The sequence below is a fragment of the Nonomuraea sp. SBT364 genome (genome assembly GCF_001083785.1).
Lineage (GTDB): Bacteria > Actinomycetota > Actinomycetes > Streptosporangiales > Streptosporangiaceae > Nonomuraea.
Genome location: NZ_LAVL01000010.1, coordinates 1 through 56,117 on the forward strand (window position 1 = coordinate 1; position 56,117 = coordinate 56,117).

The 56,117-nt window shown below is 69.4% G+C and carries 57 protein-coding genes and 1 pseudogene; 22 read left to right on the forward strand and 36 right to left on the reverse strand.

The genetic code is table 11. The annotated features are described in order from the left end of the window. The 9 genes from ADY59_RS07235 to ADY59_RS07275 form a co-directional block, all read right to left on the reverse strand. The coding region (locus ADY59_RS07235) for a hypothetical protein (protein ID WP_442937681.1) at positions 1-683 on the reverse strand (683 nt) is incomplete at its 3' end. 128 nt (positions 684-811) lie between these two features. Then, a complete protein-coding gene (locus ADY59_RS07240; protein WP_049559278.1) occupies positions 812-1,696 on the reverse strand; it encodes a glycosyltransferase family 2 protein in 885 nt (294 codons plus the stop codon). Next, the gene (locus ADY59_RS07245) at positions 1,683-3,146 is read right to left on the reverse strand and encodes an oligosaccharide flippase family protein (protein ID WP_049559280.1); all 1,464 of its coding nucleotides are present in this window, start codon (positions 3,144-3,146) and stop codon (positions 1,683-1,685) included. Before ADY59_RS07245 ends, ADY59_RS07240 begins: the two co-directional genes overlap by 14 nt. Next, a complete protein-coding gene (locus ADY59_RS07250; RefSeq protein ID WP_049559284.1) occupies positions 3,143-4,102 on the reverse strand; it encodes a hypothetical protein in 960 nt (319 codons plus the stop codon). The genes ADY59_RS07245 and ADY59_RS07250 overlap by 4 nt, the downstream gene beginning before the upstream one ends. Continuing rightward, positions 4,099-5,355, reverse strand: a complete 1,257-nt coding sequence (locus ADY59_RS07255) for a DUF4910 domain-containing protein (protein WP_049559508.1) — start codon at positions 5,353-5,355, stop codon at positions 4,099-4,101. The genes ADY59_RS07250 and ADY59_RS07255 overlap by 4 nt, the downstream gene beginning before the upstream one ends. A gap of 11 nt (positions 5,356-5,366) precedes the next feature. After that, positions 5,367-6,386, reverse strand: a complete 1,020-nt coding sequence (locus ADY59_RS07260) for an NAD-dependent epimerase/dehydratase family protein (protein ID WP_049559286.1) — start codon at positions 6,384-6,386, stop codon at positions 5,367-5,369. Between the two features lie 5 nt (positions 6,387-6,391). Beyond that, on the reverse strand, positions 6,392-7,042 hold the full coding sequence (locus ADY59_RS07265; protein ID WP_049559288.1) for a PIG-L deacetylase family protein: 651 nt from the start codon (positions 7,040-7,042) through the stop codon (positions 6,392-6,394). Next, positions 7,039-7,818, reverse strand: a complete 780-nt coding sequence (locus ADY59_RS07270; RefSeq protein WP_049559289.1) for a glucose-1-phosphate cytidylyltransferase — start codon at positions 7,816-7,818, stop codon at positions 7,039-7,041. Before ADY59_RS07270 ends, ADY59_RS07265 begins: the two co-directional genes overlap by 4 nt. Next, positions 7,815-9,017, reverse strand: a complete 1,203-nt coding sequence (locus tag ADY59_RS07275; protein WP_049559290.1) for a class I SAM-dependent methyltransferase — start codon at positions 9,015-9,017, stop codon at positions 7,815-7,817. Before ADY59_RS07275 ends, ADY59_RS07270 begins: the two co-directional genes overlap by 4 nt. A 62-nt stretch (positions 9,018-9,079) precedes the next feature. On the opposite strand from ADY59_RS07275, the gene ADY59_RS07280 reads away from it, so the two are divergent. After that, the gene (locus ADY59_RS07280) at positions 9,080-9,652 is read left to right on the forward strand and encodes a dTDP-4-dehydrorhamnose 3,5-epimerase family protein (protein ID WP_049559510.1); all 573 of its coding nucleotides are present in this window, start codon (positions 9,080-9,082) and stop codon (positions 9,650-9,652) included. Here ADY59_RS07280 and rfbD read toward each other — a convergent pair. The 11 genes from rfbD to ADY59_RS07335 form a co-directional block, all read right to left on the reverse strand. Then, entirely contained in the window at positions 9,634-10,491 is an 858-nt protein-coding gene (gene rfbD, locus ADY59_RS07285; RefSeq protein WP_049559512.1) for a dTDP-4-dehydrorhamnose reductase, read from the reverse strand. The genes ADY59_RS07280 and rfbD overlap by 19 nt on opposite strands. Further along, a complete protein-coding gene (gene rfbB / locus ADY59_RS07290) occupies positions 10,488-11,417 on the reverse strand; it encodes a dTDP-glucose 4,6-dehydratase (protein WP_049559291.1) in 930 nt (309 codons plus the stop codon). Before rfbB ends, rfbD begins: the two co-directional genes overlap by 4 nt. A 205-nt stretch (positions 11,418-11,622) precedes the next feature. Next, positions 11,623-12,690, reverse strand: coding sequence for a glucose-1-phosphate thymidylyltransferase (locus tag ADY59_RS07295; protein ID WP_049559292.1), 1,068 nt, complete (start codon positions 12,688-12,690; stop codon positions 11,623-11,625). A 2-nt stretch (positions 12,691-12,692) separates the two neighbouring features. After that, positions 12,693-14,147: a sugar transferase gene (locus tag ADY59_RS07300; RefSeq protein WP_049559293.1), complete on the reverse strand. Its 1,455-nt coding sequence runs from the start codon at positions 14,145-14,147 to the stop codon at positions 12,693-12,695. A 256-nt stretch (positions 14,148-14,403) separates the two neighbouring features. Continuing rightward, a complete protein-coding gene (locus ADY59_RS07305) occupies positions 14,404-14,754 on the reverse strand; it encodes a hypothetical protein (RefSeq protein ID WP_049559294.1) in 351 nt (116 codons plus the stop codon). A 51-nt stretch (positions 14,755-14,805) separates the two neighbouring features. Further along, positions 14,806-15,429, reverse strand: coding sequence for a GntR family transcriptional regulator (locus ADY59_RS07310; RefSeq protein ID WP_049559302.1), 624 nt, complete (start codon positions 15,427-15,429; stop codon positions 14,806-14,808). Between the two features lie 10 nt (positions 15,430-15,439). Then, positions 15,440-16,327 (reverse strand): DMT family transporter, encoded by an 888-nt coding sequence (locus ADY59_RS07315; RefSeq protein ID WP_049559305.1) that lies wholly within the window; start codon positions 16,325-16,327, stop codon positions 15,440-15,442. An 18-nt stretch (positions 16,328-16,345) separates the two neighbouring features. Further along, a complete protein-coding gene (locus ADY59_RS07320; RefSeq protein WP_156325353.1) occupies positions 16,346-16,723 on the reverse strand; it encodes a hypothetical protein in 378 nt (125 codons plus the stop codon). A gap of 97 nt (positions 16,724-16,820) precedes the next feature. After that, positions 16,821-17,306, reverse strand: coding sequence for a GNAT family N-acetyltransferase (locus ADY59_RS07325; RefSeq protein ID WP_049559309.1), 486 nt, complete (start codon positions 17,304-17,306; stop codon positions 16,821-16,823). Further along, positions 17,306-17,662 (reverse strand): MmcQ/YjbR family DNA-binding protein, encoded by a 357-nt coding sequence (locus ADY59_RS07330; protein WP_049559310.1) that lies wholly within the window; start codon positions 17,660-17,662, stop codon positions 17,306-17,308. Before ADY59_RS07330 ends, ADY59_RS07325 begins: the two co-directional genes overlap by 1 nt. Before the next feature lie 33 nt (positions 17,663-17,695). After that, a complete protein-coding gene (locus ADY59_RS07335) occupies positions 17,696-19,099 on the reverse strand; it encodes an alpha/beta hydrolase family protein (protein ID WP_197093483.1) in 1,404 nt (467 codons plus the stop codon). Between the two features lie 79 nt (positions 19,100-19,178). Between ADY59_RS07335 and ADY59_RS07340 the strand changes: the two genes are divergently transcribed. The 9 genes from ADY59_RS07340 (at position 19,179) to ADY59_RS07380 (ending at position 28,348) form a co-directional block, all read left to right on the forward strand. Then, the gene (locus ADY59_RS07340) at positions 19,179-19,739 is read left to right on the forward strand and encodes an ArsR/SmtB family transcription factor (protein WP_049559312.1); all 561 of its coding nucleotides are present in this window, start codon (positions 19,179-19,181) and stop codon (positions 19,737-19,739) included. Between the two features lie 91 nt (positions 19,740-19,830). After that, positions 19,831-20,904 (forward strand): LacI family DNA-binding transcriptional regulator, encoded by a 1,074-nt coding sequence (locus ADY59_RS07345; protein ID WP_049559313.1) that lies wholly within the window; start codon positions 19,831-19,833, stop codon positions 20,902-20,904. Between the two features lie 138 nt (positions 20,905-21,042). Further along, entirely contained in the window at positions 21,043-22,308 is a 1,266-nt protein-coding gene (locus ADY59_RS07350; RefSeq protein WP_049559314.1) for an extracellular solute-binding protein, read from the forward strand. Positions 22,309-22,311: 3 nt separating this feature from the next. Next, entirely contained in the window at positions 22,312-23,205 is an 894-nt protein-coding gene (locus tag ADY59_RS07355; RefSeq protein WP_049559315.1) for a carbohydrate ABC transporter permease, read from the forward strand. Continuing rightward, positions 23,202-24,032, forward strand: coding sequence for a carbohydrate ABC transporter permease (locus ADY59_RS07360; RefSeq protein WP_049559319.1), 831 nt, complete (start codon positions 23,202-23,204; stop codon positions 24,030-24,032). The genes ADY59_RS07355 and ADY59_RS07360 overlap by 4 nt, the downstream gene beginning before the upstream one ends. 19 nt (positions 24,033-24,051) lie before the next feature. Beyond that, on the forward strand, positions 24,052-25,257 hold the full coding sequence (locus ADY59_RS07365) for a glycoside hydrolase family 1 protein (protein ID WP_049559320.1): 1,206 nt from the start codon (positions 24,052-24,054) through the stop codon (positions 25,255-25,257). Further along, positions 25,254-26,402, forward strand: a complete 1,149-nt coding sequence (locus ADY59_RS07370; protein ID WP_049559322.1) for an SGNH/GDSL hydrolase family protein — start codon at positions 25,254-25,256, stop codon at positions 26,400-26,402. Before ADY59_RS07365 ends, ADY59_RS07370 begins: the two co-directional genes overlap by 4 nt. Then, positions 26,399-27,928, forward strand: a complete 1,530-nt coding sequence (locus ADY59_RS07375; RefSeq protein ID WP_082309922.1) for a family 20 glycosylhydrolase — start codon at positions 26,399-26,401, stop codon at positions 27,926-27,928. The genes ADY59_RS07370 and ADY59_RS07375 overlap by 4 nt, the downstream gene beginning before the upstream one ends. 36 nt (positions 27,929-27,964) lie before the next feature. Continuing rightward, complete coding sequence (locus ADY59_RS07380) at positions 27,965-28,348, forward strand: hypothetical protein (RefSeq protein WP_049559326.1); 384 nt, start codon at positions 27,965-27,967, stop codon at positions 28,346-28,348. On the opposite strand, the gene ADY59_RS07385 is transcribed toward ADY59_RS07380, so the two are convergent. Further along, positions 28,349-28,873: a helix-turn-helix domain-containing protein gene (locus tag ADY59_RS07385; RefSeq protein ID WP_063780590.1), complete on the reverse strand. Its 525-nt coding sequence runs from the start codon at positions 28,871-28,873 to the stop codon at positions 28,349-28,351. A gap of 112 nt (positions 28,874-28,985) precedes the next feature. Here ADY59_RS07385 and ADY59_RS07390 point away from each other — a divergent pair, with 112 nt between their 5' ends. Together ADY59_RS07390 and ADY59_RS07395 are read left to right on the forward strand one after the other, a co-directional pair. Then, entirely contained in the window at positions 28,986-30,350 is a 1,365-nt protein-coding gene (locus tag ADY59_RS07390) for a serine hydrolase domain-containing protein (protein ID WP_049559331.1), read from the forward strand. Positions 30,351-30,382: 32 nt separating this feature from the next. Continuing rightward, positions 30,383-31,012, forward strand: a complete 630-nt coding sequence (locus ADY59_RS07395) for a hypothetical protein (RefSeq protein ID WP_049559334.1) — start codon at positions 30,383-30,385, stop codon at positions 31,010-31,012. On the opposite strand, the gene ADY59_RS07400 is transcribed toward ADY59_RS07395, so the two are convergent. Then, positions 31,013-31,933 carry a GNAT family N-acetyltransferase gene (locus tag ADY59_RS07400; protein WP_049559336.1) on the reverse strand — a complete coding sequence of 307 codons (921 nt, stop codon included), beginning with the start codon at positions 31,931-31,933 and terminating at the stop codon, positions 31,013-31,015. A gap of 148 nt (positions 31,934-32,081) precedes the next feature. Between ADY59_RS07400 and ADY59_RS07405 the strand changes: the two genes are divergently transcribed. Both ADY59_RS07405 and ADY59_RS49685 read left to right on the forward strand, forming a co-directional pair. Then, entirely contained in the window at positions 32,082-32,648 is a 567-nt protein-coding gene (locus ADY59_RS07405) for an RNA polymerase sigma factor (protein ID WP_049559515.1), read from the forward strand. Further along, on the forward strand, positions 32,641-33,804 hold the full coding sequence (locus ADY59_RS49685) for a CU044_5270 family protein (protein ID WP_049559339.1): 1,164 nt from the start codon (positions 32,641-32,643) through the stop codon (positions 33,802-33,804). The genes ADY59_RS07405 and ADY59_RS49685 overlap by 8 nt, the downstream gene beginning before the upstream one ends. 6 nt (positions 33,805-33,810) lie before the next feature. On the opposite strand, the gene ADY59_RS07415 is transcribed toward ADY59_RS49685, so the two are convergent. Continuing rightward, positions 33,811-34,959 carry a hypothetical protein gene (locus tag ADY59_RS07415; protein ID WP_049559341.1) on the reverse strand — a complete coding sequence of 383 codons (1,149 nt, stop codon included), beginning with the start codon at positions 34,957-34,959 and terminating at the stop codon, positions 33,811-33,813. A 175-nt stretch (positions 34,960-35,134) separates the two neighbouring features. Between ADY59_RS07415 and ADY59_RS07420 the strand changes: the two genes are divergently transcribed. Next, complete coding sequence (locus ADY59_RS07420) at positions 35,135-35,503, forward strand: hypothetical protein (protein WP_156325354.1); 369 nt, start codon at positions 35,135-35,137, stop codon at positions 35,501-35,503. A gap of 41 nt (positions 35,504-35,544) precedes the next feature. On the opposite strand, the gene ADY59_RS07425 is transcribed toward ADY59_RS07420, so the two are convergent. Next, complete coding sequence (locus ADY59_RS07425; RefSeq protein WP_049559346.1) at positions 35,545-36,189, reverse strand: DUF2306 domain-containing protein; 645 nt, start codon at positions 36,187-36,189, stop codon at positions 35,545-35,547. A 125-nt stretch (positions 36,190-36,314) separates the two neighbouring features. Next, positions 36,315-36,938 (reverse strand): hypothetical protein, encoded by a 624-nt coding sequence (locus tag ADY59_RS07430; RefSeq protein ID WP_049559348.1) that lies wholly within the window; start codon positions 36,936-36,938, stop codon positions 36,315-36,317. Positions 36,939-36,992: 54 nt separating this feature from the next. Between ADY59_RS07430 and ADY59_RS07435 the strand changes: the two genes are divergently transcribed. Continuing rightward, entirely contained in the window at positions 36,993-37,739 is a 747-nt protein-coding gene (locus ADY59_RS07435; protein WP_049559349.1) for a MerR family transcriptional regulator, read from the forward strand. 168 nt (positions 37,740-37,907) lie between these two features. Beyond that, positions 37,908-38,516, forward strand: a complete 609-nt coding sequence (locus ADY59_RS07440; RefSeq protein WP_049559351.1) for a DUF1707 SHOCT-like domain-containing protein — start codon at positions 37,908-37,910, stop codon at positions 38,514-38,516. 349 nt (positions 38,517-38,865) lie between these two features. Here ADY59_RS07440 and ADY59_RS53915 read toward each other — a convergent pair. Then, a pseudogene (locus tag ADY59_RS53915) lies at positions 38,866-38,964 on the reverse strand (peptide-methionine (S)-S-oxide reductase MsrA); the annotation flags it as partial. 40 nt (positions 38,965-39,004) lie between these two features. Between ADY59_RS53915 and ADY59_RS07450 the strand changes: the two are divergent. Both ADY59_RS07450 and ADY59_RS07455 read left to right on the forward strand, forming a co-directional pair. Continuing rightward, positions 39,005-40,513 carry a recombinase family protein gene (locus tag ADY59_RS07450; protein ID WP_049559354.1) on the forward strand — a complete coding sequence of 503 codons (1,509 nt, stop codon included), beginning with the start codon at positions 39,005-39,007 and terminating at the stop codon, positions 40,511-40,513. 671 nt (positions 40,514-41,184) lie between these two features. Next, a complete protein-coding gene (locus ADY59_RS07455; protein ID WP_063780591.1) occupies positions 41,185-42,585 on the forward strand; it encodes a replication initiator in 1,401 nt (466 codons plus the stop codon). 98 nt (positions 42,586-42,683) lie between these two features. Here the strand turns inward: ADY59_RS07455 and ADY59_RS07460 are convergent, their stop codons facing one another. From ADY59_RS07460 to ADY59_RS53675, 3 genes are read right to left on the reverse strand one after another with little or no spacing between them, the layout of a single operon-like run. Further along, complete coding sequence (locus ADY59_RS07460) at positions 42,684-43,127, reverse strand: hypothetical protein (protein WP_331459474.1); 444 nt, start codon at positions 43,125-43,127, stop codon at positions 42,684-42,686. A gap of 40 nt (positions 43,128-43,167) precedes the next feature. Further along, on the reverse strand, positions 43,168-44,103 hold the full coding sequence (locus ADY59_RS07465) for a transcriptional regulator (protein ID WP_331459475.1): 936 nt from the start codon (positions 44,101-44,103) through the stop codon (positions 43,168-43,170). Continuing rightward, positions 44,100-44,408, reverse strand: a complete 309-nt coding sequence (locus tag ADY59_RS53675) for a helix-turn-helix domain-containing protein (protein ID WP_331459476.1) — start codon at positions 44,406-44,408, stop codon at positions 44,100-44,102. The genes ADY59_RS07465 and ADY59_RS53675 overlap by 4 nt, the downstream gene beginning before the upstream one ends. A gap of 114 nt (positions 44,409-44,522) precedes the next feature. Between ADY59_RS53675 and ADY59_RS49695 the strand changes: the two genes are divergently transcribed. Further along, entirely contained in the window at positions 44,523-44,843 is a 321-nt protein-coding gene (locus tag ADY59_RS49695; RefSeq protein WP_156325355.1) for a hypothetical protein, read from the forward strand. 2 nt (positions 44,844-44,845) lie between these two features. Beyond that, entirely contained in the window at positions 44,846-45,046 is a 201-nt protein-coding gene (locus tag ADY59_RS49700; RefSeq protein WP_156325356.1) for a hypothetical protein, read from the forward strand. A 313-nt stretch (positions 45,047-45,359) separates the two neighbouring features. Here ADY59_RS49700 and ADY59_RS49705 read toward each other — a convergent pair whose 3' ends face one another. From ADY59_RS49705 to msrA, 3 genes are all read right to left on the reverse strand, one after another. Beyond that, positions 45,360-46,682: a DUF6414 family protein gene (locus ADY59_RS49705; RefSeq protein WP_156325357.1), complete on the reverse strand. Its 1,323-nt coding sequence runs from the start codon at positions 46,680-46,682 to the stop codon at positions 45,360-45,362. Between the two features lie 34 nt (positions 46,683-46,716). Next, positions 46,717-47,952 carry an ATP-binding protein gene (locus ADY59_RS48480; RefSeq protein WP_082309926.1) on the reverse strand — a complete coding sequence of 412 codons (1,236 nt, stop codon included), beginning with the start codon at positions 47,950-47,952 and terminating at the stop codon, positions 46,717-46,719. Positions 47,953-48,405: 453 nt separating this feature from the next. Next, positions 48,406-49,065 carry a peptide-methionine (S)-S-oxide reductase MsrA gene (gene msrA, locus ADY59_RS07470; RefSeq protein ID WP_197093484.1) on the reverse strand — a complete coding sequence of 220 codons (660 nt, stop codon included), beginning with the start codon at positions 49,063-49,065 and terminating at the stop codon, positions 48,406-48,408. Positions 49,066-49,179: 114 nt separating this feature from the next. Here msrA and rarD point away from each other — a divergent pair, with 114 nt between their 5' ends. Further along, positions 49,180-50,100 (forward strand): EamA family transporter RarD, encoded by a 921-nt coding sequence (gene rarD, locus ADY59_RS07475; protein ID WP_053174518.1) that lies wholly within the window; start codon positions 49,180-49,182, stop codon positions 50,098-50,100. On the opposite strand, the gene ADY59_RS07480 is transcribed toward rarD, so the two are convergent. The 4 genes from ADY59_RS07480 to nuoL are packed head-to-tail and all read right to left on the reverse strand — an operon-like array spanning position 50,068 to position 56,081. Then, complete coding sequence (locus tag ADY59_RS07480; protein ID WP_049559363.1) at positions 50,068-51,057, reverse strand: polyprenyl synthetase family protein; 990 nt, start codon at positions 51,055-51,057, stop codon at positions 50,068-50,070. The genes rarD and ADY59_RS07480 overlap by 33 nt on opposite strands. Positions 51,058-51,067: 10 nt before the next feature. Then, complete coding sequence (nuoN, locus tag ADY59_RS07485; protein WP_049559364.1) at positions 51,068-52,654, reverse strand: NADH-quinone oxidoreductase subunit NuoN; 1,587 nt, start codon at positions 52,652-52,654, stop codon at positions 51,068-51,070. Continuing rightward, positions 52,651-54,216 carry an NADH-quinone oxidoreductase subunit M gene (locus tag ADY59_RS07490; protein ID WP_049559367.1) on the reverse strand — a complete coding sequence of 522 codons (1,566 nt, stop codon included), beginning with the start codon at positions 54,214-54,216 and terminating at the stop codon, positions 52,651-52,653. Before ADY59_RS07490 ends, nuoN begins: the two co-directional genes overlap by 4 nt. Continuing rightward, complete coding sequence (gene nuoL / locus ADY59_RS07495) at positions 54,216-56,081, reverse strand: NADH-quinone oxidoreductase subunit L (protein WP_049559368.1); 1,866 nt, start codon at positions 56,079-56,081, stop codon at positions 54,216-54,218. The genes ADY59_RS07490 and nuoL overlap by 1 nt, the downstream gene beginning before the upstream one ends. Positions 56,082-56,117: the final 36 nt, after the last annotated feature.

The window sequence follows — 56,117 nt, forward strand, 5'->3', positions numbered from 1 at the left end:
GGGGGATGCGGTGCGGAGCCGACGCGGGCCGGCGGCTCGGGGGCGGCTCCGTTGCTCTCCTCGGCGGCCACGGCGCGCGGGGCAGGCGCCGGCTCGGGCCGGGAGGGGCGCAGGCGCGGGATGGCGTAGGCGATGCCGAAGCCGGCCACCACGCCGAGCAGCCCGCCGCCCGCCGCCATCATGAGCCCGTCGGTGATGACGGGCTTGGGGCTGGAGGCGGGCATCACGTCGAGGATGCCGATGTGCGTGCTGACCGGCGCTTCGAGGTCCACCTGACGCTTGGCCAGCTCCAGCCGCACCCGCTGCTGCGCCTTGCGCATGACGTCGCGGACGACCGCCGGCGAGGTGCTCTCCACCTCGACGTACACGAACGGCCCGTTGGTGCTGATGCCGAGCAGGTCGGGGTTGGTGCGCCCGTCGTTGATGGTCACGGCCGTGGGCCCGTCCTCGGTGACGCCGATCTCGGCGGCGACCTCGGGCGTGTTGGTGGCCAGGATGAGGATGCCGGCCGTGGTCCGCAGCGCGTCGTTGAACTGCAGCAGCGGGTTGGTCAGGCCCGGCTTCTGCCGGGGCTCGGTCTCCAGGGTGCCTCCGGTCGCGGGCACGGTGAGCACCATGGACGCGGTCGAGACGTACCTGCTCGGCATGAGGAAGTACCCGGCCAGGGCCAGGATGATCGCCACCACCGCGATGGGCGGCCCAACGAACTTCTTCCGGGCCAGACCAAAGATGGTCGTCCAGAAGCCCACTATTTCCCGCCCCCGTCAGATTTTTCGATACAAAGAGGAAATCGCGCTGTTCATCTGCCGCGTTACACCAGACGCGCCATGGCCAGCAGTTTCCGGCTGCGATGCGCCACAGTGCGCCGCTGTCGTCTCACGTACATCTTGAGCACCGCCGCGCGGGCCCGCCGGCGCTGGCCGGCGGTGAGGCCGGCGCAGGCCGGTCCGCGCACCCAGGCCAGCAGCTCGCGGCACTGGAGCGTGTTGGCCAGCCGCGACTGCCACGCGGGCACGTCGAGCCGCCGGGCCACGCCGGAGATGCGCTCCTGGCGCCAGTTGCGGTGCGCGAGCACCTCGTTGACGTGCGCCCACGGCCCGGCGAGCGCCAGCTTGGCGGCGAACACCTCGTCCTCGCGCAGCATGTTGCGCCGGGGGATGCCGGTCGCCGGCTCGCGCCGGAGCATGCCGTAGAGCGGGTCGATGATCAGATGGCTCTCGTTGAGCAGCCGCAGCATCTCGGTGAATCGTTCCACGGGGTCGCCGGAGGCCAGCGCGGTGCCGTCGTAAGCGGCGGTCCTGACGACGCCGTCGGGCCCCGTGTAGGCGACCTGGGTGGTGACCAGGATGGTCCGCTCGTCCTTGGCGAACTCGGCCAGCCCGCGCGAGACGCACGCCGGGTCGAGCCGGTCGTCGTCGCCGATCCAGCGCACGAACGCGCCCCGGGAGATCCGGGCGGCGTGGATGAAGTTGTTGAGCAGCCCGACGTTCTCCGGGTGCCGGTGGTAGACGACACGCGGGTCGCCGGCCGCAAGATCGCGGCACAGCTCCTCGGTGCGGTCCGTGGAGGCGTTGTCGGAGATGACCAGCTCCACGTCGGGATGGTCCTGCGCGAGCACGGACCTGACGACGCCTTCCAGGCGGTCGGCCCCGTTGCGCACCGGCAGCGCGATCGAGACCAGCTCAGAGCTCGGCATGTGCCCTCCTTTGACGCACCAGTTGCACGAGTACGGCCCGCGGCACGGCGACGAGCACGAACGCCAGCACGCCCGCGCCTCCCGCCACGCAGAGCTGCAGGAACGCCCCCTCGACTACCAGCGACAGCCCGATCATGACGGCCGCCGCGACGGCCGCGCCCAGCATCGGCCTGGCCAGCCCGTACACGACCAGCCGCAGCGGCACGCGGGAGCGCCGCAGGGTGACGCCGAGCAGCGGCAGCGCCACCGTCACGGCGATGACGGCGTGCGCGACGGCGGCGCCCTGGATGCCGCCGGCGCGGGCGCCGATCAGCAGCGCGGGCACCAGCGCCAGCGCCCAGCCGAGGTTGACCCACATCATCGACCGGGTGGCGCCGAGCCCGGCCAGGATGTCGGTGATCAGCAGCGTCAGCATGCGCACGGCCATGACCACGGCCAGGAACCGCAGCACGTCGGCGGCGGGCAGCCAGCGCGGCTCGTACAGGAACTCCACCAGCGCGGGGGCGAGCGTGCCCATGAGCACCGCGATGGGCAGCACGATCGAGCCCAGCAGCGGGACCGCCTGCCGCACGCCGGCCTCCATCGACTCGCGCCCCTCCTCGGCCAGCCGCGAGAAGCTCGGCAGCGCCACGTAGCGGATGGCGGTGCCGACCAGCCCCGGCACCCAGCTGGAGATGTTGAACGCGAGCAGGTAGAACCCGAGCAGGTACGGCCCGAGCACGTCGCCGACGATGACCGCGTCGACGTTGAGCAGCAGCCCCTCGATGCCGAGCCCGACGCAGAGCGGCAGCCCGAACTTCAGCAGCCGCCCGGCGATCGCCCGGTCGAACCCGAGGGTGAAGCGCACCCGGGCCAGCACGAGCACCAGCACGCCGGTGACCGTGGCCCCGCTGAGCTGCCCCCAGGCGAAGCTGTAAGCGCCGGCGCCGTTGGCCGCCAGGGTGATGGAGACCGACGCGTTGGCGGCGAACCCGGCCAGGTTGGCCCAGGCCAGCTTGTCCTGCTCGAACCGGCGCATCAGCGCGGCGCTGCGGACGGCGGTGAGCCCGTAGACGAGGTTGGTGGCCATCAGGATGCGGATCACCCAGATGGCGTCCTCGCTCCCGGCGAGCTTCGCGTAGAACGGCGCGATCAGGAAGAAGACCGCGTAAAGGATGATGCTGGAGGCGAGCGCGACCACCGTCGCGGTGGGGGCGACCTCCTCCAGCTTGCCGCGCCACTGCACGACGGCGGAGATGACCCCGGCGTCGTTGATGAAGATGACGAACTGACTGACGGCGAGCGCGATGGCGAACACGCCGAAGTCCTCGGGCAGCAGCAGCCTGGCCAGCACCAGGCTCATGACGAACGAGCCCGCCTTCATGACCAGGTTGCCGAGCAGGCTCCAGCGCAGTCCGCGCCCAGCTTTCCTGCCGATCTCGGCCGCGCCGCCGCCCACGTCTTCGCTCACGAACCGTCCTCGACCCTTTCCAGCCAGATCTCCCGCCAGAACGGCACGAACTCGCGGGGGCAGTTGGCGTTGTAGACGCCCTCACACACCAGGTCGTCCAGGATGATGCTGGGAGTCTTCATGATCAGAAGCTCCCCGGTCTTCTCGTCGAGACAACGCTCGACCCTGGCCCGCACCCGCGCCGTCCGGCCGCAGTAGCGGGCCATCTCCTCCTCGAAGCCCAGCCCGCGGTTGAGCAGGTCGTCGTTGAGCGTGCCGAGGATCTCGTCCTTGGTCTTGATCCGCACCAGCTCGCCGGGTTTGAGATCGAGCTTGACGGTCGGCGTGGTGGCGCCCGCCCGGCCCTCGACGAAGCCCCAGCGCAGCCCGCCCCTGAACCACAGCCGCCTGGGCAGGATCTTCTTGCTGAACTCCTGCACGCGGTTGAACAGCCCGACCAGGAACGTGCGCACCACCTGCGGCGCGCCGGCGTTGCCGCTGCGCACGTCGGTGACGTACTGGCCGACGTCGCGGAAGGGCAGGCAGGACGGCGCCGCCCGGAGCAGCTCGGTGGCCTGGCAGGAGTAGGTGTCGCCGCCGCCCTTGCGGGTGTTGATCCGCAGCAGCGGCAGCAGCTCGGGCGACGGCTCGGCGATCGGATGCGGCTCCTCCGGATCGACCTTCCGCAGCCAGGCCTCCTTCCAGTAGAGCGAGCAGGCCGTCTGACAGCCGCCGTGCTCGCCGCCGTCGCATCGGGCCGCCTTCAGGTGCACGGCGCGTTCCATGCGCCGCATGCCGCTGCGGCTGATCGTGTCGCAGAGCTTGTGCGCGACCTTGTGCACGGTCATCCGCTGCCCGCAGAAGCGCAGCATCTCCGGCATGAACGGCAGGCTTTCCAGCTCGCCCCGCTCGTCGAGCGTGGCCAGGATCTCCGCCTGACCGCGCACCTCGACGAGGTCCCCCACTCGGAGGTTCATCCGCTTTCCCCCACCCGCTTCAACAACCCGGCACCTTCCAGCGCGTCGGCCGCCTCGGCGACCGCCTGGAAGGGCAAACCCGACCTTTCCGCGACGTCCAGCAGGCTGTGGCCGCCGTCTGACTGGTTCAACACCCATAACATCGCCAGCTGGGCTTGTTTCGTGTCACTCCGGCCCCCGAGAGATCCGTAGAGCCCGCGCCTGCCGAGTTGCGGCTCGCCGTAGGGGCTCAGGTTCTCGTAGCGGCCGTCGCGTTCCAGCACCTGTACGGCCTGCCACAGGGTTTCGAGGGTGTCGGCCATGGCTTCGGGGGTGACGAAGCCCGGGTCGTCGGCCGAGGTGTGGTACTCCGGGTAGCCGGCGTACGGAGTCCTGGTCAGGCTGCCGACCGGCAGGTCGAAGCCCGGCGAGCAGAACTGCCGCTCGTCGTACCCGTACGGCGAGAAGTCCACGATCGTGTGCGGTCTGCCGCGCAGGACGTGCGCCATCACCCGGTCGATCCCGGCGTCCCCGCGTCTGCTGCGCTTGTACGTGAGCGCGCCGCGGTCGCCGGCGCAGGCGAGCGTGAGCCCGGCCTTGATCCGGCCCGTCCGGTCACGGTTGCGCGCCAGCCAGGTGATGGCCCCGATCGTGCCCGGCGCGAACAGGAACCGGTAGGTCAGCCGGGGCCGCTCCAGCCGGGCCGCGAGCGCGGTGGCGACCGCGATCCCGGCCAGGTTGTCGTTGGCCAGCGACGGATGGCACACGTGACAGGAGATGAGCACCTCCTTGTCGCTGCGCCCCGGCACCACGTGCTCGGCGTAGGTGAGGGCGCCGTCGGCCAGCGTCGAGTCGATCACGACCTCGTACGGCCCCTCCCCCAGGCCGTCGAGCACCCGCTGCGCCAGGCAGAACCCCCACGTCTCGGCGTAGTAGCTGGTCCGGTACGGCACCAGGTCCGGCTGGCCGGGCAGCGTGTGCAGGTGCGGGCGCAGCTCGGCGAGCGTCATCGTGGCCGACACCGGCGCGCTGTAGCCCACCACGTGCAGGTTGGAGCGCCGGAAGTCGACGACCCGGTCCCCCGCCGGGTTCTTGATCCAGGCGTCGCGGATGTTCCACTCCCTGGGCACCGTCCAGTCGAGCACCTGGGTCCCGGTCGGCACCTCGTGGACGGTCAGCGGCAGCCGCTCGCCGACGATCTCCAGCGTGCGCCGCACTCCGTCGCCCGTGATGGAGCGGCACACCGGGAAGAGCCGCTCCACCAGGGCATGCATGTCCTCCCCGGTCACGTCCTGAGCTCCGGCGAGACCGTACCGGCCTCGCGGCGGTCGGCCAGCCGGGCCAGCCGGGTGAAGCGATGCCGGAAGTCGTGCTCGGTCAGCCCGTGGTCGCGGTAGGCGTCCTCCAGCTCGACCGCGCCCGCCTTGACCGTCCAGCGGGCGTGGTAGCCCGGCAGCGCGGCCTCGATGCGGGAGAAGTCCACCCGGTACGAGCGCGGGTCCGCCCCGTTCTCACCGGTGATCACCAGCTCGGAGCCGGGCACCGCCTCGACCACGTGCGCGGCGATCTCGGCGACGGTCAGGTTGTTCTGCTCGCCGCCCACGTTGAACGCCCGGCCGTGCACCGCCTCGCGCGGCGCGGCCAGCACGGCGGCGAACGCGTCGGCGATGTCGGCGGCGTGCACCAGCGGCCGCCACGGCGTGCCGTCCGACAGCACCAGCACCTTCCCGGTCAGGTGCGCGTGGCCGACCAGGTTGTTGAGCACGATGTCGGCCCGCAGCCGCGGCGAGAACCCGAACGCGGTGGCGTTGCGCAGGTACACCGGCGAGAAGTCGCCGTCGGCCAGCTCGTCCAGCTCGTCCTCCACGCGCACCTTCGACTCCGCGTACGGGGTCACCGGACGCAGCGGCGCCTCCTCGTCCAGCAGCTCGTCGCCGCCGGACGCGCCGTACACCGAGCACGTGGAGGCGTACAGGAAGCGGCGCACGCCCGCCTCCCGCGCCAGCCTGGCCAGACGCACGGAGGCGTGGTGGTTGATGTCGTAGGTGAGCTCGGGAGCGAGCGCGCCGAGCGGGTCGTTCGACAGGGCGCCCAGGTGGACCACCGCGTCGATGCCCGCGAGATGGGCCTCGGTGACGTCGCGCAGGTCCACCCGGTGACCGGGCGGGTCGTCGGGCAGCGGCCCGAGGACGCAGTCGGCGAACAGCCCGGAATCCAGGCCGACCACCTCGTGCCCGGCTCTGGCGAGCACCGGCGCCATCACGGTGCCCAGGTAGCCCTGGTGCCCGGTGAGCAGAACGCGCATGTCGATCAGCCTCCTGCGAGGTCGAGGGTGAGTTTGCGCACGTAGAAGGCCTCGGCATAACGTGCGTGGCATTCGATGCCGCGGACCCGGGCGAGTCCGAGGAAGGCCTCCCTGTCGAACCAGTGGCGGCGGCGCTGGGAGGGGTAGTGCTCCCACAGCAGCGCGACCTTGCGCTCGGCGAGCGCCAGCTCAAGCGGCTGGTAGGCGTTGGGGCGACCGAGGTCGCCGTCCCATTTGACGATCTCGTAGCCGAGCGTGAGGTGGTCACGGAAGGCCGTCGGCACCAGCTCGGCCAGGCCCCGGTGGTCCTGGTGGGCGTCGCCCGCCTGCGGGGCCAGGATCAGGTCGGGCACCGTGCGCAGGCGCAGCTCCTCCACCGCGCGCTTGGCCTCCTCCCAGTGCGCGGGCAGCCGGCCGTCGGGCAGTTTGCCCACGGTGATCCGCAGGTCGGCACCGGGGCAGAAGGCGGCCAGCGCGGCCCGCTCCTCACGCTCCCGTTCGGTGCCACCACCCGACAGGATGAGGGCGTCCACCCTGATCCCGGGGTTGGCCGTGCACATGGCCAGCAGCGTGCCCCCGGCGCCGATCGCCAGGTCGTCGCAGTGCGCGGCGACGGCGGCGATCCTGCGCAGGCTGCCGGGCAGGAGATCGATCATGCCGCGGGCTCCCACAGGGCCCAGGGGCGCTCGCCGCGGGCGTAGGCGCGGTCCAGCTCCAGCCGCTGGTTGACGGTGTCGGTGGGCCGCCAGTAGCCGCGGTACGGGTAGGCCAGCAGCCTGCCGCGTTTGGCCAGCTCCCGGCAGCCGTCGACGAGCAGGTCGCCGCCCTCCGGGATGTGGTCGAAGATCTCCTGGCGCAGCACGAAGTAGCCGCCGTTCACCCAGAGCGGCATCTCCGTGACGGCGGTGATCTGCCCGACCATCCCGCCCTCGGCGACCTCGACGCAGTGGAAGGTGCCGGGCGGCGGCACCACCATCAGCGAGGCGCCCGCGTCGGAGCGGGTGAACCGGTCGATCATCTCGGGCAGCGGCGCGTCGCTGAGCACGTCGGCGTAGTTGGCCAGGAAGACCTCGTCGCCGGCCAGATGCTCGCGGACCCGGCGCAGCCGCTCGCCGATCGACGACTCGATGCCGGTGTGCACGAACGAGATCGTCCAGTCGGAGATGTCGCTGGCCAGCAACTCCACCTTGCCGCCGCGCAGCACGAAGTCGTTGGAGGCCGTCTCCTCGTAACGCAGGAAGAAGTCCTTGATCTGGTCGGCGCCGTAGCCGAGGCAGAGCACGAACTCCTTGTGCCCGAAGTGCGCGTAGTAGCGCATCACATGCCAGATCAGCGGTCTGGGGCCGACGAGCTGCATCGGCTTGGGCGCGTCCCCGGGAGCGCCGCTGCGCATCCGCGTGCCGTACCCGCCGCAGAAGAGGACGACTTTCACACGACCTCCAGGGAAGGGATGGGGAAGACCAGCCGGCCGCCCCACTCGTGGACATAGGAGAGCTGCCCGGCCAGTTCCTCGCGCAGGTTCCAGGGCAGGACGAGCACGTAGTCGGGCCGGTCCGCGGCGATCCGCGCCGGATCGAGGACGGGCACGCGGGCCCCCGGCGTGAACCTGCCGTGCTTGTACGGGTTGCGGTCCACCGTGTAGGCGAGCAGGTCGGGCCGGACGCCGCAGTGGTTGAGCAGCGTGTTGCCCTTGCCCGGCGCGCCGTAGCCGACCACGGTCTTGCCGGCCTCGGCCGCGCCCACCAGGAAGCCCAGCAGGTCGCGCCGGACCTTGGCGACCCGGGCCGCGAAGTCGACGTAGCCGGAGAGCTCGTGCAGCCCGGCCGCCTTCTCCAGCGCCAGCACGTCCGCCACGCGCGGGCCGGGCTCCCCCGACGGCCTGGCCCACAGCCGGATCGAGCCGCCGTGCGTCGGCAGCAGCTCCACGTCCACCAGCGTGAGCCCGCCGGAGGCCAGCGCCCGCTGCGCCGAGGCGACCGTGTAGTACTGGAAGTGCTCGTGGTAGATCGTGTCGTACTGGTTGCCCTCGATGAGCGTGAGCAGGTGCTGCACCTCGATCGACACCCAGCCGTCGTCGGCCACCAGCGTGCGCAGCCCCTCGGTGAAACCGATCACGTCGGGGATGTGCGCGTAGACGTTGTTGGCCACCACGTAGTCAGCCCTGCCGTGCTCGGCCACGACCTGCCGGGCGCTCTCCGGGGTCAGGAAGGCGGTGACCGTCGGCACCCCGCGCTTCCTGGCCGCCTCGCCCACGTTCACCGACGGCTCCACCCCCAGGCAGCGCACACCCCGGTCGACCACGTGCCGCAGCAGGTAGCCGTCGTTGCTGGCCACCTCCACCACGAACGCGTCCGGCTTCAGGTCCAGCCCGGCCACGAACGAGCGGGCGTGTTCCACCCACGACGTCGAGTAGGAGGAGAAGTAGGCGTAATCGGTGAACGTTTCCTCAGGGGTGATCAGCGGCGGGATCTGCGCCAGCCAGCACGCCGTGCACACACGCAGGTGCAACGGGTAGGTGACCTCGGGCTCGTCGAGCTGCGCGGCGGTGAGAAACCGCTCGCAGGGCGGCGTGGCACCCAGGTCGACCACCGAGGTGAGGTCGCCCGATCCGCATAACCGGCAAACAATCATTCGCACGCTCCAAGGCCGTCGGATATTTCGCTCGGACAGGCGCACTCGTTACTGTGCGCGTCATGGATCCCCTCGGCATCGACGGCGCCTGGTGTCACACGCCCCGCGTCCACACCGACCCGCGTGGCGCGTTCCTGGAGGCGTTCCGGGCCGCCGACCTGCCGCGCTCGTTCGACGTGGCCCAGGTGAACTGCTCGGTATCCGCCCGGGGGGTGCTGCGCGGCGTGCACTTCGCCGACGTCCCGCCGAGCCAGGCCAAGTACGTCATGTGCGTGCAGGGCAGCATCATGGACGTGGTGGTGGACCTGCGCACCGGCTCGCCGACGTTCGGCCGGTGGGAGGCGGTGACGCTGGACGACCGGGAGCGCCGGGCGGTGCTCATCGCCGAGGGGCTCGGCCACGCCTTCCAGGCCGTGAGCGAGCAGGCCACGGTCGTCTACCTGTGCTCCCAGCCGTACAATCCGGGCCGCGAGCACGGCGTGCACCCGCTCGACGCGGACCTGGCCGTCACGTGGAGCCTGGAGCCGCTGCTGTCGGAGAAGGACGCGGCCGCGCCCACGCTCAAGGAGGCGCTGGCCGCGGGGACGCTCCCCGACTTCGAGGCGTGCCGGCGGTTCTACGCGACGACGCACTGACGGCCCGCCTTCCCCGCCAGCACCGGCCAGGCGGCGTGCAACGCCTCCCGCCAGTGCCGCATCGGCTCGCACCGGGTGCCGGCCAGCACGCTGTAGGCGGGCCGCGCCGCGGGGCGGGGGAAGGCCGTGGCGGGCACCGGGCGCACCCGGCCCGGGTCCGCGCCGAGCAGTGTGAAGATCTCCGTGGCCAGGCCGTGCCAGGTGGTATCGCCCGAGCTGGTGCCGTGGTAGATGCCCGGCGGCAGGTCCGACTGCGCCAGCCTGACCAGGAAGTCGGCCAGATCGGCCGACCAGGTGGGCTGGCCGCGCTGGTCGGCGACCACGTCCACGAACGGGCGGCTCCCGGCCAGCTCGATCATCGTGCGGACGAAGTTGCGCCCGGCCGCGCCGTACAGCCACGCGGTGCGCACCACGTAGTGGCCGTGCTCCAGCGCCGCCCGCTCACCGGCGAGCTTGGTGCGGCCGTAGGCGTTGAGCGGCGCCGTGGGCGCGTCCTCCCGGTACGGCAGCGCGCCGGCGCCGTCGAAGACGTAGTCGGTCGACAGGTGCAGCAGCCGCGCGCCCGTGCGCTCGCACACCTCGGCCAGCGTGCGCACCGCGTGGCCGTTGACCGCCAGCGCCTCGGCCTCGCGCGTCTCCGCCTCGTCCACGGCGGTCCAGGCGGCGCAGTTGACCACCACCCTGGGCCGGTAGGCGGAGACGAAGTCGCGCACCGCCCGGGGGTCGCGCAGGTCCAGCTCGGACCGGCCGAGCGCGAGCACCGGCTCGCCGGTCACCCCGATCCTGTCGAGGACGTCGGCGGCCAGCATGCCGCCACCGCCCGTGATCAGCCACCTCATGCCCCGGCCCACCAGTCACGGTTGTCGGCGTACCACCGCACCGTGTCACGCAGGCCCTGCTCGAACGGGATGCCGGGCGCGTATCCGAGCGCGCGCAGCTTGCGGTCGTCGAGCGAGTAGCGGCGGTCGTGGCCCTTGCGGTCCTGGACGGGCTTGACCATGGCCCAGCTGTGGCCGCACGCGTCCAGCAGGCGGCCGGTCAGCTCCTTGTTGGTCAGCTCGGCGGTGCCCGCGATGTGGTAGACCTCGCCGCGTTTGCCGACCTCGGCGACCAGGCGGATGCCCGCGCAGTGGTCCTCGACGTGGATCCAGTCGCGTACGTTGCCGCCGTCGCCGTAGAGCGGGACCTTGCGGCCGCGCAGCAGGTTCGTGACGAACAGCGGGATGAGCTTCTCCGGATACTGCCTCGGGCCGTAGTTGTTGCCGCACCGGGTGATCGACACGTCCAGCCCGTACGTGATCGCGTACGAGCGGGCGATGAGGTCGCCGCCCGCCTTGGCGGCCGCGTACGGCGACCTGGGCTGCAGCGGGGCGGACTCGTCCCACGAGCCGATGTCGATGGACCCGTACACCTCGTCCGTCGACACCTGCACCACCTTCGGCACGCCGGCGTCCAGGCACGCCTGCAGCAGCGTCTGGGTGCCGAGCACGTTGGTGCGCACGAACTCCGCGGCGCCGTCGATCGAGCGGTCCACGTGCGACTCGGCGGCGAAGTTGACCACCAGGTCGTGGCCGGGCACCACCTCGGCCAGCAGCGCCGCGTCGCAGATGTCGCCGTGCACGAACGTGTGCGGCGCGCCTTCGAGGTTGGCCCGGTTGCCCGCGTAGGTGAGCTTGTCCAGCACGGTCACGTCCGCGCCGGCCAGCCCGTGGACGAAGTGCGAGCCGATGAAGCCCGCCCCGCCCGTCACCAGGATTCTCTTCATCGGTGACTCCCGAGAAGGCCCCGGACTCCGGTCCCGGGGAGGAATCGGGAGCGTGGGAAGGCCGTCAAGGCGTGAGCGGTGCGGTGACCCTGCGGAGTTCGCGGCACAGCGTCTCCCTTCACTGGTTGCTTGCGGGCGTTCGAACGGTCTGGTGACACCCAGGCCAGGCTGCCGGACCCCCCGGCCGGCGTCGATGATCGCCTGGTCAAGAGGAGATCTGCACCTTGCTGTGATCACCCAGCACGAGACGGTGAGCTCTGGGCGTGTTGGGAGCCGGGGTGACCTCGACGTCGTGGCCGATGAGCGACGACTCGATCCGGCCCACTCCCTCGATCGACGCCCGGGGCAGCACGATCGAGTATTCGATCTCGCTGCGGGTGATGGCGCACCCGGCCCCGATCGAGGTGAACGGGCCGACGTAGCTGTCGCGGACGACCGCGCCGGCCCCGATGATCGCCGGGCCGACCAGCCGCGAGCGCTCGACCACCGCGCCCGGTTCGACCAGGACCCGGCCGATCAGCTCGCTGGCGCCGTCGACCGAGCCGAGCACCCCGGCCTCCAGCGATTCCAGCACCAGCCGGTTGACCTCCAGCATGTCGGTGACGTTGCCGGTGTCCTTCCAGTAGCCGGTGATGACCGACGACTCGACGGGCAGCCCGGCTTCGAGCAGCCACTGGATGGCGTCGGTGATCTCCAGCTCGCCCCGGCCGGACGGCTTCAGCTCGGCCACCGCCTCGTGCACGGCCGGGGTGAACAGGTAGACGCCGACCAGCGCCAGGTCGCTCTTCGGGTGGGCCGGCTTCTCCTCAAGGGCGATGACCCGGCCCCGCCCGTCGAGCTCGGCGACCCCGAACTGCCGGGGGTCGCCGACCCGGGTGAGCATGATCTGCGCGGCGGGCCGCTCCCGGGAGAAGCGGTCCACCACGTCGCTGATGCCTCCCACGACGAAGTTGTCGCCCAGGTACATGACGAAGTCGTCGTCGCCGAGGAAGTCCCTGGCGATGAGCACGCCATGGGCCAGCCCGAGCGGCGCCTCCTGGCGCAGGTAGGTGACTTCCAGCCCGAAGGCGGAGCCGTCGCCGACCGCCGCCTCGATCTCCGCGTGGGTGTCGCCCACGACCAGGCCGAGCTCGCGGATGCCGGCCGCCGCGATGGCCTCCAGCCCGTAGAACAGCACGGGCTTGTTCGCGACGGGCACGAGCTGTTTGGCCGAGGTGTGGGTGATGGGCCGGAGCCGTGTGCCCGACCCTCCGGCGAGCACGAGTGCTTTCACGGTCAGTAGGCCCCTTCTCCACGGGTGACGACGGACCAGGTCTTCCAGAGGATCTGCAGGTCCAGGATGAGGGACCAGTTCTCCACGTATCGCAGGTCGAGGCGGACCGACTCCTCCCAGGACAGGTCGGATCGGCCGCTGACCTGCCACAGCCCGGTCATGCCCGGCTTGACGACCAGGCGGCGGCGCACGTCGGTGCCGTACTGGGCGACCTCCTCCGGCAGCGGCGGGCGGGGGCCGACGAGCGACATCTCGCCCCGGACCACGTTGAGGAGCTGCGGGAGTTCGTCGAGCGAGTAACGGCGCAGGAACGCTCCGACGCGGGTGATCCTTGGATCGTTCCTAATCTTGAAGAGCACCCCGTCGAACTCGTTCGATTCGATCAAGGAGCCCTTGAGGCGCTCGGCATCGACCACCATGGTTCGAAATTTCACCACCCGGAACTCTTTGCCCCGCCTGCCCACTCTTGTCTGGTGGAACAGCGCCGGGCCCTTGCTGGTGGTCCGGATGAGCAGCGCGATCGCCAGCAACGGCAGCGCCAGCAGCAGCACCGCCGCCCCCGCCACCACGCGGTCGAACACGCTCTTGACGAACTGCCGGGCGCCGTCGAACTCGGGATGCTCCACGTGCAGCAGCGGCATCCCGGCCACCGGCCTGATGCTGATGCGCGGCCCCGCCACGTCCATGAGCGCGGGCGCCACGAACAGGTCGGTGCGCGTGGTCTCCAGGCTCCACGCGAGCCGGCGCAGCGCCGACCCGTCGAGCTCCGGGCAGGCCAGCACGGCCACCGCGTCGGCCCGGGTGTGCGCCACGACCTGCGCCACCTCGGCGAAGTCGCCCAGGACCGGGATCCCGTCCAGGTCCGCGTCCATCCGGTCCCGCGGCAGGCAGGCCCCCACGACCCGCATCCCGTGGTACGGCTGGCGGCGGAACTGCATCACCAGGTCGAGGATCGACTCCCGATGCCCGACCGCGATGACCTCGCGCATGTAGTCGCCGACCGCACGGCGGCGGTGCAGGCGTTTGCGCATCCGATATCTGAAGTACAGCGTGGAAAGCAGCGCCAGAGGCAGCATCGCCATCACGAAGCTCCGCGCGATCGCGGTCTGTGTGGCATATGCGCCGATGGCGACGGCGGCCATCAGTCCCACCCCGCCGTTGAACACCGCCTTGAACTCGTCCGTTCCCTCGCCGTTCGCGCGCTGGCGATACGCGCCGCCGATCATGAGCGCCGCCGGCCAGGCCGCCACCAGGGCGAATCCCAGCAGGAACTCCTCCGTCGGAATGTAGGCCCCGTAGAGCAGCCGGACGCTCAGCACGCAGACGCATGCCAGCAATGCGCAGGTCGTGTCCCCCGATAACAGAAGCCGTAGATACGCTCGCGTCCAGATGCTGGACGCATGGCGTGGCACGGCTTCGAGGAGCACGACAGCGGACCCCTCAGTCCCCACCCTCATAGCACCACCCAGAACTCTTGTGCACCGCGTTAACGTGACGTTCCTTGAACCTCATGGGTTGACAAGACCCCATGCACAATCAAGGGCGGCGGCCCCCACTAAAGAGTAAAGATCCAACTTGTAATGGGGAATATCGACTTTTGGCCACAAGTGGACGGCCGACAGCCCGCACCAGGGCTTGACGGAACGGTCCACAAGTGGTGCACACCGGTACGGGAAATGTGAGGTTTACGCCGGTATTCCGGCAGGTGACGCGCTAGTCGTACTCAAGATCCGGCAATGCGGATGGCGGATCGGGGCTTCGCCAGACGACCACAACGCCGTCATGCGCCGAATCGGATGCCGTCGTCAGCCGGTCCAGGTCGAAATCAGGGAGATAGCGGAGCCGCGCGAGAAAGGTGGCGTCCGTGGCCGAACGCGGCACCACGCACCCCTCGCCGTCGCGGTCGAGCAGGATGTAGAGGACGTCGGCCTCGGGCTCGGTGACCACACGGACCTCCACCACGTCCTCCCATGCGAGGGCCTCGACGCTCCCGTCCGCGTAGTGACGGGTCACGCCCTCCTCGGTGACATACACATAGGAGTCCGGCATTGGTTCGCCGTGCATGGCCGCGATTCTTGCGAGTTACGGGGCACTCCCGCAAGGGTTCGCGCGGCTTTACGAATGACCCCACGTATGGCTGAGGTGTGCCGCCACGGCCGCCCTGGCGACCTCCACAGGTCCTTCCGCGATGGTGTCGAGCAGTTCGCGGTGCTCGCGCACCAGCACGTCGCGGTCCTCGTACACCCGCCGCAGCCGTACCAGCCCGAGCCTCGTCTCGGCGGCCAGCGCCCCGTAGAGCCGCTCCAGCCTGGGGCTGCCGACCGCCTCGATCAGCGCCTCGTGCAGTGCCATGTGCTCGGCGACCGACTCCGACCAGGGCGCGTCGGCGGGCAGCGCCGCCATCCTGGCCAGCGCCGCGTCGGCCTCCGCCACCCGCCGCCCGGCCACGGCCGTGGCCATCAGGTCCTCCAGCGGCCTGCGGACGAACATCAGGTCGTCCAGGTCCGCGATCGTCACCTCGGCGACCTGGGCGCTGCGGTTGCGCTCGCGCCTGAGCAGCCCCTCGTGCACCAGCACGGCCAGCGCCTCCCGCACCGTCGGCCTGGCCACGCCGTACGTCGCGGCGATCTCCTGCTCGGGCAGCGGCGTGCCCGGCTCGATCTCGCCGGAGAGCACCCTGCGGCGCAGCGCGTCGGCCAGCGCGCCGACGGCGGAAACGGGTCTGATCGGCAACGTCACGACCGCGACTCTAACGCGCCCCCACGGGCGCTTTCTCCGGTACGTCCGCCCGCGCCGTTCTCTCGGGCAGCGCCACGGCCACCAGGCTGACGCCGAGCAGGACGAGCCCGCCGATCGACACCGGGGCCAGCCGCTCGCCGAGCACCACCAGGCCCAGCAGCGCGGCGACGGCCGGCTCGGCCAGGGCCAGCGTGGCGGCCGTGGCCACCGGAGTGGTCCGCAGGCCGCGCCCGTACAGGAAGTAGGACAGGGCGGTGGTGCCCAGGCCGAGGTAGAGGACGGCGAGCAGGCCGAGCGGCTCGCCGAGCCAGCCGGCGCCCTGCCAGAGCAGGACCGGCAGCATGAGCGCGGCGGCGCCGCCGAACATGACGCCCATCACCGCGTTCGACGGGGTGCCGCCGGCGATGGCGCGAGCGGCGCTGACCGCGTAGAAGGCGTAGAGGAGGCCCCCGAGCAGGGCGAACAGTACGCCGGAGACCACCTGGCCACCGGCCTGCGCACCGCCGCCGGCGATCAGCGCCACGCACCCGGCCACCGCCGCCGCCGTAGCCGCCGCCCACCGCGCACTGGGCCGCTGACCGTGCATCAGCCAGGACAGCAACCCGGTGAACACCGGTCCGCTGCCGATCGCGACCACCGTGCCGATGGCCACGCCCGTGCGCCCGACGGCGGCGAAGAAGCAGAGCTGGTAGGCGGCGACCGCGACCGCGGCCACCAGCAGGCCGGGCCGCAACGCCTGCCGCAGCCCGGTGCGGGCGAGCAGGGCCAGCGCGGCGCCGCCGATGACGAGCCGGGCGGCGGCCAGCTCGACGGAGTCGGCCGAGACGAGCAGGCCCGCCGTGCCGGCCGTGCCCCACAGGACGGCGGCGGCGACGACGGCGAGGGGTCCGTTCTTCATACGGATATTGTCTGACAACTAGACAATTTCGTCCAGTAGCTGGTCCAGCAGCCGGCCTGTGGGCTGGGCCACGTCGGCCGCGTACTCGTCGAGGACGGCCAGGGCGTCGTGCAGCTCCGCGGCGCTCCTGCGGGGGAGTTCGAGCAGCGGCTCGCCCTCCAGGGTGATCTCACCGTCGAGGTGCAGGGCGTTGCCGGAGGCGGCGATGGAGACGGCCACGGTGACCTCACGGCCGTCGGGCAGGGTGAACGCGACGCCGGTGCGGGCGCCGGCGGGCGGGAGGAAGGCCGCGAACGGCGCGCTGCGCACGAACGGGTGATGTAACTCAGCGAGGATCCCCGAGGCCCGGCTCAGGGCCGCCAGCAGTCCGGCCGCGGCCAGACTGTCGCTGTCCATCACGAAAGCGTAGATCAGCCCGGCCACCGATGACCAGGCGGGCGTGCCCGGCCCTCCAGCCGGTCGGCCGGGCGGGCATGCCCCGCCGGGTGGGGCGTCAGTCGGTGGCGAGGCGGGCGTGGCGTTCGACGTCGTAGCGGACGCCGTCGTAGCGGAGTTTGCCGCGCTCGACACCTTCGGGCCGGAAGCCCGCCTTGGTGGCCACCCGGCACGAGGCCGGGTTGCTGGTGCGGTGCCCCAGCTCCAGCCGGAACAGCCCGCGCTCGCCGAACGCCCACCGGGCCAGCTCGCCGGTCGCCGCCGCGGCCACCCCCCGCCCCCTGACCTCGGGGACCGTCCAGTAGGACACCCAGCCGTTGTCGTGCTTGTCGATCCCGGTCACCGCCACGTTGCCGACGACCCGGTCGTCGAGCGTGACGGCGAAGGCGTGCCCGACTCCCGCCCAGGCGGCGATCCAGCCCACCGCGTCCCGCAAGGTCACGATCGGCCAGGACGCCTGCGTCGCCATGTCGGGCGCCCCGAAGGCGCGCAGCACCGCCGGAGCGTCGTCCTCACGCCACTCTCTTAGCCCTATCTGTCCCATTACTGGCCGATTTTATGGGCTTCCTCGAAAGCGGTGACGAGGTGCTTGGGCGCCGTCAGGCACCACGCCTCGGCGGTCAGCTCGAACAGCTCGTCCATCTCGATCCGGTCGAGATGGACGACGACCCACCCGAACCGCCCGGCGGTGAACTGGATCTCGAACACCTCCGGCCGCTCGGCCACGAGCGCGAGCTGCTCCTCGACGGTGGACTTGAGCCCGACGGTCTCGGTCTCCTCCCACAGGTAGCCGAAACCCTTGTCACGCACCTTGAGCGCGACCCAGCTGCCGCCGTCGCTCGTGCGCACCTCGGGCAGGCTCTCCAGCATCGTGAGGAATTCTTCGACGGTCACACCCATGTGCTCCTGTGTACCAAACGCCGCCGACACTTCCTACGGGAGCAGCAGCCCCCAGTAGAGCCCCCAGGGGATGAACACCGCGCCACCGGCCAGCAGCAGGCCCAGCCGTGCCCTCTCCCCGCCCCGCGTCCGCCGCCAGGCGAGCGCGGCGAGCACGGTGGCCACCGCGACCGCCACCGCGACCCCCTGCAGCGCCAGCCAGATCACCGGCCGCCCAGCCAGCAAGGGCCCGGGAGAGGCCAGCTTCCCGCCGCTCATGACCACGCTGAACAGATACCCGAACCCGCCCAGCACCGCGACCAGCCCGCCCGCGCTGACGAGGCGAGCGGCCCGGCTCCCGGGGACCCGCGACGCCCCGCGCAGCCGTCTGACCAGCGCGACCACGGGGTACGCGAGGAAGGCCACCACGAACAGCACCAGCGCCGCCGCCTGCACCGGGGCCGACTCCCACCAGGCCGGCGGCTCGACCTGCCGGGTCCGCGACGCCTGCGCGGGCTCGGGGCCCGACACGTCCGCCGTGGGCGGGTCGCCGGCGACGACCTGCCGCACCCAGGAGCCGACGGTGTCCGCGTAGCCGGGGGCGAGCTCGGGCAGCCGGGTCACGCCGCCGTCGGGGGTCCGGTGCGCGGCGTGGTCGGCGTCGGCGACGAAGCGGAACGTGTAGTGCCGGTTCCCGCCCTTCTCCAGGGCCGCGGCCATCACCGGCGGGCTCTCCACGGGCGGCGTGAGCAGGTCGTCCGTCCCCCAGACGGACAGCACGGGCTGGCGCACCGCCGCCAGGACCGGCTCGGGGTCGTGGTACGGCTCGGGGAACAGGCCGCCGTCGGCGATCACCCGGTACAGGTTGTGCTCGGCCCGGTCCACCAGCGACCCCGACACCCCGGCCTTGCGCAGCCCGGCGGCCACGGCCCAGGTCTGCTGGCGCAGCGGCGGCAGGCTGTTCGCGCCGACGAGCACCACGAACGCGATCTCCGGCGACCGCGACGCCGCGATCGGCGCCACCCAGCCGCCCTCGCTCAGGCCCCAGATGCCGACCTTGCCGATGCCGTCCTGCTCGCGGAGCGCGGCGACGGCGCCGAGCGCGTCGTCGGCCAGCTGCTCGTAGTCCCTCTGGAAGAGCGAGTAGCCCTCGGACCGCTTGTCGTAGATCAGCACCGACATGCCCCGGCGGGCGAACTCGACGGCCTCGCCCATGAGCTTGGTCCTGGGCGTGCCCGTACCGGCTCCGTGGACGAGCACCATCCCGGGACGCTCGCCCGGGGTGCGCGGCGACAGGACCGTGCCGTGCAGCGTGAGGCCGCCGCTGCCGCTGAAGCTCACCTCCTTGGCGGTCAGGTCGGCCGGCACGACCGGCTCCGGCTCGGGGTCGGGGGCGGCCGAGGCTGGCGCGGCGACCAGCGCCAGCGCGACGGCCAAAGCGGCGAAAAGTCGTCTCATACCGCCGAATGTACTCTGCAGAGGATTCTCGGCAGACATTTGTCTGCAGAAATCCCTCGTAAGGACTAGACTGATCGGCATGAAGGATGAGGGGCCTTCCCTGCTCGATCCCGCGAGGCTCAAGGCCCTCGCCCATCCCATGCGCCGGCTGATGCTGCGCCACCTGAGCGTGCACGGCCCGGCCACCTCGACCACGCTCGGCGAGCTGCTCGACGCCAAGACCGGCACCACCAGCTACCACCTGCGCCAGCTGGAGAAGCACGGCTTCATCGAGGAGATCCCCGAGCGCTCCACCGGCAGGGAACGCTGGTGGCGCAAGACCGACGGCCCCCGCGACCTGCGCCTGCCGACGGCCGACCAGCTCTCGCCCGAGGACCGGCCGGCGCTCGAGGAGTTCCAGCGCATGGGCATGGAGGAAGACCGCGAGCTGTTCGAACGCTTCCCGGCCGCCTACCTCCGCGACCCCGACTGGGCCAAGGCGTCACGCGGCATGGGGCGGATGACCAAGGAGGAGTTCGCCGAGTTCTTCGACGCGTACATCGCGCTGCTGCTGAAGTACAACCACCGGGCGGAGGACGCGCCGCCCGGCGCCCGGCCCATCTACGTCCGCCTCTTCGCCCTGCCGGCCGACGAGGACTGACACCCGGTTCCGCGCCCCGCGGCGGACAGCTTCCGGACGGGAGCCACTACCATCGGTCCCGGAGGCTGTCGAGGAAGACGGGGGATGTCCGGTGGCGCAAAGGGCGACCGTCTACGACGTCGCCGAGCGGGCCGGCGTCTCGATAGCGACGGTGTCCCACACGTTCCGCCAGCCGGGCCGGGTCCGCCCCGAGACCCGTGAGCTGGTCCTGCAGGCGGCCCGCGCCCTGGGCTACGTGCCGAGCGGGAGCGCGCGCGGGCTCGCGAAGGGCAGGTCGCAGGCGCTGGGCCTGTACGCCTTCGACATGTTCCTGCCGTCCGACCTCCGGGCCACCGCCGAGAGCATCGACGAGCTGGTCCAGCGCGAGCTCAAGGGCCTCGACGACGCGCGGCGCTTCCCGCTGTACGTCGACGAGATCCAGCGCGGGTTCGAGGTCGAGGCGCGGCGTGCGGGGCGTCCGGTGATGCTGGGATCAGGGGCAAGCCGCGACTCGCTGGACAGCATCGACCTCGCCGGCAGCGTCGACGGGCTGGCGATCTTCCCGGGTGACGCGGCGCGCGACCTGCTGGAGCACGTGGGACGCGGCGTCCCGGTGGTGATCTTCAGCAGCCCGCCGATGCACGATCCGCTGCATCACATCACCGTGGCCAACGAGGCCGCCATGCGAGAGCTCGTGGATCACCTGGTCGATCACCACGGCCGACGCTCCTTCGCGTTCCTGGGCGAGCTCGCCGCCCCTGACATCGGCGCGCGCTTCCGCGGGTTCCAGCTCGCCTCGGCGGCGCACGGGCTGCCCGTCCCCGAGGAGCCGTTCGACACCACGGTGCTCACCGAGGACAGCCTGCGCACGCTGCGCGACGCCATCACCTCCGGCGACCTGCCGGAGGCGCTCGTGTGCGCCACCGACCAGCTCGCGCTCACCGTGCTCGACCTGCTGGCCCGGCACGGCATCCGGGTCCCGGAGGACATCGCGGTCACGGGGTTCGACGGCATCCTCGCCGGGCGGCTCTCGCAGCCGACCCTGACCACGGTGCGTCAGCCGTTCGCGTCGATGGGGCGTCTCGCGGTGCGCATCCTGACCGACACGGCCGCCGGGCTCACGCATCCGAAGTCGTACGTGCTGCCGACGCGCCTGGTGATCGGCAGCAGCTGCGGCTGCCCCTGACGTCACGCCGATCCTGACGGGCAGCGCGAAAAGTTTGGTCTCGATTGCGCAATGGCGCTTGGCGCACCGCTTGTTAAGCGCATAAATTCTCACCCGTCGGGGGGACGCCCTGCAACTCAACGAGGAAGGACCCTGGGCATGCGATCCAGATCAACGGTGGCCGTCCTGGCCACCATCGTCGCCACGGCGACGACGCTCACCGCGTGCGGCCGAGCCGAGGACGGGGCCGGGCAGGCCCAGCCGTCCTCGACCATCGCGGCCAAGGCGACCGGCACGATCACGATGTGGGCCATGGGCAACGAAGGTGAGCTCCTGCCCGACTTCGTGAAGAAGTTCGAGGAGGCCAACCCCGGCGTCACCGTCCAGGTGACAGCGGTCCCGTGGGACTCGGCCTATCAGAAGTTCCAGACCGCCATCGCGTCCGGGAACGTTCCAGACCTGGCCATGATGCCCGGCCTCCCGGTTTTCAAGGACGCCTTCGCGCCCGTCCCCAAGACCCTCGACACCTCGGGCATGTACCCCGGAGCCGTGTCGACGGGGACGATCGGCGGCCAACTGCTCGAAGTCCCCTGGTACGTCGACGTCCGCGCGCTCTACTACCGGACCGACCTGGCCAAGAAGGCCGGCTGGGACAAGCCCCCGGCCACGTGGGACGAACTGCGGCAGATGGCCGGCGACATGAAGAAGAAGGCCGGTGCGGCCTGGGGCATCCGGCTGCCCGCGGGCTCGACCGGATCGTTCCTGTCCTCGCTCTGGATGCCCTGGTCCAACGGCGCCGAGCTGATGAAGCCCGACCAGTCGGCGTGGACGCTCGACACCCCGGAGTTCGCCTCGGCGTACGAGTACCTGGCGTCGTTCTTCAAGCAGGACATCGCCGACCCGAACGCGGACACGGCCCCGGCCGCCGCGGTGAAGGACTTCCTGTCGGGCGCGACGCCCATGCTCGTCGCCGGTCCGTTCGTGCGCGGCGCCATCACCCAGGCCGCCGGGGACAAGTTCGCGGACAAGTACGCGACCGCGGTCCTTCCGGCCGGGAAGAGCTCGACCTCGTTCGTCGGAGGCTCGAACCTCGTGGTCTTCAAGGCCGCCAAGAACCCGGACTCGGCCTGGAAGCTGGTGCAGTGGCTCAGCGAGGCCCCGACGCAGGCGGCCTGGTACAAGGTCAGCGGCGACCTCCCGGCGGTCCAGAGCGCGTGGCAGGATCCGGCGCTGGTCGCCGACCCGACGCTCGCGGCGTTCGCGGAGCAGCTCAAGACCGCCAAGGCGCCGCCGCAGGTCGTCAGCTTCGACAAGGTCGGCGCCGCGGGCGATTCCGCCATCGAGCAGATCATCAAGGGCGGCAAGACCGTGGCGGAGGCGCTCCAGGAGCTCCAGAAGCAGGCTGACGGCATCGGAGTGTCCTGAGCCGTGTCGAAACCCAACTCCGAGCGCCGACGCCGGCAGACGCTGATCGCCTGGACGTTCGCCGCACCGTTCGTCGTCATCTTCGCGGTGTTCATGATCCTGCCGATCGCCAGCTCGATCGGCTTCTCCTTCACGGACATGACCGCCCGCGACATCCAGACCCCGTTCAGCGTGGACTTCGTCGGGCTCCAGCAGTACGCCGACGTGCTCACGGACCCGGAGTTCCAGAACGCCGCGGTCGTGACGGCGCTGTTCGTGGTCGTCGGCATCCCCGTGACCGTGGCGCTCGGGCTTGGGCTGGCGCTGGCGCTCAACTCGGGGATCCGGCGCTTCAGGCCGATCTACCGGGTCGCCTTCTACGCGCCGGTCGTCACCAGCGTGGTCGCCGTCTCGGTCATCTGGCGCTACATCCTCGCGCGCGACGGCCTGCTGAACATGCTCCTCGGCACGGTCGGCATCGAGGGTCCGGACTGGCTGAACAGCACCACCTGGGCCCTGCCCTCGCTGATCCTGATGGCCGTCTGGCGCAACACCGGAACGCTGATGGTGATCTTCCTGGCCGGGCTGCAGGCCATCCCGCCCGACATCAGGGAGGCGGCGGCGATGGACGGCGCCGGACGCTGGCGCCGTCTGCGCAGCGTCACGCTCCCGCTGCTGCGCCCCACGATGCTGCTGGGCGGCGTCCTCATCTCGGTCGGCTACCTGCAGTTCTTCGAGGAGGCCTTCGTGATGACCCAGGGCGGGCCGCTCGATTCCACGCTCTCCATGACGTACTACACGTTCAACACGTTCGGCTTCGGCGACTTCGCCAAGGCGTCCGCCGCGAGCTACATCATGTTCGTCGTGATCGCCGCGGTCAGCGTCCTGCAGTTCCGCCTGCTCAGGAGATCCACATGACCCAGCCGAAGCTCCTGTCGGCCAGGCCCTTCACCTACGTGGTGCTGACCGCCGGCCTGGTGGCCTGGCTCGCGCCGTTCGCCTGGATGGTGCTGGGCTCGTTCAAGACACAGGACGAGATCTTCGCCGATCCTCCGACCTGGTGGCCGCAGTCCCCCACCAGCGGGAACTTCACCCGCTGGCTCACCGAGCTGAACTTCGGCACGTTCTTCACCAACAGCCTGGTCGTCGCGGTGATCACGGTGCTCGGCAACCTGCTGTTCTGCTCGATGGTCGGCTACGCCCTCGCCAAGATGGACTTCGCCGGGAAGCGGATCCTGCTCGGCGTCGTCCTGGTGACCATCATGGTGCCCGGCGTGGTGACCTTCGTCCCGCTCTTCGTGATCGTCGCGAAGATGGGCATCCTCGACACGTACGGCGCTCTGGTGCTGCCGTTCCTCACCCAGCCGGTCGGCGTCTTCCTGATGCGCCAGTTCATGCTCGACATCCCGGACTCACTGCTGGAGGCCGCGCGCATCGACGGCGCGTCGGAGCTGCGCATCTTCACCCGCATCGTGCTGCCGTTGTGCGGGCCGGCGCTGGCGACGCTCGGCATCCTCACCTTCCTCGGCTCGTGGAACAACTTCCTCTGGCCGCTCGTGGCCAGCCAGTCCGAGTCGATGTACACGCTGCCGGTCGCGCTCTCGCTCTATTCCACCGGTCAGTACGCGACCGACTACGGCACGCTGCTCGCCGGCGCCGTACTGATCATCACCCCGATCCTCGCGCTGTTCGTGCTCCTCCAGCGGTACTTCGTGCAGGGCATCGCGACGGTGGGGCTCAAATGACGACATCGCAGGAGCGAACATGGTGAACGCGCACGCGCCCGTCTTCCCGGACGGCTTCCTCTGGGGGGCGTCGACGGCGGCGCACCAGGTGGAGGGGAACAACGTCGGCAGCGACTTCTGGCAGGCGGAGAACCATGGGACGGGAGATCTCGCCGATCGGTCGGGTGACGCCTGTGACAGCTACCACCGCTGGCCCGAGGATCTGGACATCGTGCGGGACCTCGGGCTCAACGCCTATCGCTTCAGCATCGAGTGGGCGCGGGTGGTGCCGGCCCCCGGGCACCCGTCGCGGGCGATGCTGGACCACTACCGCCGGATGATCGAGGGATGCGCGGAGCGGGGCCTGACGCCGGTCGTCACGCTGCATCACTTCACCAGCCCCGCCTGGCTGAGAGCCGAGGGAGGGTGGACGTCCGAGGCCGCGATCTCGCACTTCACCGCTTATGTCCGCGCGGTGCTGCCGATCCTCGACGGCGTGCCCTGGGTCTGCACGATCAACGAGCCCAACATGGTCGCCATGATGGTGACCCGGCGCGCGAACGGCATGGGCCACGCCGACCCCTCCTTCGTCACACCGGACCCCGGCATGACCGCCGCGCTGTCACGCGCGCACGCCGAGGCGCGGGAGCTGCTCGCGTCCGTGCCCGGGCTCAGGTCCGGATGGACGGTGGCGAACCAGAACGTGCAGGACCACGGCGCCGGCCCGGACCGCACCGCCGAGATGTCGTACCTGATCGATGATCAGTACCTCGACGTGGCGAAGGGGGACGACTTCGTCGGCGTCCAGGCCTACAGCCGGCTCCGCGCGGGCAGGCAGGGGGTCATCGCCCCCGGTCCGGCCGACAGGCGCACGATGATCGGCTGGGAGTACTACCCCCTCGGGCTGGAGGACGCCGTCCGTCACACCGCCGCGCGGCTCGGCGGGTCGACGCCGCTGCTGGTGACCGAGAACGGCATCGCGACCGGCGACGACGGCGAACGGATCGAATACACGCGCGAGGCGCTGACGGGCCTGGCACGCGCGATGGCCGACGGCGTCGACGTACGCGGATACCTGCACTGGTCCCTGCTGGACAACTACGAGTGGGGGTCGTGGGAACCCACCTTCGGCCTCGTCGCGGTCGACCGGACGACGTTCCGGCGCACGGTCAAGCCCAGTGCGCGGTGGCTCGGGCAGCTCACGCAGAGCCCCGCGGCCGCCCTCGGTCAGGGGGGCGCAGCATGACGGCGATCGCCCTGACCGAGCTCATCGAGGGCGCGGCCGCTCTCGAACCGGGCGAGCACGACGGATGGCGGCCACGCCGCCTGCCACCGTGGGCTCGTGCCCAGCATGACGACACCTGGTTCGACCTCATGGAGCAGGCGCCCACCGGGGTCTCGCTCCGGTTCGCCACGGCCGCGTCCCTGCTGCGCCTGCGCCTGCACACCCGGTCGGTCCGGCCCGCCGGCGCCGGGACCGTCAGACCGCACAAGCTCGCCCTCGTCGTCGACGGCGCGTTGTCGGGGCACGTGACCATCCCGGAGGGCGACGTCGTCATCATCGGAGCGGACCGGGCCGTCGCCGGGAGGGAGCGGCGGGATCCGTCCGTCGTGACCTTGGCCCTGCCCTCCGGCGGCCGGGAGAAGCAGGTCGAGATCATGCTGCCGCACGACTGCGCGGTCGAGATCATCAGCCTGGACGCCGACGCCGCGATAGCACCGCCGCCGGCCGGCGACTCCCCGCTCTGGACGCATTACGGCAGCTCCATCAGCCATGGGCTGGAAGCGTCCGCGCCCGACCGCACCTGGCCGGCGCGCGTCGCCCTGGCGAACGGCTGGCGCCTGCGGAATCTGTCCTTCGGCGGGAACGCGCAGCTGGATCCGTTCGTCGCCCGCATGATCAGGGACACGCCCGCCGACCTGATCACCCTGAAGGTGGGCATCAACCTCGTGAACGTTGACTCGATGCGTGCCAGGACGATGCTGCCCGCCGTGCACGGCTTCCTCGACCTGATCCGCGACGGCCATCCGGACACGCCGGTGGTCCTCATCACCGCCATCGCCTGCCCGGCGCACGAGCACACGCCGGGGCCGACGGTCGACCGCGGCGGATCGGCCGCGGGCGCCGAGCGAGCCCTGGAAGCGGACGGCGGCGCCCTCACCCTGGCCGGCACGCGCCGGATCATCGAGCGCGCGCATGCCGACCGCCGCCCCGACGACCCCCATCTCCACCTGGTGGACGGCCGCACCTTGCTGGGCGAGGACGACGCCGGGCTGCTGGGCGACGGGCTGCACCCCACGGAGGAAGGGCTGGGGCTCATCGCGCGGCGCTTCCAGGCCGCGGTGGCCGGCCTGCCCGCCCTCGCGGGGCTGCTGGGGGGCCGGCGATGAGGGCCGCACTGGTGCCGTGGCCGCACGCGGTCTCGCTCGACGACACGACGACGGCGGTCCTGGATCCCGGCCGCGTCGTGATCCGGGCCGACGACTCCCTGCGCGATGCCCGCGCGTGGCTCGAAGGCGAGTTCGCCCGCCTCACCGCCGGCGCGGGCGATTCGCCACCGGTGCGGGTCGTCCTGCTGACCGGGGAGGCTCCCCACGACGTGCCACCGGCGAGCGGCATCGCGCCGGAGGAGGTCGCGCCGGACGAGCGGCACACCGTGACGATCGCGCCCGGCGAGGTCACGATCACCGGACCGTGCCCCCAGGCCGTCCTGCGGGGCGCCGCGACGCTGGTGCAACTGGTGGAGTGCGCGGCGGGCCGCCTGCCCGTGGGCCGGATCGCGGACGGGCCCGGCCTGGCGTGGCGCGGCCTGATGCTCGACGTCGTCCGGCATCCGTTCCGGTTGGCCGAGATCCGCCGTGTCGTCGACCTGCTGACCCGGTACAAGCTCAACGTGCTGCATCTCCATCTCACCGACTCCGACGGCTGGCGGCTGCAGTCGGCGTCCAGACCGGGACTGGACGCGACCTCCCCGGGCGAGCTGATCACGCGGCGCGACCTGGACGCGCTGACGGCGTACGCCGTGGCGCGCGGCGTGACGATCGTGCCCGAGATCGACCTCCCCGGTCACTCTCTCGCGGCGATCCGCGCCTACCCGGAGCTCGCCGCCGGCAGGGCCGCCGCTCGGCTGGGGTACGTGGACCCGGCCGCGCCGGGGGCCGAGTCCTTCATCGAGGAGGCGGTCACCGAGTTCGCGCGAGCGTCGCAGGGCCGTTTCGTCCACATCGGCGGGGACGAGCCGTTCGGAATGCCGTTCGAGGCGTACACCCGTGCGGTGCGCTGCGCCGTGCGCGCGGCTCACGACGCCGGACGGCCGGTCGTCGCCTGGCAGGAGACCGTCCGCGCCGGCGCGCTCGGCCGGGGCGACCTTGTGCAGTTGTGGATCGGCGCGGAGACGAGCATCGACGCGGACGCGAAGAAGGCCGAGCTGCCGGAGGCCGCCCACCCGTTCGTCGACCAGATGGTCGAACTGTTCGCCCTCGCGCCCTCCGACGGTCCCGCCGCCGCCGAGGCCGGGCTGCCGGTGCTGCTCTCGTCCAGCGACGTGCTGTATCTCGACCGCCCCTACGCCGACGAGGCCGACGACGCCGAAGGGGAGGCCCGGCGGGCCAGGCTCGGGTTCCGCGACTATCCGCCCAAGACCCTCCGGCAGATGTTCGACTGGACCCCGGAGTCCCTGGTCGCGGGGCTGGACGTGCGGATCGCCGGTGTGGAGGCCGCGATCTGGTCGGAGACCATCACGGGCTTCGACGATCTGGCGTTCCTGCTGCTCCCCCGGCTCCCGGTCGCGGCGGAACGGGCCTGGACGCGGGAGCGGACCAGCTGGGACGACCATCAGGCGCGCCTGCGCCCGCACGTGGCGGTGTGGCAGGCGACCGGCTGGGGAGCGGCGTTCCGGCCCGCGATCTCCGACTGACCCCGGCGCTCCGCCGCGATGTCCTATCGTGATCGCATGGCGGAGCGGATCAGCGGCCCCTTATGGGGCGCGATGTTGGCCATCTACCTCCAGGTGGCCTTCGGGCTCCTGGGGCTGGCGATCGCCCTCGGCGGGGCGGCCACCCGCGGGATGCCCCTGCCCGTCGTGGGCCTGCTGATCGCCCAGACCGCGCTGCTGGCGCTCGCGGGCTGGATGGCCGGCCGCTTCCGCTCCCGCAGCCGGCGGCTCCGGTGGGGGGTGGTCGGCCTGCACGCGTTCCTGCTGGCCGCCATCCTGCTGCTGGAGGCCGTGGACCCCGGCCTGAAGCTCCTGACGCTGGTCAGGCTGAACGTGCTCCTGCCGGCCTTCGTCATCGTCGTGATGTTCCTGCCCCAGGCCCGCAGGTGGTTCGACCGCTGATCAGGGGCGCGGCTGCGGGATGGTCACGACCCCCAGGGTGATCTGCCGCCGCCCCTCGGCCGGCTCCTTCCTCATCAGCGGGTCGATCAGCTCCCGCAGCCCGGCGTGGATGCGTGCCACGTCGTCGTCGTCCGCCCACAGGTGCACCAGCGTGTAGGTGAGCCCGTCGGCGACCGGGTCGTCGGGCGGGTTGCCCAGGTAGGCGTGCGCCTGTGCCAGCAGCCCGGTGACGAAGGCGGTCACCGCCCTGTCGTGGTCGGCCGCCGTCAGCTCCCCGGGATCGGGCAGCGCGCCCCGGACGGCGTTCTCGTCCAGCTCGTAGGTGTGCTCGACCGCGCCGCGCACCCTCCGCTCGCCGGCGACGTGGATGACGCCCGCCTCGGTGAGCCATCGGATGTGCCGGTAGAGGCTGCTGTAGGGCACCTCGGGCAGCGCCTGGCGCAGCTGGGTCCCGGTCCGGGGGCCGAGCGCCAGGATCTGCACCACCCGGACCCGCACGGGGTGCAGCACACCTACATCGCTCACTGACGTCCTCCCGATCGCCCGACTCCGGAATGGTAGCGCGACCGTCGCGATTGACTTCATTTCTGGCTATAGTCTCAAAAATGAAACCAACCATCCCGGAAGGACACCCGTCATGATCACCGCGTCAGACCTGCAGGAACGCCTCGCCGCACTGGCCGGGCGCCACCACGTCCCCGGAGCCACGATCGCGCTCCTGCACGGCGGAGCCGTCGTCGAAGCCGCCACGGGCACGCTCAACCTGCGCACCGGCGTCCACGCCACGACGGACTCGCTGTTCCAGGTCGGGTCGATCACCAAGACGTGGACGGCCACGCTGGTCATGCAACTGGTGGACGAGGGCCTGCTCGACCTGGACCGGCCGATCCGCGACCGCCTGCCGGGGTTCGCGCTGCCCGACGAGGACGCCGCCGCGACCATCACCGCCCGCCACCTGCTGGCGCACACCGCCGGCTTCTCCGGTGAGGATCTCAACGACTACGGCCGGGGTGACGACGCCATCGCCCGCCTCGTCGCCAACCTGTCCGGCGCGGCCCAGGTCACCGCACCGGGGACGCTGTTCTCGTACAACAACGCCGGTTTCGTCGTCCTCGGCCGCCTGATCGAGGTGCTGACGGGCCAGAGCTGGAGCCAGGCCGTGCACCGGCGGCTCATCGCGCCCCTCGGGCTGGAGGCCACGGTCACGCTGCCCGAGCAGGCGCTCCTGCACCGGGCCGCCGTCGGGCACGTCGAGGCCGGAGGCACGCTGCGGCTCGCCCCGATCTGGTCGCTCCCGCGGGCGCTCGACCCGGCCGGCGGGCTCTGCATGACCGCCGCCGACCTGCTGGAGTTCGCGCGCACGCACCTGAGCCTCGGCGTCGCGCGCGACGGCACCCGGGTGCTCTCCCGCGACTCCGCCGAGGAGATCCGCACCCACCAGTCGTCCCCGCCGCCGCTGTCCGGGTTCCCCTCCTCCTACGGGCTCGGCATGGAGCTGTACGCCTGGGACGGGCGCGCGGTGATCGGCCACCACGGCGCCACGATCGGGCAGACGGCCTTCCTGCGCGTCGTCCCCGACGCGGAGACGGCCGTGGCGCTGCTGACCAACGGCGGCGCGGCGGCCGCGCTCCACGAGGAGCTGCTGCTCCCGCTCCTGACCGAACTCACCGGCGTGCGACCGCCCGCGCCGGTGACGCCTCCCGCCGTCACGGTCCCCTTCGAGCCGGACCGGTACGTGGGCGAGTACGACATGGGGCCGGCCAGCATCAAGATCGGTCATGACGGAGGGCCGTCACTGACGATGACCGTCGTCCCGCGCGGCGCCATCGCCGAAGCCGTGGTCACCAACCCGGTCACCACGCTGGTGGCCATCGACGACACGCACTTCGTCGAGACCGAGCCGGACCGCGGGCAGCACCGCGACGTCGCCTTCCTGGACCCCGACGCCGACGGGCGCTTCCGCATCCTGCACAACAGCCGCGCGCTGCCCCGGATGGCCTGAACAAGCGCGGCATTTCCGGCATCCAATCTCACATGATGATCACGCTGCTGGCGGTCGCCCTGGCTCTCACGCCCGTCCAGATCCCCAAGAACTTCCTGCTGACCGAGAAGGCCGCCCGCACTCCCCTCTCGGAGATCGAGAAGTCGGAGGTGTGGTGGCGGATCAGCGACAAGGCGACCGCTCCCCTGACGCTGAACCCGTGCGGCCGCAAACGCGTCTCCCCGGCGAACCGATCGGCCGTGCGCACCATCCTCCACAACACCAGCGCGCCCTCGTACTCCAGCGAGCAACTCGTGATCCACCGGAGCGGGACCGCCGCCAGGACCGCCCTGCGCGGCCTCCTGGCCGACGCCCGCCGGTGCCGGGTAAAGCCGGACGGAAAGCCGTACAGCTGGAGCGACGACGGGAAGACGCGCTGGGTGGTGGCCCCGGCGCGGATCGGCGACGAGGCCGCGCTGATGCACCTCATGATGTACGACAAGCTCAACAAGGAATGGGCGCACCTGCTGTCGGGCATCGTCGTGCGCAAGGGCCGGGCGCTGATCCTCTACTCCGGCGACCAGGAGAGCTTCGGCTACCCGCAGAAGCGGACCGTCAAGGCGCTGCGGAAGAGCGCCGCCGAGATGGCGGCCAAGGTGTGCGCGCTGCCCAAGGTCTGCTGACTAGCCCTCGAAGTCGTTGGAGAGGTTGATCCGGATCTCGACGTTGCGGTATCCGGCCCGCCCGAACGCGGCCGCCATCGGCGCGTTGCCCAGGTCGGTGGTGGCGGTGACGCGCTGTTCGCCGTTGCCCGCGTGGAAGCGGGTGATCTCCGCGAGCACCTCGTCCACATAGCCTCGCCCCCGGAACTCCGGGACCACGCCGAGATATCCGACGTTCACGTTGTACGGCGTCGCCGACGGGATCGCCAGGCCCGCGACCTCGCCCTCCGGCGTATAGGCGAGCCGCCACCACTCCCGCTTGCCCGGCGCGCCGAGGTAGAACTCCATCTCGTCGCGCGCGGTCGCCTCCAGGCCCTTGGCCGCCAGGCTCGCCCTGGTGTGGGCGTCCAGGCTGCCCTCGGCGATCCGCCCGAACACCGCCAGGAACTCGGCGTCGGACGCCTCGGCGAACCGCAGCTCGCCGGCCGGCGCGGGCACCCCGTCGGCCGGTGTCCACTCGAACTGCAGCCGCTCCACCTCCCGGGTGAGTCCCGCGACATGCGCCGCCGCCCGCCGCCAGGCCACGGCGGGATCGTCGCGCCGGTCGCCGGCCACCTTGATCGCGTACTGCACCGGCTGCCGGAACCCGGCCAGCGCGGCCCCGATCAGCTCGGCGGCGATGGCGGCGCGGTCACCGGCGGCGGGATCGACGTCGAGGCAGTCGAGCGCGACCGGACGCGTGCTGTCGCCCGGCCCCCACCACAGCGCCCGGCCCACCATCCGGTCGCCGTCCTCGGCGATCCACGTCCACTCCGGCCGGTACATGTTCTCGGCCAGCTCCGCGAGGTAACGGTCGGCGGCGATCCACCCGACGGGCTCGGTCACCGTCCAGGCGGTCACACGGTCGAGGTCGTCGGGCCCGATGGTCCGATAGGTAGGCATCCGGACACCCTATTCGTCCCCCACCTCCTCGTACGTCACCGCGTCGTCAGCTCCGCTGAGGACGCAACCCGGGAACGGCCTTCGGGATAGAGGGATATGTCAGCATCTCGGACACGGAGGGACCGATCATGGGGCTACGGCCGGAGTGGTGAGCCGACCTGTGGAGCAGCTCGGCGACTCGGCGATCGTCGCCGCCTCCTCACGCGACCCCGAGGCGTTCGGCGAGCTGTTCCGCCGCCACGCGCCGCGCCTGCACGCCTACGTCAAGCGCCGCCTCGGGGCCGCTCTCGCCGACGACATCGTGGCGGAGACGTTCGCCACCGCGTTCCGGCAGCGCGAGCGCTTCGACGGGCGGGCCGAGTTCGGCGCCTGGCTGTGGGGCATTGCCGGAAATGTGATCGCCAAGCACCATCGGCAGGAGACCCGCATGTTCAGGGCGTTCGCCCGGACGGGCGTCGACCCCGCCGAGGACGGCGTCGCCGAGCTGGTCAGCGATCGGGTGCACGCCGCTGCGCACGCCCCTCGGCTGGCCAAGGCCCTCGCCTCGCTGAGCGCCCAGGACCGCAGCGCCATCCTGCTGCTGGCCTGGGAGGAGCTGTCGTACGCCGAGATCGCGGCGATCCTGAACCTGCCCCTCGGCACCGTCAAGGCCAAGATCCATCGGGCTCGGACCAAACTCCGCAAAGCCCTCCCGGGAGAGAACAACGATGGATGAACTCGACGCGCTGCGTCAGATGCGCACATCGCTGGCCCACCAGGAGAGCCCGGACGTGCTCGCCCTGCGCGCCGGCCGGCGCCCCGCGCCACCGCGACGCCTCCGGCTCAGGGTCCCGGCGGTGAGCCTGCTGGCGACGGCCGCCCTGGTCGCGGCCACCCTGGCCGCCGTCTCCCTGCCATCGGACGTGGACCGGCCCGTCCCCCCGGCGGCCGAGGCCGCGCCGGGCAACGCTCTCCTGGTGGCCGCCGCCAACGTGCGGACGGACCCGGCGGGCACGTACTGGCACACCAGCCGCGTCAGCGGCAGGATCTACGCGATCGGTACGGACGCGGCCGACCACTACAAGGTCGAGTCGAGGCTGCGCTACGACCACTGGACCGGCCGGAGCGGCCAGGCGTGCTCCGCCGTCCGTGACCTGCCCGCCCGCCCGTGGAGCGCCCGCGACCGGCAGCACTGGCAACGCGCGGGCTCGCCCGCGAAGGTGCGGGTCCCGTCCGGGGCGACCCTGTTCTTCGAAGCCCCGGACCGGGAGCCGGCCTGCCGCCCGACGCGTGACCAGCGCTTCTACGGCATGACACCCCGGCAACTGGCCGCCCTCCCCACCGAGCCCGAGCGGCTGAAGAACGCCCTGCTGGACCTCGAAGGCGACTGGAAGGCGTACGCCCCGAAGGTGACGAAGCAGCCGATACGCGCCCTGAAGGGTGAGCCGCGCGTCCGCGCGCTGAGCGACGTGGCCGGCACCCTGCTGGCCCTGGCCCCCACGCCGCCCGCGGTGCGCGCCGCCGCTTACCGCATGCTCGCCACGCTGCCCGGCGTCCGGATCGAGGGTGACACCACCGACCCCCTGGGCCGGGCCGGAGTGGCGATCTCCCTGCCGCTGGAGACGACCATCCCCCTCGGCCTCTCCACCGCCCCCAGGCAACTGGGCACCTACCGGCGCCAGTGGATCATCAACCCCGCCGGCGGAACGCTGCTGGCCATGCGGGACCTCGTGGCGACCCCGCCGCGCGGCTCCCGCACCCTCCCCCCGGGCGACGACGGCAAGCCGCGCCGCCTGACGGCCGCGACCCAGCCCGACCGCTTCCACCGGCCCGGCGAGGTGTCCGCGTACGAGACGTACGAGGGGGAATGGACCGACGTGGCGCCGAGGTGAGGCCGCTCAGCCGTACGTCTCCTCGGCCAGCTCCTGGCCCCTCAGGACCGGCCGGTGCGTCTCCAGCCAGCCCCGGTCGTTGTCCGCCAGCCACTCCGAGTCCTTGGGCCTCGTCTCCACGTTGCGCACGCGCAGGCGGAACTCGGCGAGGCTCTCGTCGGTCACCATCAGGCCCGGCAGATCCTGCTTGATGCGCTTGGGCATCAGGCGGTAGACGTCGAAGAGCTCCTCGTTCGCCTTCGCGAGGAAGCTCCCGGTCCGGCTGTCGGCTGTGCCGCCGAGATCCCAGAACTCGTCCCAGCCGCCCCGATCCGGGTCGGCCAGCCGCTGGAAGTTCTCCCGGCACCAGTGGGCGACCTGCTCGAACCTCAGGGTCGCGGTGTTCAGACCGGCGGTCAGGGCGGCCAGGGCGGTCGCGTTCGCGTAGATCTGCCGCAGCGCGGTCTGCGCCATGTCGGCGGCCTCGCCGTACCAGGGCGCGTCGCGCAGGTCCTGCGCCCGGCCCATCAGCTTGTTGGCCAGCTCCACCAGGGACTCCGGCATCTGGTCATAGGGCCCGGGGCCGGAGCCGTCGCCGTACGGCAAGGCGGTGAGGTCCTCCTTCACCCTGGCCGCGGTCATGTTGCCCACGCCGTAGTCGATCGAGCCGGGGAGCTCCAGCGAGATGCCGCCGTTGGGGTAGAGGGTGCTCAGCGCCGGCAGCACGCTGCTGGGAGCGTCGCCGGGGATCATCCCGACGAGCCGATCGTCGAGCCGGCCCAGGGGGATGTCGCCGAGCTTCGGCTTGTCCGCGAGGTCGTAGCGGGTGCAGGCCCGCTCGATCAGGAGGCCGGCCATGCCGATCTCGGCGTGCAGATCGGCCCAGAAATGCGCCACCGTGGTGGTGGCGTATCCGAGCTGCCTGCCGAGCTCGCGCGGCAGGGCCCAGTGCATCTCGCCGTAGACGAACGGGCCGGCGTGGTGGAGGTGGGCGAACTTGCTGACGTCGATGGCCGCATCGACCAGCTTGCCCGCGACGGCCTTCACGCCCCGGCGATCGATCTCGAACCCGCCCGTGTGATGCTCGGCCCCGAGCCCCGGCCAGTATCCGGGGACATCCGGCTCCGTCTCCCACCGGGACCACTGGTCAGCGGGCGTCGGTTCCGGCTCACGCATCGATACTCCGATCATCGGGGGGTGCCCCACCCTACGAAGATCCCTTGGCGGCTCGCAACGGCAGGCCCGCACGGCACCGGAACCCCGGCGAGGCCCGGACATACTCCCGGCATACCGCCCGTCCGTAGCGTCTGTCGCGGTAGCTCAGAGCAACGGAAACGGAGTACCTGGAATCATGCGGAAATCAGCCGGAATCGCCGTTCTCGCACTCACGATGGGCCTGCTGGCGGCCCAGCCGGCGAGCGCCGGCACGACCCAGGCAGCGGCAGCGTGCCACCTGAACCCCGGCATTCCACTCAAGTCCGGCCCCGCTCGCGTCGAGGGCGCGGGCGGAGTGACCGGCACCTGCGGGCAGACCACCCTGAAGCTCCAGCGCGAGCGGTGGTGGGGCTGGGAGACCCTGGCCCAGGACACCTGGAAGGCCACGTCCGGATCCCGCGCGACGGTCAACGCCAAGTGCAGCGGCACCGCCGCGTGGCGCGTCTACATGTACTCGGACAGCGCGGGCGGCGCCACGAACAGCAGCCGCACCATCAGCTGCTGAACCGGGCCCGGAGAAGCACCGCCTGAGCGCTCCGACCGGAGTCATCGCACCGGCTGGTCGCGCCACCGCCGGATGGCCCATTCGGCGACGAGCAGATTGATCACCCACCCGGCACCCACGAGCAACGCCCTGGCGACGTCACCCGGAGTCCCCGCGACGCCGACCCAGACCCCAAGAGTGAACGCCTGGGTGCCGGCCCCCACACCGATGGCATAACCACGGATCATCCAGGCCCGGTGCCGGACGACGTCCCGCCGCCGGATCGCGGCGAACCCGAGCACGATCGAAACGGCCATCGCCGCGCCGAACACGACCCTGAGGCCGAAAAGCAGGCCGCCGTCCCCGGAACGGTCGGAGAGCAGCGTCATCCACAGCCCGGTGAGCGCCGCGAGCATCCCACAGCCGACGAGCAGGCGCCCGGCCCTCCGATGCCAGCCCTTCCGCCGCAGCCGGGGAACGAACTGAAAGGCCCCCAGAACGCTGTACGCGATCGCACAGAGAATGTGCGTCACCAGAGGCACCGGCGTCCCGGAGGCCGCGCTCTCCGGCATGACCACAGAACCGCCGGCCAGCTCGGTCATCCGCATGCCGCCGGCGACCACGGGAACGAGACTCAGCCCGATCAACCCCGCAGCCACCCGCCCCCCGCCCCGGACGGGCCGTACCGCTGTCTTCTCATCGGTCATGCTCTGATGGTGACGGCCGGCACCGGGACATTTCGTCCACCGGAAAGCCCGTCCCGGACAGGCCGAAGGTGCACCCACCGGCCATACTTTCGGCTGACGCCGCGGTGCCGGACATCGTCCTCCGGTCACCCACCGCGCAGCCATCTCCAGCCCAGTACCCCGTACCACACCATGATCGGCGCGTGCAGCACGTACCCGAGCTGCTCCAACGCCACCGACGGGCCCCCGGCACCGGTCGTCCACGGAAGCGCGACCGAGACCAGCCCGGAGACCACGGCGAACACCCCCGCGCGGCGGAGCCACACGGGCATCGGAACCCCGGCCGCGGCGGCGACGGTGGCCGCGACCCACAGCAGCCCGGCCAGGTTGACCATCCACTTGGCGGTGAGAAGCACCGCCCCGGCCGCGTCCGCGCTTTCCAGCTGGGTCAGCGCCAGATTCCCCGCATCATGGAGCAGACCCGCCAGCCCGGCCGCGGCCAGCAGCCCTCCGGCCAGCGACTGCCCGCGCCCTCCGGCGGCCACGACCAGCCCCGCGGCGGTCAGCGCGAGCCAGCCCAGCACGTCGAAGGCCAGCTCGGCCAGATGCAACCCGACGTTCGCCCGCACCGCCGCCAGCGCTGCCCCGGGCTCGGACGGATTCAGGGTAAGCCCCGATGGCACCACCAGGGCCACAGCGGCGACCATGGCAACCAGCGAACTCAGCAGCAGGACACCGGCGAGCCGGGCCCCGGGATTCGAATCGGTCATGAACGGCGACGGTAGAACCCTGACACAGGGACAAGGTCAACACGAGAGGTCGAGATGTGGCGGATCGGACAACTCGCACGCATGACCGGCGTCTCGGAACGCGCCCTGCGTCACTACGACAAGCTCGGCCTGCTCAAACCCGCCGCGACAGATCGCATGACCGGCTACCGCTGGTACGGCGTGCCGGAACTGTCCCGCCTCGAACGCATCCGCGCCCTCCAGCGCCTCGGCCTGCCGTTGCGCCACATCGCCGACCTCCTGGCCGCCCCCGAGGCGCAGGTGCGCCAGGCCGTGACCGAGAACTTGGCGTCCCTCCGGCGCGACATCGCGACCCTCACCGCGACCGCGGCCCACGCCGAGGACCACCTCGCGACCCCGATGTCGATCCTGCCCCAGTCGGCCACAGTGGGCCCGCGCCACCTCCGCGTCCGCCACCTGACCCTCCACCGCCCCGCCGACCTGGCCGTCCACTGCCCGGACCCGCCCGCGACCCTGCTGACCTGGCTCCAGAGCCACCCGACGGGACCCTTCACCGCAGCGGTGACCACGGACGGCGGCACCCGGCTCACCTTGCCCGCCCGCTCGGTCGTCCGCGCCGTAGTCCCGGAGAGCACGGGCGTGGTCCGAGCGGGGCAGGAGCTGTTCGGCTGGCTGGACCGTCACGGGCTGGACATCATCGGGCCGAACACGGAAGAGCACCTCATGGACGGCGACGGCGCCCGCGCCACGCTCCTGGAAATCTCCGTAGGCCCGCACCCGGACCGTCACCGAGGAAGGCCTGAGCCATCCACGGACCGCTGACACGTGGCGGCGACGTCGCCGGCCGGCGCCACCCGCATCCGACGGCGTCGGCAGCGCGCACGCTCAACTCCAGACGTTCCGTACGCGCGTGGCTCATGATCTACACCGGGCAGGCGACTCCCGTGCCGATCGCCCCGACGGAGGCAGACGAGTACTATCGTGACCACTATGGAAGACCGCCCCTCGCCCAGGGATTCCGACCTGTCACTTCTACGCGCCTCGGACAGCAACAGGGAGCAGATCGCCGCCGTGCTCGGCGAAGCGATGAGCACCGGCCAACTGAGCCACGAGGAGTACTCCGAACGCCTGGACAAGCTCTACCAGGCCAAAACCGTGGGAGAACTCCAACTCCTCGCCCACGACCTCCAGACCGACCACCGCCGGCCGGCGATCGCGAACCTGGCCTCCAACCCGGCGGCCACGGACTCCACGCCCGAGAACGTCATTGCCATCTTCGGCGGCAGCGACCGCAAGGGCCGTTGGCGCGTCCGACGCCGAACCAAGGCGTTCGCCCTGTTCGGTGGCATTCGGTTGGACATGACCAATGCCGAGTTCGAGGCGAGGGAAGTCGAAGTCAAGATCATCGCGATCTTCGGCGGAGGCGAGATCATCGTGCCCGAGGGGATGGAGGTCCGCAGCCGGGGCGTCGGGATCTTCGGCGGTTTCGACGTACACGGCAGCCCGGACGTCGATCCGTCGGCGCCGGTGCTCGTGGTGAAGGGCCTGGCACTGTTCGGCGGGGTGACCGGCAAGTCACGGCAGCGGCCCAAGCGCTGAGCGACCCGGGACACCACGCAGCGTCGGGGACGACTCAGTTCCGGAGCCTCCCGCTCGGCCCTGAGCAGTCTCAGCTCAGACAGGTACCACCCGCACTGCTTTCCCACACAGTTCGCTCATGTCGTCCCCGTCAGACGTCAGCACGAGGGCCGGGCGTACCGCCTCCCGTGCGTACGCCGTCACCTGTTGGTCGGCCTCGCAGCACTTCACGAGCCCCTCGCGATCGAGCATGACGGTGCCCGCGCCACCCGTCCTCCTCATGGAGTTCAGGCGCCGACTTCACGGCGCGGTTCACTACCGGGAGTAGTAAGAGACCGGCCCCCGCTCCGCACGAGAGCCGGCCCGCACGCTACGCGTCGCCGGAGGTCAGGCCGACCGGGCAGGCCACGCCCGTCCCGCCGATGCCGCAATAGCCGTCAGGCACCTTGAAAAGGTACTGCTGGTGGTAGAACTTAACTCTCCGCAATAATCTATGCGAGGAGAGTTACATGACCGATGTCCCAGTCGTCTCTTACGCTCGCATTTCCGCTGACATTAGGCGGGATGAGCGCGGGGTGCAGGACCAGCACAACCTCAACCGGGAGACGGCGGAACGGCAGGGGTGGACGGTCGTCCACGAGTACACGGACAACGACAAGTCAGCCGCGAAGGCCGACGTCGTACGCGACGAGTTCGAGGCCATGCTACGGGTCCTACGGGCTGGCGAACTGCCCGACGGTACGGCGGTGCAAGGCGTCGTGATCGTCGCCGAAGACCGTCTCGCTCGGCGTCCCGGCGACTACGAACGCTTCGTCGAGGCGATCACGTACCAGGATGGGCGCGTGTTCGCGGACGCTCGCGGCACGAAGGACCTCTACAGCGAGGACACTGAGAGCATGGGGCTCTTCGGTGCGGTGATCTCCAAGATGGAGGTCCGCAAGATGCAGCGCCGGATGCGCCGCTCGCACCGCATGCGCGCCGAGCAAGGTCTACCAGTCGGCGGTACGCGTCCCTTCGGCTGGAAGCCCGACCGTCTCACCCTCGACCCCGAGGAGGCACCTCTCGTACGAAAGGCGGTCCTGGATCTCATCGCAGGCCGGTCGCTCTACTCCATCACGAATGAGTGGCGCCGGGAGGGCGCGAAGACCTCGCTGGGCAACGAGTGGACTACTCCTTCGGTCAAACTCAACGTGCAGAACCCTCGCATCTGTGGCTGGCGGGCGATCAACGGCGAACTCGTCCGGGACGCTGCGGGCAACCCCGCGGTCGGGCAGTGGGAGCCGATCGTGACTCCCGAACAGTGGATGGCGGTCAAGAACATCTTCGACGCCCGCAGGGGCCACTACATCTACAGGGACGGACGCGTCGGCCACATCCTCACGCCCGATTTCCGTGAGCCGAACTACCTGCTCACTGGCTTCCTTCGCTGCGGTCGCGCCAAGCCGGACGGTTCCCTCTGCAACGCCTCGCTGCGTGTCACCCACAGCAAGGATTGTGTCCAGCACATGTACATCTGCCCCGGCAAGACCGTCGGCGGCTGCGGCGGTCTCGGGCGGCGCGGTGACATGGTCGATCTCTTCATCTCGGAGGCGGTCCTCGCGAAGCTGGAGCAGGTCCAACTTGCCGCATCCGCTCGCCCTGCCGAGTGGGCGGGTCAGGCAGAGTACGAGGGCGCAAAAACCCGTCTGGAAGAGCTGCGCATGCAGTGGACGGCGGGCAACATCACGAACGAACTGTTCTTCTCGACGGCTCCGGACCTTGAGAAGCGGATCGCCCGCCTTCGTACCGAGGCCCAGGGCTTCACCGCCGCCGCGCAACGCCGCCAAGCCCGCTCGGACACCGACGTCACCGAGATCCGACGGCGCTGGTATCTACCGGAGGAGGACGATGGGCTGCCCCTCACCATCAAGCGGTCCTACATCCGTGAAGCCCTCCTGGCAGTGATCATTTACCCCTCCGGCAAGGGGCGCAGGAAGTTCAACCCCGACCTGCTTGAGCCGATCTGGCGGGAAGGCTGAGCCGTCAGACGTCCAAGACGTCCCGAGAAGGCTGTCCCCTTACCCAAGGGCGACAGCCTTCTTACTTTGGCCCCCGAACTACCGGCAACAGCAGGACTTCCACGGACTCAACCGGACACATATGGTCCTGGCCGGACGTCTGTGCACTGGCGGCCAAAGGAACTCTGACCTGCATGAACACGTTGATCAAGTGGTACAACTGTACTCACCTCCAAGAGCCCACCGCCTCTCACAGCACGACCGCAGCGACAATCTCGGCGAATCACCTCACGGCGCATACACAAATCCGGGCAAACACTTCCCACGACCACCGATGACCCGTCGGATAGACCCGGCCCGACGGCAGGTGTCCACACAGAGCGCGCCATCCACCTTCTCGCCGCACTCCATTCCTGTTCTCTCGCTGCTGGCATCACCGCCGTAGGCCGTCTTCCGGCTGTTCTGGCGCTGGCGCCTGGTCGTGCTCGTCAGGTACGGCGGTGGCTCCCGATCCCGAGCTGAGGAGGCCACCTGAACCAACCGAACGAGCTGTCTGCCCAGGAGTGGGGCAAGCAGCAAGCCGCCCGATCCCCCCGCTGGTCAGAAGAGAAATGGCAGCGCATCGCGACCGTGCTCGGCGTATGCGTCGCCCGCGAGACCCCGCCCGATGGCACCTCCGGGAAGGATGCCACTTGAGCGAGGTTCCCCACCTGTCGCCCGAGATGCTGGCCGTGATGCAGAGAGCGGCCATGCCCGACTTCGCCCCCTGGCAACAGATGGTGTACGCCACGGGCGGCTGTGCCCAACCGGTCCGGCTGCACGGTGAGAGGTACACACTGGACAGCCGGACGGGTGAGGTCCTCGACGTGTACCGGACTGCCGACGAGCCGACCGGCTTCCTGCTCACAGCGTGCGGCAACCGGCGCGCGTCCAGGTGCCCGGCCTGCTCGGCGGTCTACAAGGACGACACCTACCACCTGATCATCACTGGCCTACGCGGTGGCAAGGGCGTCCCAGAAGAGGTCAGCCAGCATCCCCGCGCGTTCGTCACCTTCACCGCCCCATCCTTCGGTGCCGTCCACGCCCACCGCGAGCAGTCAGGCCGGACACTCCCATGCCGTCCACGCCGGGATCGTCCCGTCTGCGAGCATGGCCGGCCGAAGGGGTGCGGCTTGCGTCATGAGCGCGATGACGTCCAGGTCGGGCAGCCCTTGTGCGTGGACTGCTACGACTACATCGGGGCCGTCCTCTGGAACGCTCACGCGGGCGCGCTCTGGCGGGAGTTCACCAAGACCATGCCGAGCGTTCTGGCCCGTCTGCTCGGGATCTCCCGAATGGAGCTACGCCAGACGGTCCGCCTTTCGTACGCCAAGGTCGCCGAGTATCAAGCTCGCGGCATGGTCCACTTTCATGCCGTCGTCAGACTGGACGGTCCGGAGGGACCGTTCGACCGCCCACCAGGCCACATCACGATCGCCCTGTTCGAACGGGCCGTACGCCGGACCGCCGGTCAGGTCGCGGTCCGAATAGAGGACGGACCGCCCTCGCCCGTTCGATGGGGCGACCAACTCGACGTACGACCGGTCTACGTGTCAGGCGAGTTGGGTGAGTTAAGTGACCAGCGAGTCGCCGCGTATGTGGCCAGGTACGCCACCAAGGGCGCTGAGTCGGCAGGCACCGTTGACCGTCGGATCCGCCATACCGGAGAGATCGCCAGGCTGAAGGTCAGCGAACACGCCCGCCGCATGATCTATACCTGTTTCAGCCTCGCCGAACTCCGGCCCTACCGAACGCTGCTCCTACGGCAGTGGGCGCACATGCTCGGCTACCGAGGGCACTTCTCCACCAAGTCCCGCCACTACTCGATCAGACTCGGAGACCTACGACAGGCCCGTACCGACTTCCGAGCCGAGCAAGCCCGAATGATCACTGGTACTCCGCCTCCCGATCCGGAGAGGACCGTGACGGTGGGCGAATGGCACTATGCCGGAAGCGGCCATCGCCACGGAGAGGCTTTCTGGGCCGAGGTAGCTCGGCAACGGATCGCCAAGGCGCGCAGGATCGCTCGACAGCAAGCAGACGAGAACCGATAGGGCCCGTGCCTCTAGACCTAGAGAGATCACCTCTAGGTCTAGAGGCACACCTAGAGGCCCATCAGCCGCCTGACCAGGCATCTAGCGTCTAGAGGCTCTTAATCTCGCCGGGCCCCATCGGGCCAGATCACCCGAACGGGCACCTCCCGCCGCCGCGCCTCGGTCACCACGTCAGCAGTCCCCCCAAAGCCTCGGGCGGGCTGCCCGTCCCAGACGGCGAACAACACATCGACGTCGTCCAGCATCCGCGCACTGGCCGTCATGTGCGACTCCGCGGTGGACTCCACAAAGTCCAGCCGGTGAGCCCGGAACGCCTGGCCCAGCAACTCGTCGTACGCAGCATGGCACTCGCCCGGCAGCCCATCCCGATACTCCTTGGCCGGGATCACGGCCTCCAGCACCCCACCGAGATCGAGCACCGCCCGAGCGAAGATCTGGTCAGCCCCGTCCGCCAGACAGGACAACCCGGCGACTCCAGGACCGTACTCAGCAAGCGCCTCACGTACCGCCCCGTCGATCAGTACGGCGGTCTCCTCCGGCAAGCCCCGATGACCGGACACAGCAATGCGAACCATGATCCCCCTAGATCAGAGTGGCGTGAAGACGCTCGTCGAACGAGCGCAGAGCATCGGACGACGGCCCGGCATACGATCGGCGGAAGTTCTTGACCCGGTGCAGGGTCCGCTCGGAGCCATACATCGTCGCCACAGTGAGCGCGTTGGACGCCAGATACAGCGCCTCCTCGTAACGCCCCGCCATGGCCTCAGCCGTCGCCACCTCCGTCATGAGCACACCCCGCTGCTTCGCACCGGGCTGGGCCGACGAAAGCGACTCGTTGAACGCGGCAACGGCTTCAACCGGCCGCTTGAGCCGTACCATCACCAGAGCCCGATACCCCGCCAACTTGGCGTGATCGAAAGGGAACACCCATGGCCAGGGCGGTGCGGCGGCCCGCTCACCAGCCCGTACCGCCTCCTCAGCCGTGGTCAACGCCTGAAGCGCTGCCATCCCGTCCCGCGCGGTCGCATGGCCGAGCGCTTCGAGACTCGACAGCCACGCACGAGCGATGGCCGGTGGCCGCTCACCGATCTCCCGCCGCGCCCGCACCAGGAGATTGAGCCCAATCAGCGGATCGTCGGCGTCGATCTCGAACGCGGCCAGACTTCCGATCATGTACGCCGCCAGCAGCGCATGGTCGGCCTGTCGTGCACTGTCGACGGCGCGACGGTAGTAGAGCCGCGCCGAGCCGGTGTCCTGCATATCGGCATGCACCCAGGCCGCGAAACCTGCCGCCTCGCTCAGACCGGCCCGGATCTCGTCAGCATGCGGAGACCGCGACGCGCGGCCGAGAACGCGGCTCGCAAGATCGACCTGCGCCACAGCCGGCCTGGCAAGTTCGCGCGCAGGCGTGACGGCCTCCAGCCGACGCTGGGCACCGGTGATGCTGGTCAGCGTGGCGGCCGTCGTCTCGTCCACATCTGGACGCTTGGGCAGGGCCAGGCCCGCCAGTGCGGTCAACGCCACGGCCTTGCCGAAGTCTCTGCGCTTCGTCGGATCGTCATCCCCTCGGGCTCCGAATCGGAGCAGTGAAGCGGCACCCCGATCTGGATGGATATCTCCCGAACCTGGTCCACGGTGAGCGGCTGACGGCCACGGAGAACCTTGGACACCCAGCTCTGGGAGTAGCCGACCGCCTCAGCAAGCTGGCCCTGCGTCCAACCGTGCGCCCGCCGCACCTTTTCGAGGACGGTTGGTAGATCGCACTCGGCCAGAGCGGCGGCCACGACTGGCCCGGACCAGAACTGCGGCGGTATCTGGGTCACAACGCTAGGTTAAGCCGCTGACCTCGGCCGTACCGATATTCGTGACAGGAATAGACCTACCACCAGCAGCGCTACGTCGTTCACCTGCGGTTTCGTGACGGCGACGCTCAGTACATGAACGAACTGCCGCCTCAACCCCTGGCCGCCGCACAACAGCTGACCGTCGCTCTTGCGGAGAAGGGGATCACTACCGACGTTCATCACGACTACGGCACGCCCATGGTGTCGGTCTGGGTCGGTCTGATCGTGTGGTGCGCAGACGGCACGTACTGGTGGCGCACCGGCTGGAACCCACACAGACACCGAGCGATCTACGCAGGGCATCCCTTCACCCAGCCCACCCGCGCAGCCCACCGAATCGCCCTTCGCTACACGGAACTGCGCATGACACACCCGCTCTCACCGCTGATCGCCGGAGCACAGCCGTGCCTCTGACTATGCAGCAAGTGCTCGGCAGATTCCCCGGCTGGCAGATCACCGACATGTCTGGAGGCTGGGTGGCCATGCGAGTCAGCTTCGTGCCGAAGAACAGCGGCCTCTCCAACGTGCGTTGCGGAGAAACCTTGGAGGAGCTAGCCGGCAATCTATCCGTCGATATCAAGTTGCAAAAGTCGCGGGCATCGGCAGCAGGGAACTAGATGGCAAGCTGACCAGTAGCGAGGGCACCATGCCCAGCGGCGGATGCGCTGCGGCGCTTCGCAGGAGAACCAATTGCCTTGATCGTCTAGCCCGACCCGAGTACGGGCAGTGGCGCACTGCTGCTGCAATTCGCTCACGGAAACCAGCGTTGCCGTCAGCACCACCCTGCCGGCGGCAAGGCCCGGCGAAGGAGGGCCGCGGCAGCGATCGCCCAAGCCTGAGCGGCGAGGACCGCAGTGAGCGATCGTCACGGCCTCAGTTCAGCAATTGGCTACGCACACAACAACGCCGCATGGCGTACCTACTGCGAACTCACCAGTAAATCGCCACTACTTCCACGTCAAGCAAACGGTCTCGTTCTTGGCTATCGTCATCTGCAGGAGGCTGCGATTCCCGCGAAGGACTCACCAGGGCACCAAAAGCAGTTAGGCCGCCTTCAGTTCTTGCCTCCTGCCTCAAAATGAGGTCAGTCTCCGCATCGACGATGGCATCGTTATTTGCTGCGCATTGGATGATTTCCCGCACCTTGGTGAAAGCGCTCCTCTGTACCGCCGCAGAGATCTCCCCCGTGCCAGCCTCTGTTATTGCAGCTGCCAATTCTGCCTGCCGAGTACTATCCAGCTCCACACTCGCAGCTAGCGACAGTTTCGCCTGATAGATCGTAAGAGCCCGAACAAGCGCCTGCTGCTCGCTATCTTCGATCCGCGATTGTCCGAGCCCTAGGACACCAGCTCTACTGGAAGTAGTAATTTGATCCACAAGCGTAGGCGCAACATCGCGAAACAAGTCCGCAAGCTTCACAGGCGTCCACTTGCACTGAATACCGTCCCGCGATATTCGACAGAGCATTGTAAAGCGCCCCGATGAGAAGAGGACGCGACGAATATCTTTCCAGTACCCAAGGTGTTCCGTTACTCCCACAACTTCCAATGGAAGCGAGATCAACCCCAAGCCCACAATAGCACTATTATGAACAACGTACTCTTGTCCCGATACAGTCACAACAGAGTAGTTGACAGCTTTCGCCCGGATCGGAATCAAACCTGTAAGAAGGCGCTCCAGAACCTTTCGTACTGGTTGAAGCTCACTGAGGGCGGCGCGATCGGAACGCCCTATCATCCGAGGAAATTCTTCAACCATTTCAGAGTACTCGGTAAAAAGCGTTCCCAGCTTGAAAATGGGATCGACTTCCAGCTCAACCTCGATCTCTACGAGAGCGCCGCGCACAAAACTGGATGCCGGCACGGCAGTTGACGGCTCACTAGCAGTTTGAATCGCCTCTGCTGATGTAAACACCTCAGGCTTCTCAGTTCTGACTACGAGCGCATAGTCCAACCTGTTCTGGTCGCGGAGCTCTTTGAAGAGTGTCTGTACGACTGCTTTACGAGAAGTCTGCACCGTATTGGAGTTGCTGGTTTGAAACTTGGAGCCTATCTCAGCCTTCACTACTGCTGCATTTCCTCCTGACAGCTTTCCTGTAATTTCGGCCTGCTCGGCCAGCGCGATGGAGCGTGATACCTGCTCCGGGATGGTGTCACTCTGCGAGACCAGCAGGCTTCGCAAGCTAACTTCATCGAGATAAACGAACTCTCGCAGAACGCTCTTGGACGGCACATCTTCGACCGCCCGCTTCATTCTGCGACGGTCTCTCCGCTTTTTCCACCACGCGCTAAGCCTTCTCATTGCCTTCCTTAACCTCGCGCGCCGGGCGCCGATTCACACGCTCGAATGCTTGAGCAAGGTCTTCATCGCTAATTGAACTTCGATCATCGCCCGCCGCCATAAGAGCCGCTTCAGTCCAGAGCGATGCCAAACGAGCCCCTGACCACCCATCCGTCATTTCCGCTAGTTCCCGAAGCGGCAGGGTGCCGATAGTTTGCTTTCGCGCAGCGTCCACTTGAAGAATCTCAAGGCGATCCTCAACCGTTGGCATTTCGAAATCGATTTCCCAATCAAAACGGCCGGGGCGCAGGAGCGCTTCATCGACATTATCTATACGATTTGTGGCAGCGATTACCACAACATTGCTCGATCTCTGATCGAATCCGTCCAGCAACGTTAGCAGCTGTGCCACGAGCCGCTTTGACGCTTCATGAGAGTCATCCGTGCGCTTTTCCGCAATGCTGTCTATCTCATCGAAGAAAATAATCGCTCGCTCTTCCTGCTCCGCTGCAACAAAAATTCGACGCAATGTATCTTCGCTGTCACCCAGCCATTTACTGACAATCGAAGGCCCGCTGACCAAAAAGAAAGCCGCCTTCGACTCCGAGGCGATAATACGAGCTAGATGAGTCTTTCCTGTTCCGGGTGGCCCTGTAAATAGCACACCCTTGATAGGGCGAGCTCCTATCTTGAGGAGATTTTCCCGCTTATTGAGCTGCGTTTCTATGAGCTCCATGGCCCTGTTGCGTACTTCATGATATCCGCCGAACGACTCAAACGTTAGCGGAGACTCTTCATCACGATCTACGAGGTATTCATTGAGGTTCTCATCGTCGATACCCTCATTGCGAAACCTAAGCGGGGTATCACTGATAATACGAGTAATACCATCGATCTCGTTAAACTCGACGGTATTTCCCAGGGCGACCGACAGCGATGGGACGCCTCGCAAAAGGCGCATTATAGTTCCCACCTCAATAACGATGCTGTCGTCGAGAACTCTACGCACCACGCCTACCTGCGACTCGTCAGCCCACGCGTCGGCTGGCATGCGTTCCCACCAGTCATCTCCAGCTAAGACAACGTCGCCTCGTGCCAGATCGACTGGTTCGCCTAGCGAGAATCGCACTGAATTTCCGTTTGTGGTGCGGCCGAGAAAAGCCTGTCCACCCTCCAGAACCGAGACTACCTTGATCAGGAGACCGTCACGCTTCTCTATAACTTCGCCTTCATCGATGGCCATACGTACTCACTATCTACTGTAAAGAGATATGCACAGGGCTTCGAGCCTCAGAGGAGGACGACCGAGAATGTGGGGGCAGGGCTATACGACCTCTCCGAACCGGTCGCAACGCTGCTTGCCTCGGAAGCCTACAGGCGGTTCGCCATCCGAGGGCCGGGTCAGGGAAGCGAGTGCGGCTCAGTTTCACACCCGGTATCCGCTGGACGAGTCGCGAACAATCTCACCTAGGTCGTCCGGTGACCGCGATACCACCAGGTGCGCGTGGGCGGTGCTGGCCGCGACCGGCCCCCGGGCCGCAGCACGGTCCAGCGACCGCCCGACGCGCGGCGGGCCGCCGCAGGCGGCACGCCCTTGAACCTGTAAGGAAGATTGTCGCCGAGAACGACTCTGGCCCATGATCGACGCCGGACGTGCCGGGTGACCACGGGCCAGGATCTAGCTATCTCTGCAGGTCTACGCCTCGCCGGAGGTCAGGCCGACCGGGCAGGCCACGCCCGTCCCGCCGATCCCGCAGTAGCCGTTTTTGTTGCGGTGGAGGTACTGCTGGTGGTAATCCTCCGCGAAGTAGAACGGCCCCGCGGCGGCCACCTCGGTGGTGATCGCCTCGAACCCCGCCTCCGTCAGCACCTTCTGGTACGCGTCGCGCGACGTCTCGGCCGCCTTCTGCTGCTCCGGCGAGTGGTAGTAGATCGCCGACCGGTACTGGGTGCCGACGTCGTTGCCCTGGCGCATGCCCTGGGTGGGGTCGTGCGCCTCCCAGAAGACCTTCAGGAGCTCCTCGTAGGAGATCCTGGCCGGGTCGAAGACGACCCTGACCACCTCGGTGTGTCCGGTACGCCCGCTGCACACCTCTTCGTACGTCGGGTTCGGCGTGTAGCCGCCCTGATACCCGACGGCGGTGGTGACGACGCCGGCCGTCTGCCAGAACTTGCGCTCGGCGCCCCAGAAGCAGCCCAGGCCGAAGTCCGCCACTTCGAGGCCCGGCGCGTACGGCGGGGCCAAAGGGGCGTCCAGGACGGCGTGGCGGGCCGGGACGGGCATGGACTCCGGACGGCCCGGCAGGGCGTCCTCGCGACTGACCATCGACGTCTTGGTTCCGAACAGCCAACCCATAGCGCACCTCCACGGTTCACTCTACAGAGGCGACAACGCTTAACGACTTCTACATAGTCCCGTATAGATGCACACGTTTGTGTTTAAGCATCGTAATGCCCGAAGATGAGGGACATGCCTGACTTGCGACGCGGCGTGCTGCTCGGGGCGGCCGCTTATGCCATGTGGGGACTGTTCCCCCTCTACTGGCCGCTGCTGAAGCCCTCCGGTGCGGTGGAGATCCTCGCGCACCGGATGGTGTGGTCGCTGGTCGCCGTCGTGGCGGTGCTGGTCGTGCGCAGGCACTGGTCGTGGATCAGGGAGCTGGTACGCCAGCCGCGCAAGCTCGGGTTGCTGACCCTGGCCGCCGTGGTGATCACGCTGAACTGGGGGACGTACATCTACGCCGTCAACAGCGGGCACGTGGTCGAGAGCGCGCTGGGCTATTTCATCAACCCGCTGGTCAGCGTGCTGTTCGGGGTGGTGCTGCTGAAGGAGCGGCTGCGGCCGCTGCAGTGGACGGCCGTGGGGTTCGGGGCGCTGGCGGTGCTGGTGCTGACCGTCAACTACGGACGGCCGCCGTACATGGCGCTGGTGCTGGCCGTGAGCTTCGCGGTGTACGGGCTGGTCAAGAAGCAGGCGAACGTGGGGGCGGCCGAGAGCCTGACCGTGGAGACGCTCGTGCTGCTGGTGCCGGCGCTGGCGTACCTCGTCTTCCTGCAGCAGCAGGGGCAGGCGACGTTCGGGACCGAGGGGGCCGGGCACGCCGCGCTGCTCGTCGGGGCGGGGGTGATCACGGCGCTGCCGTTGCTGGCGTTCTCGGCGTCGGCGATCCGGGTGCCGCTCAGCACCATCGGGCTGTTGCAGTACATAGCGCCCGTGCTGCAGTTCCTGTGCGGGGTGCTGATCGCCAAGGAGACGATGCCGCCCAGCCGGTGGATCGGCTTCGCCATCGTGTGGGTCGCCTTGGTGATCTTCACGTACGACAGCTTGCGCGCGGCACGGGCGCGGCGGCCGAAGCGGTCAGCCCGACCGCTCGACCACGTAGTCACATAGCGCCAAAAATGCCGACTTAGCCGGAATGTCAGGCAGGCCGGAGATGTCGTGGCGAGCCCGGTCCACCCAGGCGTCCAGCTCGGCGCGGGCCCGAGCCATCGCCGGGTGCGCCCGCAGCAGCGTGAGCGCCTCGTCGACGTCCTCCTCGGCCACCGGCCCCGACAGCAGGGCGGCGAGCCGCGACGACGGGTCGGCGGCCAGCGCGTAGAGCACCGGCAGGGTCTTGACGCCTTCGCGCAGGTCGGTGCCGGGCGTCTTGCCCGACTCGGCGGAGGCGGAGGCCACGTCCAGCAGGTCGTCACCGAGCTGCCAGGCCACGCCGATCGCCTCGCAGGCCCGGCTGAGCCGCTCCTCGACGTCGGCGGGAGCCCCGGACAGCAGCGCCCCGAACCGGCCGGAGGCCGCGATGAGCGAGCCGGTCTTGTCGGCCAGCACGCTGATGTAGTGCGCCACCGGGTCGTCGCCGGCCTGCGGCCCCATGGTCTCGCGGATCTGCCCCTGCACGAGGCGGGAGAACGTCTGCGCCTGGATCCTGATCAGCTCCGGCCCGAGATCGGCCAGCAGGTCGGAAGCCTGGGCGAACAGGTAGTCGCCGGTCAGGATGGCCACGGTGTTGTCCCACCGGGCGTTGGCCGACGGGGAGCCCCGGCGCACCGGGGCCTCGTCCATGACGTCGTCGTGGTAGAGCGAGCCGAGATGGGTCAGCTCGATCACCACGGCGCCGGGCACCACGCCCGGCGCCGACGGGTCGCCGAACTGGGCGGCCAGCAGCACCATCAGCGTCCGGAAACGCTTGCCGCCGGCCTCGATGAGGTGCTTGGACGCCTCCGTGACGAAGGCGTCGTCGCTCTCCACCGACGAGCGCAGCAGCTTCTCCACCGCGGCCAGCCCGTTGGACACGTCCTGCGCCAACCGCTCGTCCTCGATGGGAAGGTCAACAACGGGAGGCGCGGACATATGGGATCCCCTATCTAACGAAAAGGCCAGATGCAGCCTGCTGGGCAAGGTCGAGCACGGGCTCCGGGTACAGCCCGACTCCTACCGTAACCAGCAGCGAGACGGCGATGACCGCCACGGTCCCCGCACTGGGGATCGCGATGGTCGGGCCGTCGGCCGCCGGCTCGCTGAAGAACATCAGCACGATGACGCGGACGTAGAAGAAGGCCGCGATCGCCGAGGCGATCACACCGACCACGACCAGCCCGGTCAACCAGTTGCCGAGCGAGTCGCCGGCCTCCGTGGCACTGCCCAGCGCGGCCGTGAACACCGCGTACTTGCCGAAGAACCCGCTGGTCAGCGGGATACCGGCGAACGCCAGCAGGAAGAAGGCGAACACCCCGGCCAGGATCGGCGACCGCTTGCCCAGCCCGGCCCAGCGCGACAGGTGCCCCGCCTCGCCACCGGGATCGCGCACCAGCGTGACCACGGCGAACGCGCCGACCGTGGTGATGCCGTACACGAGCAGGTAGAACAGGATCGCCTGCAGCGAGACCGCGTTGCCTTCGGGGGTGGCGTAGGTGGCCATGACGCCCACCAGCAGGAAGCCGGCGTGCGCGATCGAGGAGTAGGCCAGCATCCGCTTGATGTCGGTCTGCGTGATCGCCAGCACCGCGCCGACGATCATCGTCAGGGCCGCGACGACCCAGATGACCGGCCGCCAGTTCCAGTCCAGGTTGCCCAGCGCCACCCAGAAGACGCGCAGCAGCGCGCCCACGGCGGCCACCAGCGTGCCGGAGGCCATGAGGGCGGTGATGGGCGTCGGGGCGCCCTGGTAGACGTCCGGCTTCCAGGCCTGGAACGGCGCCGCGCCGATCTTGAACAGCAGGCCCACGCCGAGCAGCGCGAACCCGATCAGCAGCAGCGGGTCCAGCGCGCCGCCGGTCGACATGGCCTGGCTGATCCCGGCGAGCGACACGGTCCCGGCGTACCCGTACAGCATCGCGGTGCCGTACAGGAAGAACGCCGAGGAGAACGCGCCCAGCAGGAAGTACTTCAGCGAGGCCTCCTGCGACAGCAGGCGGCGACGGCGGGCCAGGCCGCACAGCAGGTACAGCGGCAGCGACATGACCTCGAGGCCGACGAACATGGTCAGCAGGTCGTTCGCGGCGGGGAACATGAGCATGCCGCCCACCGCGAACAGCGCCAGCGGGTAGACCTCGGTGTGCGCGCTGCCGGACCGCTCGGCCTCCTCCTCGTCGGCGCTGCCGGGCACCGCGGCCGCCGAGGCGACGAAGTGGCCCTCGTCGTTGATCAGCAGCACGCAGACGACCGACAGGACGAGGATGACGCCCCAGATGAACAGCGCCGGCCCGTCGACCGCGAGCGCGCCCATGGCGACCGGCTCGGACGGCACGTCGCCGCCGACCACGGTCAGGATCACCAGGGCGAACGCGCCGACCAGGCTGAGCAGCGTGAGCGGCACCTGGATCGACTTACGCAGGTAGCGGGGCGCGAACGCCTCCACGAGCACGCCGACGATGGCGGCCGCGAACACGAGCAGCAGCGGCGCCAGCGTGCCGTACTCGATCGTCGGCGTCTCGATGACGGGGTTCACTGACCGGCTCCCTTCTCAGCGATAGCCGGGTTGTCGACCTGCACGTTGGACAGCGTGCTGGTCACCGCGGGTGTGATCACATCGAGCAGCGGCTTGGGGAAGAACCCGAAGCCGATGATCAGGGCGACCAGCGGCGCGAGCACCCACACCTCGCGCGCGTTCAGGTCCTTGAACGCCTTGACCGGCTCGGCGGTCGGCCCGTTGAGCGTGCGCTGCACCATCCACAGGATGTAGACGGCGGCCAGGATGACGGCCACCGCGGAGACGATCGCCGCCACGGTCAGCGCCCCCGACCCGAAGGCCGGGCTGGAGTACGTGCCGATCATCACCATGAACTCGCTGACGAACGAGGACAGCCCCGGCAGCGAGAGCCCGGCCAGACCGGCGATCAGGAAGAAGCCGGCCAGCAGCGGCGTGACCTTCTGCGCGCCGCCGTAGTCGGCGATGTGCGGCGAGCCGCGCCTGGCGATGAGGAACCCGGCGGCCAGGAACAGCGCGCCGGTCGCGAAGCCGTGGTTGACCATGTAGAGGGCCGCGCCCTCCTGGGCCACCTGCGACATGGCGAACACGCCCATGACGATGAAGCCGAAGTGCGAGATCGACGTGTAGGCGATCAGGCGCTTCATGTCGGTCTGGCCGATGGCCACGATCGCGCCGTAGATGATGCTGATGACCGCGAGCACGATGATCGGCATGGTGAACGCCTTGGCCGCGTCCGGGAACAGCTCCAGGCAGAACCGGAGCATCCCGTACGTGCCCACCTTGTCCAGCACGCCCACCAGCAGCACGGCGGCGCCGGCCGGAGCCTGCGCGGCCGCGTCGGGCAGCCAGGTGTGCACCGGCCAGAGCGGCGCCTTGATCGCGAACGCGATGAAGAAGCCCGCGAACAGCCACTTCTGCGTCGCCGGGTCCTGGATGACGCCGACGAGCTCGGGGAACATGAACGTGCCCTTGCCCGCCACGACGTACAGCCCGATGACCGCGACCAGCATGAGCAGGCCGCCGAAGAGCGAGTACAGCAGGAACTTGACCGCCGCGTAGGACCGCTGCGCCCCGCCGTAGGACCCGATCATGAAGTACATCGGGATCAGCATGGCTTCGAAGAAGACGTAGAACAGGAAGATGTCGGTCGCCGCGAAGACGCCGATCATCATCGCTTCGAGCACGAGCAGCAGCGAGAAGTACGTCTTCACCGACCGCTTGGGCGCGACCACGGTGCCGTCGGCGGCCTTGACGCCGGAGGCGTCGTGCCACGAGGCGAGCACCACGATCGGCACCAGCACGGCCGACAGGGCGATCAGCACCAGCGCGATGCCGTCGACGCCCACTCCGAAGTGCACCCCGAAGCTCGGGATCCAGTCGTAGGTGGCCGCGAACTTGAACCGGTCACCGGGGGCGCCGGTGAACTGGAACGCCATGACGAGCGTCAGCGCCAGCACGACCAGCGAGACCAGCAGCGTGACCTGCTTGGCCAGCTTGTCGCTGCCCTTGGGAAGCAGCGCTACCACGATGGCGCCCAGCACGGGCACCACCATGAGTATCGGGAGCCAGAGTGACGACATCAGATGTTCCCAACGAGGAGCAGGGCGCCGGTCAGCAGGGCGGCGCCGATCAGGATGGACAACGCGTACGTTCTGGCGAAGCCCGTCTGGAGCCGCCGCAGGCGCCCTGAGCTCCCCCCGATGCCCGCGGCCAGGCCGTTGACCAGCCCGTCGATGCCACGGTTGTCGAAGTACACCGCGATGCGGGTCAGCCACTGGCCGGGGCGCATGAACAGCGACTCGTTGAGCGCGTCGCCGTACAGGTCACGCCGGGCGAAGGTGGTGAGGAACGAGCCGCGCGGCTGCACGGCCGGCACCTGGGCGCGGCCGTACTTCATCCACGCGATGGCCGCGCCGACGGCCACCAGCGCCAAGGTGGACAGGCCCACCGTGGTGGTGCTGAACAGGTGCGGGACGGGCACGTGCTCCGGCATGCCCACGGCGGGGGCCAGGAAGTGCATGAGCCTGTTGTCCATGATGAGGAAGTAGCCGAGCACGATCGAGCCGATGGACAGCAGGATCAGCGGCACGGTCATCACCGAGGGCGACTCGTGCGGGTGCGCGTCCTTGTCCCAGCGCTTCTCGCCGAAGAACGTCATGAAGATCATGCGGGACATGTAGAAGCCGGTGATGCCGGCGCCGAGGACGGCCAGCCAGCCCATCCAGGCGCCGTGCTCCATGGCCGTCTCGATGATCCCGTCCTTGGTGTAGAAGCCGGACAGGAACGGGAACCCGATGATGGCCAGGTAGCCGACGATGAACGTGGCGAAGGTGACCGGCATGTACTTGCGGAGCCCGCCGTACTTGCGCATGTCGACCTCGTCGTTCATGCCGTGCATGACCGAGCCGGCGCCGAGGAACATGTCGGCCTTGAAGAAGCCGTGCGCGATCAGGTGCGCGATGGCGAAGGCGTAGCCCGCCGGGCCGAGGCCCGCGCCGAGCATCATGTAACCGATCTGCGACATCGTCGAGCCGGCCAGGCCCTTCTTGATGTCGTCCTTGGCACAACCGATGATCGCACCGGCGAGCAGCGTGGCCACGCCGACGATGGTGACGACCAGCGAGGCGACGTCGGAGGCCTCGAAGAAGACGCCCGAGCGGACCACCAGGTAGACGCCGGCGGTGACCATGGTCGCGGCGTGGATGAGGGCCGAGACCGGGGTCGGGCCCTCCATCGCGTCCAGGAGCCAGGACTGCAGCGGGAGCTGCGCCGACTTGCCGCACGCGCCGAGGAGCAGCAGCAGGCCGATCGCGGTGAGCGTGCCGTTGGACGCGGTGCCGATCTGCTCGGCGCCCAGGTCCTTGAAGGCCAGCGAGCCGAACGACGTCCAGATGACGAACATGCCGACCAGCAGCCCGAAGTCGCCGACGCGGTTGACCACGAACGCCTTCTTGGCCGCGACCGCCGCCGACGGCTTGAACTGCCAGAACCCGATGAGCAGGTACGAGGCCAGGCCGACGCCCTCCCAGCCGATGAACAGCCCGACGTAGTTGTCGGACAGCACCAGCAGGAGCATTGCGGCCACGAACAGGTTCAGGTAGGAGAAGAACCTGCGCCGGTCGGGGTCGTGCGACATGTAGCCGATCGAGTAGATGTGGATCAGCGATCCGACACCGGTGATCAGCAGCGCGAAGCTGATCGACAGGGGGTCGACGAGCAGCCCCATGTTGAGCTTCATGCTGGGGATGAACTCATACAGCGTCACGGCCTGACGGCGCTGATCCTCGCCGAGCCCGAGCAGCTCGACGAACGCCAGCACCGCCACGGCGAACGAGGCCAAGGACATGACCACGCCCAGCAGATGGCCCCACCGGTTGGTGAACCGGTTGAAGACCAGCAGGATGAACGCCCCCAGCAACGGGAGGGCGATCATCAGCCAGGACATGCCGATCGCGCCACCAGCGGTGTGCTGGATGATCTC

Coding starts and splice junctions, on each gene's coding strand:
- ADY59_RS07415 (WP_049559341.1), bottom strand. CDS start 34,959: ATGCGTGAGCCGGAACCGACGCCCGCTGACCAGTGGTCCCGGTGGGAG.
- ADY59_RS07320 (WP_156325353.1), bottom strand. CDS start 16,723: ATGGACAGCGACAGTCTGGCCGCGGCCGGACTGCTGGCGGCCCTGAGC.
- ADY59_RS48480 (WP_082309926.1), bottom strand. CDS start 47,952: ATGGCCATCGATGAAGGCGAAGTTATAGAGAAGCGTGACGGTCTCCTG.
- ADY59_RS07255 (WP_049559508.1), bottom strand. CDS start 5,355: ATGCATGCCCTGGTGGAGCGGCTCTTCCCGGTGTGCCGCTCCATCACG.
- nuoL (WP_049559368.1), bottom strand. CDS start 56,081: ATGTCCTGGCTGATGATCGCCCTCCCGTTGCTGGGGGCGTTCATCCTG.
- ADY59_RS07360 (WP_049559319.1), top strand. CDS start 23,202: ATGACCCAGCCGAAGCTCCTGTCGGCCAGGCCCTTCACCTACGTGGTG.
- ADY59_RS07280 (WP_049559510.1), top strand. CDS start 9,080: ATGGATCCCCTCGGCATCGACGGCGCCTGGTGTCACACGCCCCGCGTC.
- ADY59_RS07350 (WP_049559314.1), top strand. CDS start 21,043: ATGCGATCCAGATCAACGGTGGCCGTCCTGGCCACCATCGTCGCCACG.
- ADY59_RS07430 (WP_049559348.1), bottom strand. CDS start 36,938: ATGACCGATTCGAATCCCGGGGCCCGGCTCGCCGGTGTCCTGCTGCTG.
- ADY59_RS07340 (WP_049559312.1), top strand. CDS start 19,179: ATGAAGGATGAGGGGCCTTCCCTGCTCGATCCCGCGAGGCTCAAGGCC.
- ADY59_RS07395 (WP_049559334.1), top strand. CDS start 30,383: ATGATGATCACGCTGCTGGCGGTCGCCCTGGCTCTCACGCCCGTCCAG.
- ADY59_RS07330 (WP_049559310.1), bottom strand. CDS start 17,662: ATGGGTGTGACCGTCGAAGAATTCCTCACGATGCTGGAGAGCCTGCCC.
- ADY59_RS07240 (WP_049559278.1), bottom strand. CDS start 1,696: ATGCCGAGCTCTGAGCTGGTCTCGATCGCGCTGCCGGTGCGCAACGGG.
- ADY59_RS07425 (WP_049559346.1), bottom strand. CDS start 36,189: ATGACCGATGAGAAGACAGCGGTACGGCCCGTCCGGGGCGGGGGGCGG.
- ADY59_RS07370 (WP_049559322.1), top strand. CDS start 25,254: ATGACGGCGATCGCCCTGACCGAGCTCATCGAGGGCGCGGCCGCTCTC.
- ADY59_RS49705 (WP_156325357.1), bottom strand. CDS start 46,682: ATGAAGCGGGCGGTCGAAGATGTGCCGTCCAAGAGCGTTCTGCGAGAG.
- ADY59_RS07490 (WP_049559367.1), bottom strand. CDS start 54,216: ATGTCGTCACTCTGGCTCCCGATACTCATGGTGGTGCCCGTGCTGGGC.
- ADY59_RS07375 (WP_082309922.1), top strand. CDS start 26,399: ATGAGGGCCGCACTGGTGCCGTGGCCGCACGCGGTCTCGCTCGACGAC.
- ADY59_RS07380 (WP_049559326.1), top strand. CDS start 27,965: ATGGCGGAGCGGATCAGCGGCCCCTTATGGGGCGCGATGTTGGCCATC.
- msrA (WP_197093484.1), bottom strand. CDS start 49,065: ATGGGTTGGCTGTTCGGAACCAAGACGTCGATGGTCAGTCGCGAGGAC.
- ADY59_RS49685 (WP_049559339.1), top strand. CDS start 32,641: ATGGATGAACTCGACGCGCTGCGTCAGATGCGCACATCGCTGGCCCAC.
- ADY59_RS07315 (WP_049559305.1), bottom strand. CDS start 16,327: ATGAAGAACGGACCCCTCGCCGTCGTCGCCGCCGCCGTCCTGTGGGGC.
- ADY59_RS07250 (WP_049559284.1), bottom strand. CDS start 4,102: ATGAACCTCCGAGTGGGGGACCTCGTCGAGGTGCGCGGTCAGGCGGAG.
- ADY59_RS07420 (WP_156325354.1), top strand. CDS start 35,135: ATGCGGAAATCAGCCGGAATCGCCGTTCTCGCACTCACGATGGGCCTG.
- ADY59_RS07450 (WP_049559354.1), top strand. CDS start 39,005: ATGACCGATGTCCCAGTCGTCTCTTACGCTCGCATTTCCGCTGACATT.
- ADY59_RS07300 (WP_049559293.1), bottom strand. CDS start 14,147: ATGAGGGTGGGGACTGAGGGGTCCGCTGTCGTGCTCCTCGAAGCCGTG.
- ADY59_RS07440 (WP_049559351.1), top strand. CDS start 37,908: ATGGAAGACCGCCCCTCGCCCAGGGATTCCGACCTGTCACTTCTACGC.
- rarD (WP_053174518.1), top strand. CDS start 49,180: ATGCCTGACTTGCGACGCGGCGTGCTGCTCGGGGCGGCCGCTTATGCC.
- ADY59_RS07480 (WP_049559363.1), bottom strand. CDS start 51,057: ATGTCCGCGCCTCCCGTTGTTGACCTTCCCATCGAGGACGAGCGGTTG.
- ADY59_RS07335 (WP_197093483.1), bottom strand. CDS start 19,099: ATGAGACGACTTTTCGCCGCTTTGGCCGTCGCGCTGGCGCTGGTCGCC.
- ADY59_RS07435 (WP_049559349.1), top strand. CDS start 36,993: ATGTGGCGGATCGGACAACTCGCACGCATGACCGGCGTCTCGGAACGC.
- ADY59_RS07365 (WP_049559320.1), top strand. CDS start 24,052: ATGGTGAACGCGCACGCGCCCGTCTTCCCGGACGGCTTCCTCTGGGGG.
- ADY59_RS49695 (WP_156325355.1), top strand. CDS start 44,523: ATGAACGAACTGCCGCCTCAACCCCTGGCCGCCGCACAACAGCTGACC.
- ADY59_RS49700 (WP_156325356.1), top strand. CDS start 44,846: ATGCAGCAAGTGCTCGGCAGATTCCCCGGCTGGCAGATCACCGACATG.
- ADY59_RS07390 (WP_049559331.1), top strand. CDS start 28,986: ATGATCACCGCGTCAGACCTGCAGGAACGCCTCGCCGCACTGGCCGGG.
- ADY59_RS07260 (WP_049559286.1), bottom strand. CDS start 6,386: ATGCGCGTTCTGCTCACCGGGCACCAGGGCTACCTGGGCACCGTGATG.
- ADY59_RS07275 (WP_049559290.1), bottom strand. CDS start 9,017: ATGATTGTTTGCCGGTTATGCGGATCGGGCGACCTCACCTCGGTGGTC.
- rfbD (WP_049559512.1), bottom strand. CDS start 10,491: ATGAGGTGGCTGATCACGGGCGGTGGCGGCATGCTGGCCGCCGACGTC.
- ADY59_RS07400 (WP_049559336.1), bottom strand. CDS start 31,933: ATGCCTACCTATCGGACCATCGGGCCCGACGACCTCGACCGTGTGACC.
- ADY59_RS07305 (WP_049559294.1), bottom strand. CDS start 14,754: ATGCACGGCGAACCAATGCCGGACTCCTATGTGTATGTCACCGAGGAG.
- ADY59_RS07265 (WP_049559288.1), bottom strand. CDS start 7,042: ATGATCGATCTCCTGCCCGGCAGCCTGCGCAGGATCGCCGCCGTCGCC.
- rfbB (WP_049559291.1), bottom strand. CDS start 11,417: ATGAAGAGAATCCTGGTGACGGGCGGGGCGGGCTTCATCGGCTCGCAC.
- ADY59_RS07325 (WP_049559309.1), bottom strand. CDS start 17,306: ATGGGACAGATAGGGCTAAGAGAGTGGCGTGAGGACGACGCTCCGGCG.